Here is a 57,671-nt window from a genome sequence, read left to right on the forward strand (position 1 = left end):
GTTGCGTCAGTTGTCAAAGCCGACCTTGTCGACGAGCTGGCTGGCCGCCTTGCGGTGCTTCGCGATGTCGGTCAGCGCAAGCGGGTCGACCTTCAGCGTGCCGAAGCTCGCGATCACCGGATCGAGCTTCACGTTCGCGCGCACCGGATATTCGTAGTTCGCCTGCGCATACAGCGCCTGCGCTTCCGGCGACACGAGGTACTCGAGCAGCTTCACTGCATTGGCCTTGTGCGGCGCGTGCTTCGCAACCGTCGCGCCGCTGATGTTCACGTGCGTGCCACCGCTCTTCGCGTTCGCGAACGTCGGCCGCACGACCTTGATCGCGTCGCCCCACTTGCGCGCATCGGTGCCCGGCTCCGCGTTCTTCATGTGACCGACGTAGTACGCGTTGGCCAGGCCGACGTCGCAGATGCCGCCGAGAATGTCGCGCGCGACGTCGCGGTCGCCGCCCGTCGCCTTGCGGGCAAGGTTCGCCTTCACGCCTCGCAGCCACTTTTCGGTCGCGGCTTCGCCGTCGTGCGCGATCATTGCCGCGACGAGTGCCGTGTTGTACGGATGCTGCCCCGAGCGGATGCAGACCTTGCCCTTCCATTTCGGATCGGCGAGATCCTCGTAGCGGAACGCGTCGACCTTCAGGTCCTTCTCCACGTACAGCACGCGATCGCGCAGCGACAGCGCGTACCAGTCACCCTGCGCGCCGCGCAGGTTCGCGGGAATCGCATCGTCGAGCACCTTCGAGCGCACCGGCTGCGCGAGCCCGCCGTCGACAAGGTCGAGCAGGTTGCCGATGTCGACCGTCATCAGCACGTCGGCCGGCGACTGCGCACCTTCCGCCTTCACGCGCTCGAGCAGGCCGTCCTTCACGAACACCGTGTTGACCTTGATGCCGCTCTGTTTCGTGAACGCGTCGATGAGCGGCTGGATCAGCTTCGGTTCGCGGGTGGTGTACAGGCTCACTTCCTCGGCCGCGTGGGCGAGGGGCGCGAATGCGGCGGCGGCAAGGGCGAGGGCGCCGACGAGCGGCAGCAGGCGGGTGCGCGGATTCGACATGAAGACTCCGATGAGGCAGGCGGACGAAGAAGCGTTCCGGGGCGTGCCTGCCGTCCGAGCAACCCGAAACATTACAAAACGAAAGATTTCGGATTCTAGATCGGAATGGGAATGATTATCAAAGGAAAGGTTGCTGAAAGCAGGGAGGAAGGCGGGAGGAGGGGACGCTACCGGGGCGTCGCAGCGCGGGCGCAAGCGCGTAGAATGCCCGCTTCAACGAAATCGACGGAGCCGTACCGATCATGAACGATCAGCGCAAGAAGAACCCTGTCCGCAACGTGAGCATCCTGATCGTCGTGGCCGTGCTGCTCGTGATCGGGACGATCCTGTATAACGCGATCTCACAGAAGCACGCGTACGACGAGGCCCATCCGGCCGAGGCCGCGAGCGCCGCGTCGCACTGACGCCGGCGCGGATGCGCGGAAACGGCAGGAAGCGTGGACGCGGTGCGCGGCGCGAGGCATCGCGCCGGGACGAGCGCGGGCGCCGAAGCCGGCGCGCCGCGTGGAAGGGTCAGCCGTGCGTCAACGTGACGCAGGCGCAAATTTCGGGCGGATTCGTGCGTAGAACACGGCCGCGAGCAGCACGAGCCATGCCGCGCCGACGTAGAGCGCGACGCGCGTATCTTCGAACCAGCCGAGCATCACGATCACGAAAGCCATGAACGCGATCGTCAGCGCGGGTGCGACGGGCCACAGCGGCACCTTGAACTTCAGCGCCGCGACTTCCGCGCTCGACAGGCGACGGCGCATCGCGACCTGCGACAGCAGGATCATCAGCCACACCCACACGGTCGCGAACGTCGCGATCGCCGCCACCACCAGGAACACGTCCTTCGGCATCAGGTAGTTGAGCAGCACGCCGATCAGCAGCGCGCCGGCCATCACGAGCACCGTGACCCATGGCACGCCGTGCCGCGACGTCGCCATCAGCACGCGCGGCGCCTGGCCCTGCCGCGCCATCCCGAACATCATCCGGCCCGCGCCGAAGATGTCGCTGTTGATCGCCGAGATCGCCGCGCTGATCACCACGAGGTTGAGAATGGTCGCGGCCGACTTCACGCCGAGCGCCGAGAAGATCTGCACGAACGGGCTGCCGTCGCTGCCGACGCCGGTCCACGGGCTGATCGACATCAGCACGACCATCGTCAGCACGTAGAACAACAGGATGCGCGCGGGCACCGCGTTGATGGCGCGCGGAATCACGCGCTCCGGATCCTTGGCTTCGCCGGCGCTCATCCCGATCACCTCGATGCCGCCGTACGCGAAGATCACGACCGACAGCGACGCGATCAACCCGCCGATCCCGTTCGGGAGGAAGCCGCCGTGGTTCCACAGGTTCGCGAACGTCGGCACGTCGGCCGAATGGCCGAAATGCATGCCGGTCAGCAGGATCGCAACGCCGCCGCCGATCATCGCGACGATCGCGCCGACCTTGATGAGCGACAGCCAGAATTCGAGCTCGCCGAACACCTTCACATGGCACAGGTTCAGCCCGCAGATGACCGCGACGACGCCGAGCACCCAGATCCATTGAGGGACATCCGGAAACCAGAAGCCCATGTAGATGCCGAACGCGGTGATGTCGGCGATGGCGACGATCACCATTTCAAGCGTGTAGGTCCAGCCGGTGACGAAGCCCGCGAATGGGCCGAGGTTTTCGGTCGCATAGTGGCCGAACGAGCCGGCGACGGGCTCGCGCACGGCCATCTCGCCGAGCGCGCGCATCACCATGTAGACAGCCGCGCCGCCCAGGATGTAGGCCAGGATCACCGCCGGGCCCGCGAGCTGGATCGCGGACGCCGAGCCGTAGAACAGGCCGGTGCCGATCGCCGAGCCCAGCGCGAGAAAGCGGATGTGCCGCGCGCTCAGATGGCGCTGCAAGTTCTTCATTGAGTCTCCGATATCGTTATGCGACAGACCGGGCGAACGGGGCCGGCCCGGTTGGTTCAAGTTGTATATACAACTTAGGCGTGCCCGAATGATAGCAAGCCTGACCATGCGACCGGAATCGGGTATTCCCTGACTGGCGCAACCGGCGCAATCGAAGGTGGGGCCATCGCGCAGCGGGCGCGTGGGCCGTAAGGGGCGTGCGGGTCATGCTTCGGGAAGGGTGTTGCGGGCGCGGGGAGCGCTGCCGGCCGGCCCGCTCGTGTGTGCGGGCGGCCGGTGGCGGAACGACGTCATGGCGTCATGCGGGCAGGCGGATGACGCTCGCGTCCTTGCGGATCAGCAGCGACGACGCGAGCATCTGCTTGCACTGGTGCGCGAGCACCTTCAGGTCGTGCGTGAGCTCGGCGCCGACCGCGTCGGATTTTTCCGCGGACACGACCATCGCGTCGAGGTCGCGGGTGATCTGCTTCGTCGCGTCGAGCTGGTCGGCCGGCGGCGGTTCGCCGGCTTCTGCCTTCTCGAGGTTCTCGAGCACGGCGGACAGGCCGCGGCGCAACGCATCGTCGTGGACGATGTTCTCGTCGGCCGCACACGCGCTCCGGATCAGTGGCGCGGCGGCGGTGATCTGCGCACCGAGCACGTGGGTCTGCACGAGCAGGTCGTTCAGCTCCGGCACGAAGCGCTGGTGCGCCTTCGGCTCGATCATCATCCGCTGGAACGCCTGGCCGAGGTTCGCGAACGCGATGTGCACGTCCTTGCGCGCGAGGCGATAGCGGTAGTCGTCGTCGAGGGCGGCGGCCGGCGTCTCGATTGCCGCCGCGACGACCGGCACGACCGCCGCGCCGTCGGCGGCCGGCACGGGCGGCGGCGACACGCCGCGCCCGGCGCGCCACACTGCTTCGAAATACCTGCGTGTCGAGGTCAGCATGTCGGTGACGAGCTTGCCCATCAGCCGGTATTCCCAGTACGGGAACAGGCGGCTCGCCGCGATCGCGATCATGCAGCCGACCACCGTGTCGATCGCGCGCTCGCCGATGATCCGCATGCTGCCCGGCGCGAGCAGGTGGAACATCAGCAGCACGTAAGACGACGTGAACACGACGCTCGCCGCGTAGTTGAACAGCAGCAGGCTGTAGCTCATCACCATCGACCCGAACATGATTGCGATCAGCAGGTGCGGTTCCTTGACCGTGTAGATCAGCGCGATGCTCGCCGCGCAGCCGATCAGCGTGCCGACGATACGCTGCGCGTTGCGCTGCTTGGTGAGCGAGTAGCCGGGCTTCAGGATGATGATGGTCGTCATCACGATCCAGTAGGCATTCGTGAGCGGTAGCAGCCGGCCGAGCCAGAAGCCGACCGCGACCGCGATCGTCACGCGCAGCGCGTGGCGAAAGCTCGGCGAGCGCATGTTCAGGTTCGAGAAGATCAGGAGCGGCGACATCCGGCGCCGCTGCAGGAAGCGCGTGAGCGCCTTGTCGATCTTCAGTTCGGTCTGCTGCGGATCGGCATGGCCCGACAGGTTGCGGCGCATCCGGTCGATCAGGCGCGTCGCGCTCCAGATGCGGCGGAAGGTCGCGAGCACGGCTGCGTAGGCTTCCGCGTTGGTGGCCGGGAAGTTCTTCTTGCGCATCAGCTCGATCTCGTACTCGATCGCGCGCAGTTCGGCCTTCACGTTGATCCGAGAATGCGGCGCGCGATTCTCGAGCACCGCGAGGCCGATTTCCTCGAGGTCGCGGGCCGCCTTGTGGATCAGGTCGCGATAGAAAATGATCAGGTCGGAGCCGCCGAACGTGTTGCGCACGAGCGGGTAGTCGGTGTGCGCGCCGACGAACAGCTCGTGCAGGTCGACGCTGTTGATGAACAGGTTGTACATCATCGTGCGGCCGGGGTCGAGCTTGCCGCGGCGCAGCTTCGGCAGGTTGCGCAGCACGATGTCGCGCGCGGTTTCCTGGGTTTCGACCGCGGTGATCTGCTTCGCGACGAGATTGCGATAGCACTCGTCGAGATCGGCATCGAGATCGTAGAATTGCGCACGGGCGAGCAGGTAGTCGGCGCATGCGAACAGGCTTTCGGCGAGCGCCTGCTGTTCGATCCGGCGCGCCTGCCATTGCGACACGAGCGTCGCCCAGTACGTGTACCAGAGGCCGCCGGCGAGAATCCAGCCGGCATTGACGAACGCTTGCAGCGGCGTGAAATTCTCCTCGAGCGTCATCACCATCATGAACAGCGTCGCGAAGCTGATCTGCGGCCAGCGGTTGCCGTAGACGACGATCAGCGACAGCACGAACGTGAGCGGCACGATCGTCAGCCACAGCGCGAAGATGTTCGGCGTGGCGAGGCCGGTCGCGAGCGCGGCCAGGAAGCCGATCACGCTGCACGCGAGCATTTCGTTGTGCTTGTACTTCAGCGGGCCCGGCATGTCGACGACGCACGCGCCGAGCGCACCGGTCGAGATCGTGAAGCCGAGTTCCCGGTTGTGAAACACGATCAGGCACAGCACGGCCGGCAGCGATACGCCGACCGCGATCCGCAGGCCGCCGAAAAAGTACTGGCTGTAGAAAAACTTTCTGATTTCGACCGAATAGCGCATCGATGGGCTGAATGACAGACGAAGACGCCCGGGGCGTCGTAATGACTGGCGACGAGTCTATCGTATTTCGCGGTCCGCAAAACCTGGCCTTTCGGACGAGGTTCGCCGCGACGGCCCTTTTGCTATCCTTGGTGCTCCCGTTCGCACGGCCTGGCCGGCGCGAGGCTCCGACACCCGCTTCATGCTCCATCTCTTCTATTCGAACCGTCACGAAACGCTGGCCGACGCGCTGCTCGACGACCTGGCCGCGTTCCCGGCCCGCAACGGCCCGTGGGCGCCGCAACAGGTCATCGTACCGAGCGCGGCGCTTCGCCGCCGTCTGGAACTCGACATCGCCGCGCGCCACGGCGTGTGCGCGAACGTCGAGTTCACGTATCTCGCGCAGTGGCTGTGGGCGCAGATCGGCCGCGTGCTGACGGTGCCCGCGCGCTCGCCGTTCGCACCCGATCGCCTCGTGTGGCGCTGCTACCGGCTGTTCGCACAGGGCGCGGGCAGCGCGCCGTGGCTCGCGTCGCCGCGGCTGGCTGCGTATCTGTCGGCGTCCGACGACGCGATGCGCTACGAGCTCGCACAGCGCGTCGCGGCCGTGCTCGATCATTACCTGACCTATCGGCCCGAATGGCTGGCCGCATGGCAGGCCGGCGAGTCGGTGCTCGCGGGCGACGCCGCGCCGCGCGGAATCAGCGATGCCGCACGGGACGACGAGCACTGGCAGGCGGCGCTGTGGCGTGCGCTGCTCGCGGAGCTGAGCGACAGCGGCACGCCACCCGCGCATCGCTTCCTCGTGGAGGCGCGCAACCTCGATCTCGAGACCGTCGCGCGTGCCGACTGGCCGGAATCGGTCAGCGTGTTTGCGCTGCCGACGATGCCGCCGCTGCACGTCGCGTTGCTGCGCGAGCTGTCGCGCTGGATCGACGTGCGCGTCTATGCGCTCAATCCGTGCCGCGAATTCTGGTTCGACATCGTCACCGCCGCGCATGCCGAAGCGCTCGATGCGGCCGGCCGGCTCGACTATCAGGAAGTCGGCCATCCGCTGCTCGCGGAGTGGGGCCGGCAGACGCAGGCGCAGCTGCACATGCTGCACGAACTGACTGAAAGCGCCGCGTCAGGCGATGCGTCGCGTTTCGTCGGGAATCCCGCGCCGACCTGGCTCGCGCGCGTGCAGAACGCCATCCTCGACCTGCAACCGGAGGCCGAGCTGGGCGAAGCGCCGGCCGAGCGCGGGATCGAGGTGCACGTATGCCACAGCCTCGCGCGCCAGCTCGAGGTGCTGCATGACCGCCTGCTCGCGTGGTTCGATGCGGACGCGACACTGCAGCCGTCCGATGTGCTCGTGGCGGTCGCCGATCTCGCGGCGGCCGGGCCATTGATCGATGCCGTGTTCGGTACGGCGGGCGCCGGCGGCGCGCGCGTGCCTTACCGGATCACCGGCCTGCCGCCGTCGCAGGCGAACCCGGTCGCGCGCGTGCTGCTGGAATGGCTCGCGTTGCCGGAACGGCAGGTCGGCGCGCCTGAGTTGGTCGAATGGCTGCGCGTCGACGCGGTGGCAGCCCGTTACGGCATCGACGCAACCGCGCTCGAGACGGTTCAGACCTGGCTCGCGGCCGCAGGCGCGCGGCGCGGGCTTTCGCCGACGGTGAGCGACGATGCGGCGGTGCCTGCGCCCCGCCATACGTTTTCCGATGCGCTCGCGCGGCTCTTCCTCGGCTATGCGATGCCCGAAGGCGCGGCACCGGTCGGCGCGTGGCTGCCTATCGAGGCGGCGACCGGCAGCGAGGCCGAACTGCTCGGCCGGCTCGCGCGCTTCACGGACGATCTCGACGGCTTCTCGCGACGGCTCGCCGACGCGCACACGCCGCGCGCCTGGAGCGAACTGTTCGCCGACACGCTCGCGCGGTTCTTCGACTCCGGTGCCGCATATGCCGATGCGCTGTCGGGCGTGCGCGACGCGCTCGACGCGATGCTCGCCGCGATGACGGAAGGCGCGCCCGACGAAGCCTTGCCCGCGGCCGTCGTACGCGCGGGGCTGGCAGCCGCGCTCGACGATCCGGCGCGCGGCGGGGTGCCGTGGGGCGGCGTCACGTTCTCGTCGCTGACGAGCCTGCGCGGGCTGCCATACCGCGTCGTGTGCCTGCTCGGCATGGACGACGGCGTGCTGCCGAGCCTCGCTCGCGCGGACGAGTTCGACCTGATGGCCGTGTTGCCGAAGCTCGGCGACCGGCAGCGCCGCGACGACGAACGCAACCTGTTCCTCGACCTGCTGCTCGCCGCGCGCGACCGGCTGCTGATTGCCTATACGGGGCGCAGCATCCGCGATAACGCGCCGTTGCCGCCCGCGGCGCTCGTCGACGAATTGCTCGACCATCTCGCGCTCGTCACGGCCGGCGCGGACGCCCCACCGGACGCCGTCGATGCCGCGCGGCGCGCGTTCGTCGTCGAACATCCGCTGCAACCGTTCGCGGCCGAGTATTTCCGGCCCGGCAGCGAACTGGCTTCGTACGACGCCGAGCGCGCGACGCTCGCGGCACTGCTGGCAGCCGAAGCCGCACGCGATGCCACGCAAGAGCAGCCGTTCTTCGCGCAACCGCTGCCGGCCGAGCCGGTCGAGCCCGTCGCGTTCAGCGAATTCGAGCGGTTCTGGCGGCATCCGGCCCGCGCGCTGCTGCGCGCGCGGCTCGGCATCGTGCTGGCCGACGCGCAGGCCGAACTGCTCGATACAGAGCCGTTCGCACTCGACTTCGCGGGCAGCGACGCGCTCGCCGAGCGCGTGCTGCCGCTTTTGATCGAATCGGATGAAGGCGGCGTGCACGATCACGCGCTGCGTATCGCGGACGCCAGCCCGGAGCTGCCGGGCGGCGCGACAGGCGCCGTCTGGCGCGACCAGGCGCTCGGCTCGATGACGCAGCTTGCGTCGAACGTGCGGCGTGCGCTGGCCGACGGCATGGAACGGCGGCCATTCACGCTCGTGATCGCGCCAGCATGGCCCGACACCGAACAGGCGCTGTTCGGTGCCGATGACGCGATGCTGTCGGACGATGCGGTGAGCGTGCCGCTCGAGTTGCACGGCACGCTGAACCGGCTGACGCCGGCGGGCCAGATCATCTATCGCTATGCACGGCCGAGCGCGCGCGACTACCTGTCCGCGTGGCTCGCGCACCTCGTCTACTGCGCGGTGGAGCCCGACGGCCCGCGCCGCACGCTGTGGTTCGGCAGCGGCGGCGCGTTCGAACTCACGCCGGTCGCGGCACCGCTCGAGCGCCTCGCGCCGCTCGCCGCGCTGTTTCGCGCGGGGCGGCGCATGCCGCTGCGGTTCTTCCCGCGCAGTGCGTGGGCGCGCATTTCCGACGGCGAGGCGAAGGCCGCGAGCGTCTGGATCAACGAGCGCGTGGTGAGCGAAGCCGACGATCCGGCGATCGCGATCGCGTGGCGCGGCGCACATCCGTCGCTCGACGAGCCGTTCGGCACGCTCGCCCGGCTCGTGTTCGAGCCGATGCTGGAACATCTGAAGGAGGTCGCATGAGCGCCGCATCCCAGCCGCAGGCGGCGCTCGAACTCGACGTGTTCGCGTGTCCGCTCGACGGCGTCAACCAGATCGAGGCGTCGGCCGGTACCGGCAAGACGTGGAACATTTGCGCGCTTTACGTGCGCCTGCTGCTGGAGAAGGATCTCGGCGCGGACGAAATCCTCGTCGTGACCTTCACGAAGGCGGCGACGGCCGAACTGCACGAGCGGATCCGCGGGCGGCTGGCGCAACTCGCGCATGCGCTCGATACCGGTGACGACGGCGGCGATCCGTTCGTCGCGCGCCTGCTCGAGACGACGCTCGGCGAAGCCGGCGCGCTCGACCCCGAGACCGCCGCGAAGCGGATCCGGCGAGCGCTGCGCTCATTCGACCAAGCGGCAATCCACACGATCCACGCGTTCTGCCAGCGCGCGCTGCAGGAGGCGCCGTTCGCGGCCGCGATGCCGTTCGCGTTCGAGATGCAGGCCGACGATGCGGCGCTGCGCTTCGAGCTCGCGGCGGACTTCTGGCGCACGCGCGTCGAGCCGATGGCCGCGCGCTGGCCCGGCTTCGCGACGTGGCTCGTCGATTCGGGCGCGGGCCCGGCCGCGCTCGACGCCCAGCTCGCGCGGCGGCTGAAGAAGCCGCTCGCCGCGCTGCGCTGGGACGGCGTCGTCGAACCGGACGAATCGGCGGAGGCCGCTGCCGTCGAATGCTTCGCGGAGGCCGCGCGGATGTGGGCCGACGAGCGGGATGCGATCGACGCATTGCTGCGCACCGCGCAGCCCGTGCTCAATCAGCGTTCGCACAAGCCCGACGCGGTTGCCGATGCGCTCGGCGCGTGGTCCGCGCATTTCGCGCAAGGCAACGCGGCTACCGCGATACCGAAGGCGGCGCTCAAGCTCACCCGCACCGCGCTCGCGAAGGCGACGAAAAAGGGCGGCGCGACCCCCGAACACCCGTTCTTCGACGTGGCCGACGCGCTCGAAGCGGCGGTGGCCGCCGCCGAGGCCGCGCAACGCGCGCGCTGGCTCGCGCTGGTCGCCGACTGGCTCGACACAGCGCCGGGCGAGCTGGCCGAACGCAAGCGTACGCGCCGCGTCGTGTCGTTCGACGATCTGCTGACGAACCTGTATCACGCGTTGCACGCGCATCCGTGGCTCGCCGAGACGCTGCGTGCGCGCTATCCGGCCGCGCTGATCGACGAATTCCAGGATACGGACCCGCTGCAGTTCGCGATCTTCAACAGGATCTTCGCACCGGGCGGGCCGCTCTTTCTCGTCGGCGATCCGAAGCAGGCCATTTACAGCTTCCGCGCGGCGGATCTGCATACGTATCTCGCCGCGCGGGCAAGCGCGAGCGCGTGCTACACGCTCGCGGTCAACCAGCGCTCGACACCGGCGATCGTCGATGCGTGCAACCGCTTCTTCATGTCGAACCCGCGTGCGTTCGTGCTCGACGGGCTCGACTATTACGCGGTGCGCGCCGGCACGCGCGTGCGCGCACCGTTCGTCGACGGAACCGATCCTGGCCCATCCGGCGATTTCCGGATCTGGGCGCTGCCGGGCGGCGACGCCACGCTGCTCAAGCGCGACGCGCAGGCACAGGCCGCCCAGGCGTGCGCGGCCGAGATCGCCCGGCTGATGCGCGGCGCGCGCGAAGGACATGTGCGGCTCGGCGATACGCCGTTGTCGCCGGGCGACATCGCGGTGCTGGTGCAGACGCACCGGCAGGGCAGCCTCGTGAAGCGCGTGCTCGCCACGTGGGGCATCGGCAGCGTCGAGCTCGCGCAGGCGTCCGTGTTTTCGACCGGCGATGCGGAGCAGCTCGAGCGCGTGCTTGCGGCGATCGATGCGCCGGGCGACCTGCGGCGCTTGCGTGCGGCGCTTGCCGCCGACTGGTTCGGCCTCGATGCGGGGGCGCTGTGGCGGATGGAGCAGGGCGACGGCGATGTGTCGCGCGCAGCGGCCGACGGTGCGGACGCGATGAGCTGGGTCGAGCGCTTCTCGCGCTATCGGCTGTTGTGGCGCGAACGCGGCTTCGCGGTGATGTGGCGCACGTTCACGCGCGAGCTGCGGATCGCCGAGCGGCTGATGGCCGGCGCCGACGGCGAACGCCGCGTGACCGACATCAACCACCTGGCCGAATTGACGCAGGCGCGCGCGTCCGCGCAGCCGGGCATCGCACCGACGCTGCGCTGGCTCGCCGCGCAACGGCTGGACGGCGGCGGCGAGGAAGCGCAACTGCGTCTCGAATCCGATCGCAACCTCGTGCAGATCGTGACCGTGCATAAGTCGAAGGGCCTCGAATATGCGGTCGTGTTCTGTCCGTTCCTGAACGACGGGGGGCTGCGCGAGCCGCCCGCGTCGGCGCTACCCGACGCGCGCGAGTATCACGACGATGCGGGCGACGCCGTGCTGCATTACGGGTGCGACGACGAAGCAGCCGAACATGCCGCGCGCCAGGCGTTGCGCGAACAGGCGGCGGAACGCGCGCGGCTCGTCTACGTGGCGCTCACGCGCGCGGTCTATCGGTGCTATCTCGTCGCCGGGCCTTATCTGTCGTCGCGCTCGACCCGCGAGGCGCGGCGCAGCGTGCTGAACTGGCTCGTGGCCGGGGCCGGCCAGTCGTTCGACGCGTGGCTCGACGAGCCGCCCGACGAAGCGGCGCTCGACGCCGCGTGGCAAGCGCTCGCGGGCGGGCCCGTGAGCGTTGCACCGTTGCCGGTGCCGGCGCGCCGTGAGCGGCTGGCTGCCGGCCACGATGCATCGCAGACGCTCGCCGCACGCCATGCGACGCGCGTGCTGCGCGACGCGTGGCGGCTGGCGAGCTTCAGTTCGCTGACCGCGTCGATGGCGCGCGAGGAGGCGGGCGTCGCGGTCGTGCCGGACGACGATCTGCGGCCCGATCACGATGCGCTTGCCGCCGTCGCGCCGGACGGCGCGCTTGCCGTGGCCGATACCGTCGCGGTCGAGGTCGAGCCGCCGGACGACGATATCCTCATGTTTCCGCGCGGCGCGGCAGCGGGCGAGTGTCTGCACCGCCTGTTCGAACTCAGCCGGTTCGCCGAGCCCGATTCGTGGCACCAGGCGGCGCTCGGCGCGCTGCACGACCGGCCAGTCGAGGCCGAGCCCGAACTCGCGACGCGCCTGCCCGCGATGATGGCGCGGCTCGTCGACGATGTCGTGCGCACGGAGCTCGTGCCGGGCATGCGGCTCGCGGATCTCGATCCCGCCAAGCGGCTCGACGAAATGGGTTTCCTGTTCCCGGCGCCATCGCTCGAGCTGGGCGCGCTGCGTCGGCTGCTGGTCGCGCACGGCTATCCGGACGTTGCGCTGGACGCGGGCGTGCTCGCCGGTTTCATCAAGGGTTTCATCGACATGATCGTCGAACACGACGGCCGCTTCTGGATCGTCGACTGGAAGTCGAACCATCTCGGCAATACGCCGGACGCTTACGGCCCGCGTGCGCTCGACGTCGCGATGGCCAATCACGCCTATCACCTGCAGGCGCTGCTCTATACGGTTGCGCTGCATCGCTATTTGCGCGGGCGGCTGCCCGACTATGACTACGACACGCATATCGCGGGCTATCTGTACCTGTTCGTGCGTGGCGTGCGGCCGGACTGGCGCAGTGCCGGCGAACCGGCCGGCGTGCATGCGCGGCGGCCCGCGCGCGAACTCGTCGACGCGCTCGACCGGATGATGGAAGGGGGCCGCGCATGAACGTGTCCGACGATACGCTCGAATTCACCGGCGGCCTCGTTGCGCGCCTGCCCGAGCCGGCTGATTTCGGCATCGCGCTCGCGGAAGGATTCGCGCGGCGCATCGGCGACCTGTCGCGCCGCGCGGGTGCACCGGCCGCGGCTGCGCGCTGGGCGGCGCGTGCCGCGTTTGCGACGAGCCGGGCGACCGCGGGCGGCCACGTATGCGTGTCGCTCGGCGCGCTCGCGCAGCGCTACGAGGAACCGCTCGACGACGTGCGCGCAGCGCTTGCCGCGAGCGGCGTGGTGGCCTTCGGCATGCTCGCGCGCGGCGACGAGCGGCCGCTGATCGTCGACCGGCACGACCATCTGTATCTGTCGCGTTATTTCGACTACGAACGTCGGCTCGCCGATGCGCTCGTCGCGCAGGCCGGCGTCGCCGCACCGGGCGACGTGCTGTCGCCCGACCGGTTGCGCGACAGTCTCGTGCGTTACTTCGGGCCCGCGACGGGCGAAGTGGACTGGCAGCGCGTCGCGGCGATCGTTGCGCTGACAGGACGCGTGACGATCGTCAGCGGCGGCCCCGGCACCGGCAAGACGACGACCGTCGTCGGCGTGCTGGCTTGTCTGCTCGACGCGCAGCCGGGATTGCGCATCGCGCTGGCGGCACCCACCGGCAAGGCTGCGCAGCGGATGCAGGAAGCGCTGCACGCGCGGGCGGGCGACCTGCCGCCGGAACTTGCCGCGCGCCTGCCCGACACGTCGTACACGCTGCATCGCCTGCTCGGCGGCGGCGGGGCGGCGGGCTTCCGCCATCATCGCGACAATCCGTTGCCGTACGACCTGATCGTGGTCGACGAGGCGTCGATGATCGACGTCGCGCTCGCCGCGCATCTGCTCGATGCGCTCGCGCCGGGCGCCCGGCTCGTGCTGCTCGGCGACAAGGATCAGCTTGCCGCGGTCGAGGCCGGCGCCGTGTTCGCCGAACTCAGCGCACGGCCGACGTTCACCGCCGCTGCGCGCACGCGCATCGCGGATGCGCTCGGGATCGACGAAGCGGCTTTCGTCGCGGCCTTGCCGGTGCCGGACGGCGAGGCGGCGGGGGTGGTTGCTGTTGCGGCCCAACCCCCGGCGTCCGCGCCATTGTCGGCGAACGGGGCGCGCAAGCCATCGGCGCGGCGCAACGTGGATACGCGCCAGGCGTCGTTGTTCGACGACGACCCGCAGGACGAGGTGCTTTCTCCGGCGGCTTCGTCGTCACCTGCACCCGCTGACCTCGAAGGCACCTCCGTAGCCACCGATCCTGCATGGATCGAAGCCGACGAACTCGCGTGGCTCGACGCGGTCGAGCTCGCGCCGCTCGATCCGGCCCATGCGGGAGGGGCGGCAACACGGGTGTCGACCACTGCAGCGCGAGCCGATGACATCGCCGCCCCGTCGCCCGCACCGCTCGCAGACTGCGTCGTGTGGCTCGAACGCAATTACCGCTTCGGTCTCGATTCGCCAATCGGCCGCCTGTCGCTCGCGATCCGCCGCGGCGACGTGCAGGGCGCGCTCGACGCGTTGCCGGCTGACGATGCCGCTGCCGCGTCGTTTCACGACGACGCGGGCGAGACGCTTGCGGCGTCGACGGTCGAGCGGCTCGCGCGCCGGTTCGGTGCGTACATCGATGCGTTGCGCACCGCGTTGTCCGGGCCGCAGCCCGATCCGTTGCCGTTGTTCGATGCGCTCAACCGCTTCCGGATCCTGTGCGCGACGCGCACCGGCTCACGCGGCGCCGAGCACGTCAATGCACTGGTGGCCACGCACGTGCGGCATGCCGTGCGCGTGCCGCTCGCGGTCGGCGCACACTGGTTCACCGGGCGGCCGATCATGGTGACGCGCAATGACTATGCGCTCGGGCTGTTCAACGGCGACATAGGCATCGCGTTGCCGGACGCGCACGGCGTGCTGCGCGTATGGTTCCGCCGCGCGGACGGCACCGCGCGCGCCGTGTCGCCCGCGGCGCTGCCGCCGCATGAGACGGCGTTTGCGCTGACCGTCCACAAGTCGCAGGGCTCCGAATTCGACGAGGCCGCGCTCGTGCTGCCGGCGTCGTTCAGCCGTGTGCTCACGCGCGAACTCGTCTACACCGCCGTCACGCGTGCGCGCACGCGCGTGCAGGTGATCGGCCCGCGGCGCGTGCTGGCGCAGGCAGTCGCGACACGTACGCAACGCGATTCGGGCCTTGCGGCCCGCGTCGACGAGGCGCTCGCGCGGCGCCGCAAGGAGACGTCGCGATGATGATCCGCTATACGCTCGATCCGGCCGAAGTCGAATGGACTGCCGTGCGCGCGCAGGGTGCCGGCGGCCAGAACGTCAACAAGGTGTCGAGCGCGATTCACCTGCGTTTCGACATCCGCGCGTCGTCGCTGCCGCCCGTCATCAAGGAACGGCTTCTCGCGCTGTCCGACCAGCGCATCACGCGCGACGGCATCGTCGTGATCAAGTCACAGGAATACCGCACTCAGGAGAAAAACCGCGACGCAGCACTCGCGCGGCTCGATGCGTTGATCGGCAGCGTCGCGTACACGCCGCGTGCGCGGGTCGCGACACGGCCGACACGCGCATCGAAGGAGCGGCGGCTCGAACACAAGTCGCGCCGCAGCGTGGTGAAGTCCGGAAGAGGGAAGGTGATCGACTGACGAAAGAAAAGGCCGACCGGCCTGCATGGCGGGCGGCGTCGTGCGGCAATATGCGCTACCGCATCACGGTGCCCGCACTGTCGAGCACGAAGTCGACGCAGAACACGACGAGACGGTTTTGCGCGCGAATCGCGACGGCTGCGGTGTAGCAATCGCGGCCTTCGGTCAGCGAGAAGTGCGGACCCATTAGCGCGACGCGCCCTGGCGCCGCGATCGCGCGCTGGAAGTACGGTCGCCGCGACCAGTTGCTGTGCGTCTCCGGGAACAGCGGCGAGAGCCGCGTGCCGCTCGTCTGGCCGTCCTCGGGACGCGCGCCGATCGACGGCAGGAACTGTTCGCCGATCTCGTCCGTGACGAACACCCGGCGCGCGGCCGGCACCACGAATACGCGCTGCGCGGCGTCCTGCAGGCTGCCGCTCGCGGAAAATGCGGCCGCGCCGGCGAGCACGAGCCGCTCGATCGCGTCGAAGCCCGGCTGCTCGGCGATCGCTGGCGTATGCCGACGGGCGATAAAGCGTTGCCACGCGGCGTCGAGCATCGCGGGCGCCGCGGCGCTCGCGTGCGCGATCGACGCATCGGGCTGGCCGAACTGGAAGCCCTGGACGAAATCGATATCGGCCTCCATCAGTGTCTGCAGCGCGTCGTCGCTTTCGACACCCTCGGCGAGCACCATCGCGCCGGCCTGATGGAGCATCGATACCAGGTGATGCATGATGCGGCGATCGTCGGCCGACGCGTTCGCGCGTTCGACGAGCGATCGATCGAGCTTGACGATATCGGGCCGTGCGCGCCACACGCGGTCGAAATTCGAGAACCCGGTGCCGAAATCGTCGATCGCGATCAGGAAGTCCCGATGCTGGATCATGTCGATCGTGCGGGCGAGCGCGGCTTCATCGCGCGCCGGTTGCTCGACGACTTCCAGCACGATGCGGTTCGGCGGCAGCGCGAAATGACGGCACAGCGCCTCGACGAATTCGCGCTGCACGAGGCCCGAATCGAGCACGCGCGGCGTCACGTTCAGGAACAGCCAGCCGTCGCCGATGCCTTGCGCAACGAAGTTCGCCGTATGCAGGCAGCGAGCGAGCCGGTCGAGCAGCAACGCGTCGGCAGCGGCACGGGTCCTGTCGAACAGCGCGACCGGCGAAACCAGCGTGCCGTTCTCGTCGACGACGCGCAGCAGCGCTTCATAGCCGACCACGCGCTTGTGCGTGATCGACAGCACGGGTTGAAACACACTGCGCAGCGTCGTCTCGCGATACGTGGCGATCCAGCCGCTGGGCGTCGGCGTGAGGCGTTCGAGCAGGGAATCGAGCGAGAGGTCGCGGGAGGGCTTCATGTCAACGATGCCCTGGGGCGATCGGGGGGCGGTATCGTGCGCGCCACGCAGAAACCGTCGCACGCGCAGGTGGACGCGAGAGAACGTGGTGCATCGTAACCGCCTTCTGCGGATGAGTGATCCGAGTGTAACGGGAATGGCGCGGCGCGCGTATCAGGGTAACTCCAGACGCAAACGCTACACCGACGGCTGGACGGGGCATTCCGCCCGGGAGCGCGACACGCAAGGGCCACCGGTCGCGTATGCGGCGACAGCGTCGCATGTGCCGCGTGCACCGCGTGCGAAGAATCCGGGAGAGCGGGAGAGCGGCAAAGCCGGGCGGCTGCATCGGCATCAGGCGAAACTCGACATGCGCCGTCGCGCACCGGTCGACGCGCGGCGCTCGAGCATCGGCGGCCGGCGCGTCGCGGGGAGCCCGCACCGGCGGGGTGCCGGCCCTGCCGGCCGCTCAGGCTGCTTCCCCGCCGCGCGGGCGGAGCCCGGGAATCCGCTTGATCACGCCGGTGGCAAGCGCGGTGCCGACGAGCACGATCGCGCAGCCTTCGATCATCACGACCGATACGTGTTCGCCGAGGAACAGCGCGCCCCATAGCAGGCCGAACACCGGGATCACGAACGTCACCGTAATCGCGCGGGCCGGGCCGACATGCGCGATCAGGTAGAAGAAGATGAAATACGCGATCCCCGTGCAGGCGATGCCGAGCGCGAGCACGGCGCCCCATGCATGCGCGCCGACGGCTGCCGCGGGCCAGGTCGCGATCGCGAACGGCAGCAGCAGCACGGTCGAGCCGATCATGCTGCCGGTCGCGTTGACGAGCGGATCGACGCCGCTGAGCGTGCGTTTCGTGTAGTTGGCCGCGATGCCGTACAGCAGCGTCGCGCCGAGCGCGGCGGCGGCGGCGAGCGCGGTCGCGTTGGCGCCGGTGCTGCCGTGCGCGTTCGCGATCTGATCCCACACGAGCGTGAGGACGCCGGCAAAGCCGATCACGAGGCCGAGCGCGCGCGGCAGCGACAGCTTGTCCTTCAGCCAAACATAGGCGACGAGCGCGCCCCACAGCGGTGTCGTCGCGTTGATCACCGACGTCACGCCGGCCGACAGCGTCAGTTCGGCGAACGCGAACAGGCAGAACGGGATGCCCGAGTTCAGCGCGCCAACGACGAACAACGGCCACGCGCGACGGCGTAGCTGCGCGCCGAGCTCGGCGGGCTTGAAGCGCGTCAGCGCGAAGCCTGCGAGAAACAGCGCGCCGATTCCAACGCGCAGCGCCATCAGCGGCGCGACACCGAAGTCGGCGACGCCGATCCGGATGAACAGGAACGACGCGCCCCACAGGGCAGCGAGGACGGTCAGCAGAAAGGCGTTCTTGGGTGACATCGAGCGTGGCGGGCGAGGGGACGGGATGCGGAGAATCTTACACCGCGCTCCCGTGCCATCGTTTCACGATCGGATGAAACGGCAAGAACCGGGAAATCCGCTCACCCCCGACGCGAACCGGCCGGACGGCCGGGGCGGCCGTTCAATGATGGCGCCAGCCGCCGCGTCCACCGAAGCCGAAATTGAGCGACACCGCGGGGCCCCAGTAGCCACCCCAGGCCGGGGCATAGGCGGGGGCCGGATAGTAGTACGCGGGGCCCGGATCGACATAGACGGGCGCGGGCTGCACCGGCGCCGCCGTGTAATAGCCGGACGGATAGTAGCCGTAAGGGTAGTAACAGCCGGCGAGCATCGTGCACGCGAGCGCCGCGGCGACGAGGGTCCTGTTCATGATGTCTCTCCGGCGGAGCCGGCAATCGGCAGATGCTTAAGCTTAGGCCGCCCGGCGATGACAAGGTGCGCTAAACGGTAACGGATCATTTCCGGGCCGCTGCGGCGTGTTGCGGCGCCGCATGTGAAAAACGGCGTTTCCGCCGTGCGAAAACGCCGTCAAGCCGGAGCTTGCCGCGCGTCGCGCGGCAGCCGGATAAGCCGGCCGGCTTATTTGCCGACCTGGTTGCCGATGATGCCGCCGGCTGCCGCGCCGCCCAGCGTCGACAGCGCGTTGCCGCCGATCGCCGCGCCGGCGACGCCGCCGACACCCGCACCAATCGCGGTATCGCGCTGGCGTCGTGTCATCGAATCACAGGCCGAGAGGCTGGCCACCGTCGCGACGAGCAGCGCGCATACCCCAAAACGCCGAATCGAATGGTTCATGATCGTTGTCCTTGTGGTAGTGAACGGAGGTCGCGCGACCGCCTGACGGCCGCGCATGCAATCAATCTACGCGTCGTTCCGCGCGGCGGTTGTAAGGACTTGTTAAGGCTCGAGCGGTTTCGTAATCAATTGTTTCCCGTGCGCCGGCGGGTACACGGGATGCGTGCGCGCGGGATGTGTGCGCGCAAAAAAGCCCGCTCGAAAGCGGGCTTTCTGCCGTGCTTCACGAAGCGAAGCGGTCCGTGCGGACCGCCGCGTTCGCTTGCCGACTTACTGACGGTGATAGATCTCGGCGCCGGTCTTCACGAACTCGACCGCCTTGACTTCCATCCCCTTCTTCAGCGCCTCGGTTTCCGACACGCCCTGCTGCGCCGCGAACTCGCGCACGTCCTGCGTGATTTTCATCGAGCAGAAGTGCGGGCCGCACATCGAGCAGAAGTGCGCGACCTTCGCCGAATCCTTCGGCAGCGTCTCGTCGTGGAATTCGCGCGCCTTGTCCGGGTCGAGGCCGATGTTGAACTGGTCTTCCCAGCGGAACTCGAAACGCGCCTTCGACAGCGCGTTGTCGCGCACCTGCGCGCCGGGGTGACCCTTGGCCAGGTCGGCCGCGTGCGCGGCGAGCTTGTACGTGATGATCCCTTCCTTCACGTCGTCCTTGTTCGGCAGCCCGAGGTGCTCCTTCGGCGTCACGTAGCACAGCATCGCGGTGCCGAACCAGCCGATCATCGCGGCGCCGATGCCCGACGTGATGTGGTCGTAGCCCGGTGCGATGTCGGTGGTCAGCGGCCCGAGCGTATAGAACGGTGCTTCCTTGCACCAGTCGAGCTGGAGATCCATGTTCTCCTTGATCAACTGCATCGGCACGTGGCCGGGGCCTTCGATCATCACCTGCACGTCGTGCTTCCACGCGATTTGCGTGAGCTCGCCGAGCGTCTTCAGTTCGCCGAGCTGCGCTTCGTCGTTCGCGTCGTAGATCGAGCCGGGACGCAGGCCGTCACCGAGGGAGAAGCTCACGTCGTACGCCTTCATGATCTCGCAGATCTCTTCGAAGTGTTCGTACAGGAAGCTTTCCTTGTGATGCGCGAGGCACCACTTCGCCATGATCGAGCCGCCGCGCGACACGATGCCCGTCATCCGGTTCGCGGTGAGCGGCACGTACTGCAGGCGCACGCCCGCGTGGATCGTGAAGTAGTCGACGCCTTGCTCGGCCTGCTCGATCAGCGTGTCGCGGAAGATTTCCCAGGTCAGGTCCTCCGCCTTGCCGTTGACCTTTTCGAGCGCCTGGTAGATCGGCACCGTGCCGATCGGCACCGGGCTGTTGCGGATGATCCACTCGCGCGTTTCGTGGATGTGCTTGCCGGTCGACAGGTCCATCACCGTGTCGCCGCCCCAGCGGATCGCCCACGTCATCTTGTCGACTTCCTCGCCGATCGACGACGTGACGGCCGAGTTGCCGATGTTCGCGTTGATCTTCACGAGGAAGTTGCGGCCGATGATCATCGGCTCGGATTCCGGGTGGTTGATGTTCGCGGGGATGATCGCGCGGCCGCGCGCGACTTCGTCGCGCACGAACTCGGGGGTGATCTCGGCCAGCGCGTTCGCGCCGAAGGCCGCGGCGCCGAACGCCTGGCCCGGGTGCTGGCGGCCCATCATCGCGGCGAGCTTCGCGCCGTTCGGGCCGCTCGACTTCAGGCTCTCGATGTACTCGGCGCGGCGCTGGTTCTCGCGGATCGCGATGTATTCCATTTCCGGCGTGATGATGCCCTGGCGCGCGTAGTGCATCTGCGTGACGTTCTTGCCGCCTTGCGCGCGGCGCGGGTTGCGATGCAGGCCCGGGAAACGCAGGTCGGCGGTGGCCGGGTCGGCCGCGCGCTCGAGGCCGTACCGGCTCGACAGGCCGTCGAGCACCTCGGTGTCGCCGCGCGCTTCGATCCAGCGCTGGCGCAGTGCCGGCAGGCCGGCGCGGATGTCGATCTTCGCGTCCGGATCGGTGTAGGGGCCCGACGTGTCGTACACGTAGATCGGCGGGTTCTTTTCGCCGCCGAAGCCGGTCGGGGTGTCGGCCTGCGTGATTTCACGCATCGGCACGCGGATGTCGGGCTGCGAGCCGGTTACATAAACCTTTCGCGAATTGGGCAGCGGGGCGACGGCAGCGGCGTCGACATGGGCGTCCGCGGACAGAAACTTCGGATTGGCGTTCATGCAATCTCCTGTGTGAGCGCCGGACAGGCGCCACGGCGCTTGCCCGGAGCCCTTGACGAATGTGGGGCTCGAGCTAAGCAGGAGACGAGGCTTGGTGAGGCGGCGGATTTCGTCAGAAGGATGGCGGCGAAATCCGTACGCTTCCCTGCGCTGGCATTATCCAGATCAGGTTCAAAGGGTATTTCTCACCCGCAATGCCGGTTGTTTGACCGAACGCATTGCAGGACCCCCGCGTTAGCAGCGCACACGATACACTGGCTTCGCGGCGGTTTCAACCGGTGGCAGATCGGTTGCCGCGGTGCAGTTGCAGCATTACGGGCGGCGCGCCAGCCGCGCAAGCCGCGATGCATGACACCGCCGCACGGCCCTGCAGCCCGGCTGACAACGACGGCGCGGCGCAGCATGGCGGCACTTCTGGCAGCCCCAAAAAAATATTTTCGAAACGGCTGTCATATCCCGCGACGTCCTCCGTCTATTCGTCTCCTCAAACCCATGTTTCGGAGAGATGTCATGAAAAAAGTACTGATCGCAGCGTGTGTCGCCGGTTTCGCCATGGCCGCAACGGGTGCGTATGCGCAGAACGACGCGATGTCGAAGGAAGGCTCGTCGATGTCGAAGGATGCGATGGGCCACGACGCGATGGCGAAGGATGGGGCGATGAAGAAAGGCGCCATGAAGAAGCACGCGATGAAGAAGGACGCGATGTCGCACGACGCGATGGGCAAGTCGATGTCGGGCGACAAGATGGCACCGTCGAACTGACCGACGCGGGCGGGGCGCGGCCCGCGCATGCGGTACACGAGGCCGCCCGCGCATCGCGCACCGCCGCAACGTTTCGGGAGTCTTCATCATGCAAACCGTTCCCGCTGCCGGGCGCACGGCAGCCACGCCGCCCGCCCGCAAGATTCATCCGCTGTGGGTGCGCGTGAGCCACTGGCTCAACGCGCTCGCGGCGATCCTGATGGCACTGTCCGGGTGGCGCATCTACGATGCGTCGCCGATCTATCCGCCGTTCACGTTCGCGCACGGCATCACGCTCGGCGGCTGGCTGGGCGGCGCGCTCCAATGGCATTTCGCGGCGATGTGGCTGCTGGTCTGCAACGGGCTGTTCTACCTCGCGATGTCGATCGCGACGGGCCGCCTCGCGCGCAAGATGCTGCCCGTCACGCCGGCGTCGATATGGCGCGACGTGCGCGCGGCGCTGGGCGGCCGGTTGTCGCACGACGACCTGAGCGTCTACAACGCGGTGCAGCGTGCCGCATACCTGACCGCGATCGTCGATCTGATCGTGCTGGTGCTGTCGGGGCTCACGATCTGGAAGTCCGTGCAGTTTCCGCTGCTGCGCGAGTTGTTCGGCGGTTACGACAACGCGCGCGTCGTGCACTTCTGGGCGATGTCGCTGCTCGTCGCATTTTTCGTCGTACACGTCGCGATGGCGCTGCTGGTGCCGCGCTCGCTGCTCGCGATGCTGCGCGGTCGCTGACCCGCACGCCGCGGGCGAAGGAACCCATCATGTCGGAATCCGGAAACAACCGCGGTCAGCCGAGCTGGACGCTCGACCGCAAGTCGCTCGAGCTCGACGTGCGCCGCGAACTCGAGATGCCGTCGCGGCGCCTCTTCAACCGGCGCGTGCTGACGCTCGGCGGCCTGACGATGCTGACCGGCTGCACGCTGCACGACGACGCATCGGTCAACGCGTTCCTCGAGAAGGTGTCGCGCATGAACGATCGCGTGCAGGCCTGGCTGTTCAGCGGCGAGCGGCTCGCGCCGACCTATACCGAGGCCGACATCACGCGGCCGTTCCCGTTCAACGCGTATTACGGCATCGACGACGTGCCGCACGTCGACGCATCGACGTACCAGCTCGTGCTGTCGGGCCGGGTGACGGGCAAGCGCGTGTGGACGCTCGACGAGCTGTATGCGCTGCCGCACGCGGAGCAGATCACGCGACACATCTGCGTGGAAGGGTGGAGCGCGATCGGCCGCTGGGGCGGCACGCCGTTCGGCGCGTTTCTGGCACGCGTCGGCGCCGATACGCACGCGAAATACGTCGGCTTCAAATGCGCGGACGATTACTACGAAAGCATCGACATGCCGACCGCGCTGCATCCGCAGACGCTGCTCGCATTCGACTACGACGGCCGTCGCCTGCCGCCCGAATTCGGCTTTCCGATGAAGCTGCGGATGCCGACCAAGCTCGGCTACAAGAATCCGAAGCACATCATGGAAATCTTCGTGACCGACACCTACCCGGGCGGCTACTGGGTCGATCAGGGGTACAACTGGTTCGGCGGATCGTGAGCGGCGGGGCGCGGCCCCGCACCGCCGTGCTTCACGGCTGCGTCAGGCGGATTCGCGTACCTGCAGATCGACGCGCAGGCCGACCGCCGCCGCCATGCTCACGGGCGCGTCGAACCCGAACAGGTTCATCTTGCCGCGCAACAGATCGGACCCGCGCGGCTGAGTGACACCCAGCTGCTTCGCGGCTTCGGCCGGCTGGCCCTCGCTGGCGTCACGGACATGCGTATCGCATCCGTCGGTCATCGTTTCTTCCCGATCGTCAACGCACGATAGCGCCGTGCGGCCCGCGCGACGTCCGCGCAGCGCATATCCGGCCCCGGATTCCCGTTCGTCCGGATGCCGAAAAATGTCGCGCCGAAACGTCAGTCGATATCCTTTCAGACGGGTCCGATGATGCTTTCGAATCCTTGATGCCATAATGCCGAGCGTGCGCGGCCAAAGCCGTCTGCGCGCGTATTTTTGACCCTCTGCCGCCGCTTGCCGGTCCTTATTCGTCGCCGTTCGCACTGCCATGTCGTTCCGCACGTTCGTCTCCGCCTTCCTGGTCCCGTCAGGGCCGTTTGCCGGCATTGCCGGCGTCTTTCAGCGGAGCACGCGACACGTCGTGCGGGCGAGCTGAACGATGACGCCGCTCGACCGCCTCCTCGATTTCCTCGCTCGCCTGCCGATCCGGATCCGCCTGCCGCAAAGCCGCGGCGGCCGTGTCGCTCTGGCCCTGGTATTCATCTATTTCGTCTGGGGCTCGACCTACAGCGGCCTGCATTTCGCGCTGCAGTCGTTCCCGCCGCTGCTGCTGTCGGGGTTGCGCAACCTGCTCGGCGGGATCGGTCTGTTCATCTTCGCGCTGCGTCGCAAGCCCGAATGGCCGACGCTGCTGGAGATCCGCAACTCGGCGATCGTCGGCACGATGCTGGTCGCGCTGTCGTCCGGCACCATCGCGCTCGGGATGCGCACGGTCAGCAGCGGCTCGGCCGCGGTGATGGTCGCGACCGTGCCGCTTTTCGCGACCGTGATCGCGGCGGTCGCCGGGCGTCCGGTGACGAAGGGCGAGTGGGCGGCCGTCGCGCTCGGGATGGTCGGCATCGTCGTGCTGAATTCCGGCGGCGCGGCCGCCGCGAACTCGGCGCTCGGCACGATCTGCGTGCTCGCCGGCGCGCTGTTCTGGGCGGGCGGCGCGCATCTCGCGACACGGCTCAAGCTGCCGTCGGACCTGTTCCTGTCGACATCGCTGCAGATCGGCCTGGGCGGGTTGATGTCCACGATCGCTGCGTGGCTGATGGGCGAGCGCATCGAGCAGGTCGCGGTCGGTCCGGTGTTCGCGTTCGTCTACCTGATGGTGTTCTGCACGATGGCCGCGTACGTCGCGTACGGCTACCTGATTCGCCATACGAGCCCGATCATCGCGAGCAGCTGCATGTACGTGAACCCGATCGTCGCGGTCGCGCTCGGCGCGCTGATGCTCGGCGAGCCCGTGACGACGGCGACCGTGGTCGCGACCGTGGCGATTCTCGGCAGCGTCGGGCTGTCGTTCGTGTTCGATCCCGCGCGCCGGCCAGCCGCGCGCGCGGCGGCCGACGCTTCATCGGCCGCGGCAACCGTGGCCGTCGAATCAGCGGCGGGTGCGGCGTCCGCACCGGATCAGGCCGCGATGCCGGACCCGGCACCGATCCTCGCGCCTTCCGCGGTATCGCTTGCGGTGCCGGTACCGGCTGCCGTCGTGGACCCGGCCGCGGTCATGGATCCCGCCCCGGCATTCACGCTTCCACCGGCCGACGAACCGGCCGCGTCTCGCGCCGACGCGTGACGCCGGCGCGCGGGGCGGCGTTCAGCCGTGCCGTGCGCCGCGATGGTGGGACCAGCCGGCGAGCGCGGCAAACAGCAGGCCGGCCGCGCACATGCCGGTCCAGCCGAACGCGTGCCACGCGGCGACGCCGGCCGACGAGCCGAGCGCGCCGCCAATGAAGTAGCACACCATGTACACGGTGTTCACGCGGCTGCGCGCCTCGGGCTTCAGCGCATAGATGCGCGACTGGTTCGAGATCTGCGCGGCCTGCACGCCGACATCCAGCACGATCACGCCGATCACGAGCCCGACGAGGCTCGTCCCCGACAGCGCGAAAATCACGAACGACGCCGCGAGCAGTGCGATCGCGAGCGAGATGATCGCGCGCGGGCCGCGCTTGTCCGCGAAACGTCCCGCGTATGGCGCGGCCAGCGCACCCGCCGCGCCGACGATCCCGAAGAGACCTGCGGCCTGCGGGCCGAGGTGGAACGGCGCGCCGGCGAGCAGCAGCGTGAGCACCGGCCAGAACGCGCTGAACGCGGCGAACAGCGCGGCGCCGGTCAGCGATGCCTCGCGCAGCCCGCGCAGTTCGACCACGAGGTGCCACATCGAACCGAGCAGCTTGCCGTACGGCAGCGTCGACGTCGGCGAACTGCGCGGCAGTCGCAGCACGATCACCGCGGCCAGCGCGACGAGCGCTGCGACCGATGCACCGAACACCGCCCGCCAGCCGAAATATTCGGCGACGAAGCCGGCCGCCGTGCGCGCCAGCAGGATGCCGAGCAGCAGGCCGCTCATCACGGTGCCGACCGCATGCCCGCGCTCGGCCGGCGGCGCGATTTCGGCCGCGAACGGCACGGCCTGCTGCGCGATCGTCGCGAGCACGCCGATCGCGAGGCTCGCGCCGGCGAGCACCGCCAGCGATGGCGCGGTCGCGGCCACGATCAGCGCGATCGACAGGCCCGCGATCTGCATCAGGATCAGCCCGCGGCGATCGAAACGGTCGCCGAGCGGCGCGAGCAGGAACATGCCGGCCGCATAGCCGAGCTGCGTCGCGGTCGGCACCGCGCCGATCCATGACGCGCCGTCGGGAAAGGCCGAGCGGAAGCTGTCGAGTAGCGGCTGGTTGTAATAGATGTTCGCGACCGATACGCCCGCGATCGTCGCGAGCAGCAACAGCAGGCTGCGCGAATAGTGGGGCGAGGCGGCGTCGGTCGGACGGTCGGTGGAGGCGGCGGACATGGCGGCAACGGAACGAAGTTGGGCGGCGTGGGCGCGCGGCACGGCGTCGGCCGCGCGCCGATCGAGGGTGCCGATCATACCGGAGCACGGTGAATCCTGCCGGCCGTGCCGCCAGGCGATCGGGCGGCACGGCCAGGGCGTGACGGGCCGCTTTCAGTCGCTATCGGTCGCTATCGGTCGCGATCCGCCGAACGGGCCGCGACCGCCCGCAGCCGCCCGTCATCGCGAGCGACGCGCGCCTTCAGTCGACCAGTTCGCCGCTCGGTTCATAGAACGGATAAGGCCCGTCGCCTTCGTCCACGTACACGTGATGGGACATCATTCCCCCTTCCGGCGTATGCACGTGGACCGCGAACGCGGGCGGCTCGAGCCGGAACGCGGACGGCGCGTCCGCGCGCAGGTCGAACGCGACCTGGTGCGCGGGCGCCGGCACGGCCGACGCAAGCGTGCCGCCGAAGCGCGTGAACATCGTCCGGTGCACGTGGCCGCACAGCACGCGTTCCACGTTCGGATGGCCGCGCAGCAGCGCATCGAGTTTCGCGGCGGCGGCGGGCGCGAGGCGCAGCGCGTCCATGTGCCCGATCCCGGATGCGAACGGCGGATGGTGCAGCGCGACGATCACCGGCCGGTCGCGCGCGGCGTCGAGCTGCGCGGCGAGCCACGCGAGCCGCGCGTCGCACAGGTCGCCGTGGCTGGCGCCTGGCACCTGCGAATCGAGCGCGAGCACGCGCACGGCGCCGACGTCGAGTGCGTACTGCACGAATTCGCCGTCCTGCAATTCGGGGCGATCGGCGAACGCGCGGCGCAGCCCCGCGCGATCGTCGTGATTGCCGACCATCAGGTAATACGGAATCTCGAGCGGCGCGAGCAGGTCGCGCAGATGGCGGTATTCGTCGTCGTGGCCGAAGTCGGTCAGGTCGCCCGTGACGAGCACCGCGTCGGGACGCGGCACCAGCGCGTTCAGCTTCGCGATGCAGCGTGAGAGCGCGGCGGCGGTGTCGACGCGCCGGTACGCGAGCTGGCCCGGACGCTTGATGTGGAGATCGCTGATTTGAGCAAGCAGCATCGTCGTTCCTCGGAATGTCTGGTTATCGTTGGGCGGTATTACTTACGCGGCGAGTGCGATCAGGCCCTCCGCCGCGATCGTGAGGCCGACCGCCGTGCCGCGTGCGAGCTCGATGCGGCCCGGCACGTCGATGACGAGCGCGTCGGGCGCCGCATGCTCGATCGTGAGCCGCGTGCGCTCGCCGAGGAACGCGCACGCGCCGATCGCGCCGCGCAGCGGCGCATGCGCGGGATCGGCGAGCTGCGCATCCTCCGGGCGGAAGAACCACTCGTCGGCGGCGTGCGGCGTGACGATCGAGCCACCGGTCGTCACGAGCGCGCCGTCCCGCCATTGTCCCGCAAGCCGGTTCAGCGTGCCGATGAACTGCGCGACCGTGCGGTTCGCCGGCCGGTAATAGATGTCGCGCGGCGTGCCGATCTGCTCGATGCGGCCCGCGCCCATCACGACGATCCGGTCGCCGAGCTCCATCGCCTCGGCCTGGTCGTGCGTGACGTACACGGTCGTCACACCGAGGTCGCGCAGCAGCGTATTCATCTCGCGGCGCAGCACGTCGCGCAGCTTCGCGTCGAGCGCGGTCAGCGGCTCGTCGAGCAGCAGCACGCGCGGGCGCACCGCGAGCGCGCGCGCCAGCGCGACACGCTGGCGCTGGCCGCCCGACAACTGATCGACCGGTTTGTCCGCATGCGCGTCGAGCCGCATCATCGCGAGCAATTCGTCGACGCGTTCGCGCAGCGCGCGCGGCTCGGTCTTGCGGATCTTCAGTCCGTAGCCGACGTTGCCGCGCACCGTCAGGTTCGGGAACAGCGCGTAGTTCTGGAACACCATGCCGACCTGGCGGCGCTCGATCGGAAGCGCGGTCACGTCGTCGCCGCCGAACAGGATCGTGCCGCCGGCGTCCGGCGTGTCGAGGCCGGCGATCAGGCGCAACGTCGTCGTCTTGCCGCAGCCCGACGGGCCGAGCAGCACGAGCGTCTCGCCCGCGCCGATCGACAGGTCGAGCGGTTCGAGCACGCGCGTGCCGCGGAACGTCTTCGCGCAGCGGGTCAGGGTGATGGGAGTGGAATCGAGTTTCATGGGAGCGGGAAAGTCAACGCAGGGTCAGCGCGGGCGACGCTTCAGCGCGCGCGTGCCGGACGGATCGACGCCGAGCCACTGCATCGCGACGAGAAGCGGCAGCGTCATCAGCAGGAACACGATCGTGTAGGCGCTGCCGACCTCGAGGCGCAGCGATGCGTAGGTGTCGGCGAGCCCGACGGGCAACGTCTTCGTGTCGGGCGTATGCAGCATCCACGTCAGGTTGAATTCGCCGATCGACAGCGTGAGCACCGCGAGCGCGCCCGCGACGATGCCGGGGCGCAGGTTCGGCAGCACGATCGTGACGAAGCGCGTGACGAACGACGCGCCGAGGCTCGCCGCGCCTTCCTCGAGCGTGCGCAGGTCGGCACCGGCGGCAACCGCCGCGACCGCGCGCACCATGAACGGCAGCGTGAACACGACGTGGCCGACGACGATGAACCACAGGCTCATCCGGAACGCGGTGAAGCCGCCGTACACGACCAGCAGCGCGAGCGCCGAGGCGAGGCCCGGCAGCGCGACCGGCAGCACGAGCGCTTCCTCGATCACGCGGGCGACGCGGTTCTTGCTGCGTGCCAGCGCATAGCCGGCCGGCACGCCGACGACGAGCACGATCGCGAGCGTCGCGAACGCGACGCCGAGCGACAGCGCGACCGACCCCTGGTATTGCTGCCACACCTGTTCGAGCCAGCGCAGCGTGAGGCCGCTCGACAGCCCGCGGAAATAGTTGACGGTGAGGCCCGCGAGCACCGACATCACGACGGGCACGATCAGGAACGCGCACAGCAGCAGCGTGACGCCCCATTGCAGCGCGGCGACCGCACGCGCGCCCGACACGCGCGGCGCGCGCCGTGCCGCGCCGTTCGCATGCGACGGGGCGGGTGCCGGCGACGGCGCCGACGAACCGGAAAGCGATTGCATGACGAAATCCTCAGGCCGCGGCGGCGGCGGTGTGGCCGGTGAACCGGCGCGCGAGCACGAGCACGGCCCAGGTGACGATGCCGAGCACGATCGACAGGCCGGCCGCCGTCGCGATGTTCGCGTTCAGCGTGAACTCGGTGTAGATCGTCATCGGCAGCACGTTCAGGTCGGTGGCGAGCGTGAAGGCGGTGCCGAACGCGCCCATCGCGGTCGCGAAGCAGATCGCACCGGCCGCGATCAGGCCCGGCGCGAGCGCCGGCAGCACGATGTCGACGAAGATGCGCCACGGCGACGCGCCGAGCGAGCGCGCGGCTTCCTCGAGCGACGCGTCGAGCTTCGACGCGGCCGCGATCACCGTGACGATCACGCGCGGAATCGAGAAGTACAGGTAGCCGACGAACAGCCCCGCAACCGAATACGCGAACACCCACTTGTCGCCGGTCAGCTTCGCGGACAGCATCCCGATCAGCCCTTGCCGGCCGGCGAGCATGATCACCATGAAGCCGACCACGACGCCCGGGAACGCGAGCGGAAAGGTGAGCAGCGCGAGCAGCACGCGCTTGCCGGCGAATTCGCGGCGCGCCAGCAGCAGGCCCGAGATCGTCGACAGCGCGAGCGTCGCGAGCGTGACGCCGGCCGACAACGCAACCGTTTCACCGAGGCTCTTCATGTAACGCGCGTTGCCGAGCAGCGTCGCGTACTGCGTGAAGAACGCGCCGTCGGCGGACACCTGCACGAGTGCCGCCATCGGCAGCAGCCAGAACGCGGCGAACACCGCGAGCGCTGGCGCGACGAGCGCGACGCGCCAGCGCAGCGGGAAAGTCAGGTCGAGCATGGTTTGAGTCCGGCGCTTACTGCATCACCTGCAGATATTGTTGGCCGAACGCCTGCTGACCGGCGGCCATCTTGCCGAAGTCGACCGATTTCGCCCGCGCATATTCGCTCGCCGGCAGGAACTTCGCGGCGACGTCGGCGCCGAGCGTCTGCGCGCGCACCGGACGCAGGTATGCGTTGGCCCACAGCTTCTGGCCTTCGTCGGACAGCACGAAGTCGAGCACCTTCCTGCCGTTCGCATCGTGCGGCGCGCCCTTGACGAGGCTCATCACATACGGCACCGCGATCGTGCCTTCCTTCGGAATCACGAACTCGACGTTCGCGTGATCCTTGTACTTCGCGCGATACGCGTCGAAGTCGTAGTCGAGCAGGATCGGAATCTCGCCGGACAGCACGCGCGCATAAGCGGTCTGCTTTGGCACGATAGGCGCGTTGGCCTTCAGCTTGCGGAACCAGTCGAGCGCCGGCTTGAAGTTGTCGAGGCTGCCGCCGAGCGCCTGGTTGACGGCGACTGCGCCCGCATAGCCGACGAACGCGCTCGACGGATCGAGGTAGCCGACCATCCCCTTGTATTCGGGCTTCAGCAGGTCGGCCCACGAGCGCGGAACCGGCTTACCCTCGAGCGCGTCCTTGTTCACGAAGAAGCCGAGCGTGCCCGAGTGGATCGCGAACCAGTAGCCCTGCGGGTCTTTCAGGTTCGCGGGGATGTCGTTCCAGTGCGCGGGCTTGTACGGCGCGATCACGTCCTTGTCCTTCGCCTGGAACGCCGACGACACGCCGAGATAGACGACGTCGGCGACCGGGCTCTTCTGCTCGGCGATCAGCTGCGCGATCGCCTGGCCCGAGTTCTTGTTGTCGAACGGCACGCGGATGCCGGTCTTCTGCTTGATCGCCGCGATCTGCGCGGCCCAGTCTGCCCATTCGGGCGGGCAGTTGTAGCAGATCGCGGTTTCGTCGGCGTGGGCGGCGGGTGCGAACGCGACGAGCGCGGCGCAGGCGAGGGGTGCCGCGAGCACGCGCAGCAGCGAGGTCAGGCGAAAGGACACGGTGGGTCTCCGGGCAGGGTAAGGGTATGTCGCCGCGCCGTGCGCGATGGCGCGGCGCGTGCGTTCAGGCCTGGTGCAACTGAAGGTCGGCGGCCGGCGGCGCGACCGTCGCGCCGTCGCGCACGGCATGCGGCAGGATCAGCGACGTGCGCTCGATCGTCGTGCCGCCGATGCATTCGACGAGACGCCGCCACGCATGGCGGCCGATGTCCTGGTTCGGCGTCGCGACGCTCGCGAGCGGCGGCGCGAGCAACTCGCCGATCGCGATGCCGTCGAAGCCGAGCACCGACAGGTCGTCGGGAATCGAGAAGCCCGCGCGGCGCAGGCCGCGCATGACGACCATCGCGAGCAGGTCGTTGCTGCAGAAGAGGGCGGTCGGGCGCGTGGCCTGCGCGGTGAGGTGCGCGAGCACCGCGTCGGGCAACTCGGCCGCGTTGAAGTCGACTTCGACCGGCGGCAGCGTCGCGACGCCGGCTTCCTCGAGTGCCTGCGCGTAGCCGAGATGGCGCTGGCGTGCGCGATCCGACGCGGCGAGCGAGCCGGCCAGCATCAGCACGCGGCGATGACCGCGCGCGGTCAGCAGACGGACGCCGTCATAGGCGGCGCGGCGGTTGTCGACCGACACCGACGGGCGGCGTTGCGTGTCGTTGTGCATCAGCACGTAATGCGGGCCGTCGCGGTCGAGCATGTCGAGCAGCGGATGCGTGTCCGCATCGGCGACGGTCAGGATCAGCCCCTCGACGCGCTGCTCGCGCAGCGTCTCGATCGCATGGCGCTCGCGCGCCGCATCGTATTCGGTCGTCATCAGGATCAGCTTGAAGCCGGCCGCGGTCGCGAGTTCGTCGATGCCCTGCAGGCAGTCGGCGAAGACCGGGTTCGACAGCGTCGGCACGACGACGCCGACGAGCCGCGTGCGCTCGCCGCGCAACTGCCGGCCGAGCGGGCTCGGGCGGAACTGCAGCGTGTCGATGGCGGTGCGGATCGTCGCCAGCGTGGCGGGGCTGACGGTGTGCGGCGCGTTGATCGCGCGCGAGACGGTGGCGATCGAGAAGCCGGCGAGCGCGGCGACGTCCTTGATGGTCGGGGTCATGAAGTTACGCGATGTAAACGTTTTCGGCAGGGAGATTATCGAAAACGTTTGTGACCTCGCGATGACGCGCGAGACGTCTGTTTCGCGAGCAGCACGATACAAACATCTGACGTTTGGCGCCCGGCGAGCGGGGCGGATTCGATTGTATCGGCGGATGCTGCGGCGCGGGACGAAATCGATGAAGGTGTCGCATCGATGTCGATGACGGCGGATAGATCGGGGCGCGGACGGTGTGGGCCGACATGCTGCATCGCGATGCAATGCGCGTGAATCCGCTAACGCATGTGCAAGCAATGGTAGAATCGCGTCCGCCCTTTTGCCGGGGTGATGAAATTGGTAAACATAGCGGACTTAAACGATTGAGTGCCCGGCCGGAAACGGTCGGTGCAGAACCCTTCAAATTCGGCGAAACCCCTGATGTGCGCATCGAGGCAACGCCGAGCCAAGCCTCGCGGTACAGCTCAAGCGAGGAAGGTGTAGAGACTAGACGGGGGGCGCCTAAGGCGCACGGGCGGCGATCACGCCCGCGCGCGACGGCGAAGGCATAGTCCAGCGCACGAACGGCTTCGTTTCGACGCCGCCGGCTTTGAAAGAAGCAGTGTGACGAAAATCCGCCGCCTTGATTGGCTTGCCGGTTCAAGTCCGGTCCCCGGCACCAGAAACTGTTCCAACGAATTCTGATGAAATCCTGAAACCCGCGATAGCACAAGGCTTCGCGGGTTTTTTGATTCCTGAGTATTCCAGGTTCGTTCATAGACAGCCGGGGGAAAGTTGGGGCAACATTGGGGGCCATTGCGCCACTATCTTAGACTCTCCCCTAAAGTTGCCCCCATGCCACTGACCGACACGGCCATTCGAAACGCCAAACCCTCTGACAAGCCCGCGCGTCTGTTTGACGGTGGCGGTCTCTATCTTGAAATTGCCCCTAGCGGGGGCAAGTGGTGGCGGCTCAAGTACCGCTTCGCGGGAAAGGAAAAACGTATCTCGCTAGGCGTCTATCCTGACGTGTCGCTCGCGATTGCTCGGAAGCGGCGCGACGACGCCCGGGAAAAATTGGCGGCTGGCATCGATCCGAGCGAGGCGAAGAGGGCTGACAAGCGCGCGGTCCGTCTTGCCGCCACCAACTCATTCGAGGCGGTCGCACTTGGCTGGATGAACGAGCGTAAGACGGTTGTGGAGATTAGCCAGTACGAAAAGACGTTGGCCCGCTTCAAAAATGACGTGTTCCCCTGGCTGGCCAAACGCCCGATCGCCGAAATCGACGCCCCGGAAATTCTGGCTGTTCTGAAGCGCATTGATGGTCGCGGCGCGCGCTTTACGGCGCACCGTGTGCGCAGCGAAATCAGTCGGGTTTTCCGGTACGGAATCAAGGAGGGGTACTGCAAGTCCGACCCGGCCAAGGATTTGATCGGCGCTATCCCGGCTCCTGTCGAGAAGCATTTCGCAGCCATCACAGAGCCCATTAAGGTGGGGGAAATGCTGCGGGCGTTTGACGGGTTCTCCGGCACGTTCCCGGTGCTCTGCGCTCTGAAGTTGGCGCCGATGCTATTCGTTCGTCCGGGCGAGTTGCGGCAGGCCGAGTGGTCAGAGTTCGATCTGGATAAGGGCGAATGGCGCTACCACGTCAGCAAGACGAAGACGGAGCACCTGGTGCCGCTCGCCACCCAAGCGGTTGCGATCCTGCGCGAACTGCACGCACTGACCGGGCAGGGGCGATACGTATTCCCCGGCGCGCGCGACCGTAACCGCCCGATGAGCGAGGCAGCGATCAACGCAGCGCTGCGCCGGCTAGGCTATGACACACGAACGGAGATTACTGGCCACGGATTCCGGGCGATGGCGCGCACGATCCTGCACGAAGAACTCGAGCAGAAACCGGAGGTGATCGAGCACCAACTCGCGCACGCCGTACCGGACAATCTCGGCGCTGCCTACAACCGAACAAAGTTCATCAAGGAGCGGCGCGCGATGATGCAGCAGTGGGCCGACTATCTCGGCCAGCTCAAAGCTGGGGCCAACGTGATCCAGCTCGCGGCGGTGCGTCAGTGAGAAGGGCAGTTTTCACGGCAAGCCAGCCGGGCCAGGTTTTTCAGATTGGAGAGGGGCGCGTGAATGTCGCATAGCATGAATGAATTCATGGCTCGGTCGGCGGACTGGTGTAACCCGGCAGATTACCCGGATGAGAGCTTCAGTCCCGACCGGTGGGCGTGGGAATTCTTGAGGCGCAACGATGACTATCGCCGCGAACTCGATAGCCTGCGCAATGCGGACGAAGCGGCATATCAGGCGCATTTGGCACGGTGGCACGTTGCTTGTTACTGGACCGATGAATTCATGGCTCGAGAGGGACTAGATGCGCCGTGTTCGTTTCGGCCAGCGGTTGACGGCGCGCGCCGGCTTCGCGGCCCTCTCGCGGTTAGGCTGGCCGGTGATTTGGGCGCACGGGCTGAATCCGTATTTGTTCATCCTGCGCGCGATGACAGCATGGCGTTTGTGATCGACCTTAGCGCGCCACTAGAGCAGCAAATTGAGTCGATTCATCTGGCGGCGGCGGCCCGGCAGGCATCCCTTGGGATCGAGCCCGTTTCGCCGAGAGCGCAAATGGAAAAATATGCGCGGTATCTGCGAGCCTTCGATGCGAGCAATGCTGGCGCCAGCGCCAAGAAAATTGCTGATTTATTGTCGGGCGAGCTAAAGGATCCAGATGATTCGATTTCTGGAAAAACCGTCGGGAACTGGATCAAGTCTGCGCGTGAGTTGATAGCCGGCGGATACGTCGATGTGCCCCGGCTTACAAAGAATGCCGCAGAAAAGCGAGGCTACCTGAAGGAAAAATAAGGTGCCGCCTTATTTGGGTGTGCCCCTTGCGCCGCTATCCCTATGCTCCGTTCTGTGCCAGCGACGTCCGCTGGCGAACAAACGGAGAGTGCATATGACCGGAGTGCAGGGGTTGGCCGTTATCAAGCGGCAGCAGGTGGAGGAACTGACGGGGCTTCGTCGCTCGTCGATCTATGCTCGAATGCAAGCGGGTACGTTTCCGCGTGCGGTGAAGCTGGGCCAGCGAGCTGTCGCGTGGCGCGTCGCGGACGTCGAAGCGTGGCTTCGTGATCCGGCCGGATGGAGCGCGCCCGGTGCGTTGGCAGCGTCGGCATTGGGGGCGGCATGGTAATGCGTGCCGTGAAACCCAATGCGTCCCGCGCGGCGCCGGCGGGATTCGTCGTCAACGCGCGTGGCGTGTGGCGCGACTCGAAAGACGGACCGGCGGCCTACGTATGCGGCCCGCTTCACGTCCGGGCGCGAGCTCGAGACCAGGACGGCGAGTGGGGCAAGCTGTTGGAATGGCATGACCACGACGGAGTGCTGCAGCGTTGGGTTGCCCCCGATTCCGTCATCGTCAGCGGTGGTCCGGATCTGCGTCAAGGACTTGTCAGTCGCGGGTTGCCCGCGGCACCGGGCGACGCGTCCAAGCGCAATCTCGCCGAGTATGTAGCGGGTGCCGAGCCGGCCGAGCGAGCGCGCCTTGTGAGCCGCACGGGCTGGCACGGCGGCGCGTATGTGACGGCGGACGAAGTCATCGGCGAATCAGAAAACACGCTGATCTATCAGGGGACCGGCGCCGGGCACCGCGGCCAGGCAGGCACGATCGCTGGCTGGAGGGGCTGCGTCGCGCGCTACTGCGTCGGCAATCCGATCATGACGCTTGCGGTGTCGAGCCCGTTCGCTGCGATCGTGCAAAGGGCGTCGGGCCTGGAATCGGGTGGTTTCAACCTTGTCGGCAATTCGAGCTGCGGCAAGACAACCGCGCTACGCGCCGCCGTCAGCGTGATGGGCGCCCCCGATGGATTGCGGCGGTGGCGGTCGACGGCGAACGGTCAGGAGGGCTCGGCGGAAGCGCACAACGATTCGCTGCTGGTGCTTGATGAGCTGGGCCAGGTCTCGCCGCATGAAGCCGGGGATATTGCCTATATGCTGGCAAACGGCACCGGCAAGCAACGCGCCGCCCGCGATGGGTCGGCGCGCGAGCCGCGGACGTGGCGACTGCTGTTCTTGTCATCGGGCGAGATTGGTCTGGCGCAGCACATGATGGCCGCCGGCAAGCGGGCGCGGGCGGGGCAGGAGATCCGCCTTGTCGACGTTCAAGCGGCTCGCGAGCATGGGATTTTCGACGAGCTCCACGGCTACGCGGGCGGTGCGGAATTGTCGACGGCGATTGTCGACGGGGCGGCTCGGAATTACGGCGTTGCCGGGCGGCAATTCATCGAGTGGGCGTCGCGCAACCTGGACACCATTTCCGAGCGGTTGAAGCGTGAAATCGACGCATTCGTGTTGGCGCATGTCCCGTCCGGTGCTGACGGTCAGGTGGTGCGCGTGTGTAGGCGGTTCGCGCTGGTCGGTGTGGCGGGGGAGTTGGCCGGCGAGGCGGGAATCACCGGGTGGGCGCCCGGCGAATCCTTGGGTGCTGCTGCAGAGTGCTTCCGTATCTGGGTTGCCGATCGTGGTGGCGTCGGAAGCGGTGAGACGGCCGCGATTCTACGGCAAGTGCGCGCGTTTTTCGAGGCACACGGCGAAAGCCGTTTTTCGGACCTGGATGCGGTGGACACTCGGCCGACGATCAACCGAGCCGGCTACAGGAAGCGTGTGCCGACGCGCGAGGGGGAGGCCGCGTCGTGGACTCAATACCTGGTGCTGCCGAGCGCGTTCGAGCAAGATCTGTGCGACGGCTACTCGCCGAAGTCGGTCAAGGCCGCGCTGTTGGCCGCTGGCTGGATCGAGCCAGGCGAGGGTGGTAGAGCGAAGCGGCAGCGCATTCCGGGTGTGGGTCAGTGCCGCGTGTACGTGTTCACTGATGCGATGTGGGGTGGCGAATGACGGCGTACGAAATCGGGCAGCGCGAGATGCGCGCCACCTTGCACGGGCTACACCATTGGTATCGCCCGTCCAGCGAGGCGCGGACCATGCACGACGCGGAATTCGGCGTTCTGGCATTCGCGATGGTCTACGGGGTCGAACTGAGCGAGGAACGAATCGTGCGATTTGCGTCGGCGTTACACCGATGGATAACGGACGAGCAAGAGGGAGCGCTCCGCGACGCTGTCGAGGAGGAACTGGATCGAGCAACGGTTCAAGAGGATAGGCGGCAATGCGTGCAGCGGCGGTTGGATAGGCGGCGAGCGCGCCGAGCATGAACGGACCCGGTCAGAGATGGCCGGGTTTTTTGCTGCTGAGACCACGAGACCATGAAGCTGCGGGCTGAGACCCGGTTGCGGTCTCAGTGAAAGCCTTGTCCAGCAGGAGTTTGCGGGCGGTGAGGCCGTGAGACCCGCCATTTGAGTGTGTGGGAAATCAGAGTCGCCAAGACGGCGTTTGTTCATAATGTAGCTTTACTAATCTTCACTCCCAGCTATAACCCAAAGCATCTCTAGAGATGCGGTAAGGTATCGCAATCGTGGGTGATGAGTCGGGGTTGTCGATGATCGCGCAACTTTACCCTCAGAATCGGGTCTCACGGTCTCAATCTGCCGCTAAGCTATGTCTGGCAAGAGTTTGCGCTGGGACCCGCGTGCGGTCTCGGCGGCGTGTCAAAGGAAGCGAGCGCAACGAAAAGCGCTGGTTGCCGGGCCAAATCATCGTTCGCCTACCATGTTCGGTCCGACAAATCGGACTGTCCTAAACCGAACAGCATACATAGGTGTCTGCAATGAAAGACAGCACAGTGCTTTCGGTCTACGAGGGTGAGGATGGGGATTATCGCTTCGCCAGATTGCACGAAGTCTTCGGAGCCATTCTCGCGTGGGCGGTCCTTCGATACAGGTGGCGCGACGCACGAGCGAAATTCGGAGAATGCGTCGACGAACTGCATGACTACAAGGGTACGCTGGTCGTTTACATACGAGACTTGCGCGCGTTGCCCCTGTACAGCGATATCATCACTGGGGCTTGGGCGAAGATCGGGTGTGAATCTCATGTCGAATGCGTCGGCCGTGGTTTTCGGCTTCACTGGTCGGACGGAGATGTGCGCTGGATCGAGATTGAGCATGGCTCAAACATCTGGGTTCCCGCACGACTACGGCGCTAATGTGGCGCTTTGTATATCGTAAAGCTGCCGTGGCGGGGAGGCTGCTTTTGGCCCGGCAGGGAAGGGCATACAGTGCTAGCGTTGGGATTGTGCATTTCGGCTGACGCAGCCAAACCAGTCCGGTGGGCAGCAATAACCTAACGGGGCAAAAATGATCGATACGCATCGAACAGTCCGGTGTCTTACGAATGCCGGTATGGAAGCACGTCAGGCGGAAGCACTGGCGAGCGTCCTACATGACGCGTTCGACCAGCCGGAGCGAGCCAGCCTGCCGGCGGCAACGGCCGATTTAACGACGGTGCTGATTTCCTTTAAGGTCCAGTACATCGCCTGGCAGATTGCCATCGCCGTAGCGCTGGCCGTCGCGCTTAAAGTGACGCACGTCGTTTAGCTTGGTCGCCTGCTGGCGGGCAAGCGCTGGAGCCGTTTGGATAGCTCGCGATGGCGGTCAAAGTCGCCGTGCCGGTGCGCGTCGATCCGGCGGGCGATGGACGTGCCGGTGATGTGCGCCGCGTCCGCCTGATTTTTGGGTCCTACCCAGTGGGGCCCTCATGCGGGTAACGCACAACCCCCGGTATTTCCCCACTGACATAGTCAAAAGTTGGTTGGCAATGTGATGCTTGGTTGGCAATCCTAGTCGCCGCACTATCTTGTGTTCGAAGCGCCATCCGGATGGTCCCGTCTGTCGAGCGCGTCTTGATGCTAGCGTCGAACTGCCACTCGGACGGGTTGCCCCCTGTTTCTGGCGTGCCACTGAAGGTGGATGCACCAATTTGGGGCGACTGTTGAAAATTAACGTGCCGCCTACTTCAAATCTTCAAATTTGTGCCGTTATGATGGGATGGGCGGTGCAGCACGATTGGAGAGAACATGTAGAAATCGCACCTGATTTCCTGCGACTTTGGGAAAGGTACTACAATGTGCTGTTCTCCACCGCACCGACCGAGCAGCGGAAGCACTTGCAGCTTCTCAGCGTCGGCATCGCGAACTACTGATCTGAGCACATGGCGAAAGTTTCGCAAGAGTTGGCCCGTATGCATGCCCCGCGAAAGGGGGACGGTACCGTGATCGACGTTATTCACGAAAAACGCACCGGTTCTTCGGAAGGATCGGCGATTCAGGTAGGTCTAAACCTGAACGATGCGCCTGTGCCGGCGCGTCGTTACGTCGCCGACGTTGGTTGCGTGCTTCGGTCACGTAGCGAAGTGAAGCTGATTTTCGGGCAGGAAAAAATCGGCACGGATGATTTGCGTTCGATGTTGATTGTCCAGATGTCTACGCCTGCAGCGCGGCAGTTTGTGGAATCGTTCTTACATATGGCGCCGTCGCTGAAGGAAATCGCACAGACGGTCGGGGTCGAGGGCGAACAGCTTGCCTCTGGGTTGATAGAGCCGGATCAGGCGGTGTCATTCGCTGCAAATTTTTGTGCGGCAGCGATTGTCGGGGAAGAGGCATGCCTGGACTTTTACCATGCGTCGCCGTTTTCGTTACGCAGTGTCCACATTGTCAAGAAGTTAAGTGTGGAGCCGGTCGTTCGTGTTGATCTTCGATTGTCGCTGCTCGTTGCGGTAATCGACGAGATGCAACGCATCGAAACCGAAATCACAGCTATCGGGTAAGGGGACTGTTATGTTTGGCTTCGAAAAATGGAGCGTGAGTGCCTGGGTGGAAGATGGCCTCACGAAGCAACTAAAAGTAGCAAAGGACGATACCGCTAAGCGCCGCTCTGGTTCGTGGAAAATCATCGCCTCCGTTCTAGTCGCTGCTGCTGCTTCGACTTCAACCGTGTCGATGGCTCAGATTGTCGGGGGAGCAGGAGTAACCGATGAGACGGTGCAACTCAGTGGTCCATCGTTCAACCCGCAACGCGTCGACATTAGTAGTCCGTATCAGCTAACTGCCGGGTGGCATGCCGACTCTAGCGAACTGTTGCGCGCTGGCATTGCTCCGACAATGTCGGATGAAGTGCGGGCATTGGCGCTAAAGGCTATCGAGGACCAGAAGAAAGACGCCGATGATGATATCGATGCCTGGGCTCGATCCCTCGTAGAGAGCATGTATAGCTAAAAATGCATGCTTTGCACGTTGGCGAATGCCCTTGTAATGATTGGAACTACGAGACCTTCGATCCGAAAGATTCGATCGTTAAAGCTAGGTGCCTAGATCTTCTGGTTAGTCTGAGGCGGGGCACTCTTGCCCCCTCCGCGGCGGTCGATACCCGCCCAACGCATGGGAAGATGTTCAAGGGGTTGACGCATCCAGACTGTCCTTACTTCGCTGGCAACTATCGAGGTTCGCGGGATTGCCTAAAACCGTACGAAGTCACGGTTGGGTCGGCACGTACTGAGTCTTCTGAGAGCGTCGAGCAGGCGATGGTTGCGTTTGCACAGAAGGTGCAGTCGGACCTAGCGCTCGTACAAGCGGCCACGGCGCTTTCGGCAGCAGATGCGTTGGTTGGTAGGCTTGATGTAGTGCTTGATCGCATGGTTGAGTTCTTGGCGATTCATCCCTATGCAAATGGGAACGGCCACATGCAGCGGTTCATCGTGTGGTGCTTTTTTGCTGCGATGAATTTTTGGCCCAAGAAATGGCCTATGGACGTTCGTCCCCCTCGTCCGTACGATGACTACATAGCCGCTTATCGTATCGGCGAAAAGGATCCACTGCGACACTACATGCTGTCGCTAGTAACGCGCACCTAACCCGGTCGTACCTTAAGGGCTCCGTTCCAGCGGGGCCTTTTCATTTTGCAATGCCATTGTAGCGACTGACCTGTAAGGGGCTGTGACGGACGCTCTCGCCAATCAAATATTTGGCTGGCAACCTTGGGCGATAACTCTAAGTCAGGTGACCAAGCGGGCTTGGGGGCAACTCTGGGGGCAGCTTTCCGATCTTGAGAAGTTGAATCCATGCCTAGTAAGGGCTGGGCGGAATTATTTCAGTCCGGTCCCCGCACCAGATTCGCTTCAATGCGATGCCATGAAGTTCAGAAGACCCGCGAGAAACATGCTTCTCGCGGGTCTTTTGTTTTCAGGCCCTGCTCGGGTGCCATTCACGTCCGAGGGCATGCGGGTGTATGCCGGCGTATGGGTACGGGCTCTTACGCGTCGCACGTCGTCGCCCCCGATGAAGTGGTCTTTACCGCCTTGCTATCCGGTTTCCGTGCCGAAAAATAGTCTCCGTTCCGGAGAGCACCTTTCCGCTGCCGGTTACTAACAGTAGAAAAACGGCTCATTACACTGCGCCCGTCGCATCGCGGGATACATCGACGCGGCACGCATTCGCAGCGCGCAAGCCTTGCGACCAGCAAACGAGAGACCTTGGGGGGTAAATCATCATGAACAAGCGTTGGGGGATCATCGTGCCCGCCGCGTTGCTTGCCACCGCGGCGCATGCGCAAAGCAGCGTGACGCTCTACGGCAAGATCGAGGACGGTATCAACTACACGAGCAACGCACGCGGCCACGGTACCGTGCAACTGCAAAGCGGATACGATTACGGCAGCCGCTGGGGCATCAGGGGTACAGAGGACCTCGGCGGAGGCTACCAGGCCATCTTCACGCTCGAGAGCGGTTTCGACGTCAACAACGGGAAAATGAGCCAGGGCGGCCGGGAATTCGGCCGTCAGGCTTTCGTCGGCATCGCGTCGGAGCGTTACGGCACCGTGACGTTCGGCCGCCAGTACGATCCGAGCGTCGACATTTTCTCGCCGCTCACCGCGAACGGAAACTGGACGGGCTATCTGTTTGCGCATCCCTACGACAACGACAACACCGATTACTCGTTCCGGGTGAACAACTCGGTGAAATACGTGTCGCCCGTGTGGCACGGGATTACCGCGGAAGCCATGTACGGATTCAGCAATCAGGCGGGCGGCTTTGCGAACAATCGTCTGTATGGCGCCGCGCTGCAGTACCAGCAGGGCGGGCTGACGGTCGGCGCGTCGTATTTGAAGATCAACAACGCACACAATGGCGATACGACCGGCGCGATCACCGGCGACAACACGTTCGATGCGTCGTCGCAGCAGAACATCGGCATCGGCGTGAACTACGCGTTTGCGAATGCGCTCGTCGGGTTCACATACTCGCACGTGGATGTGTACGATCCGACGTCCAATGCGTATTTCACCGGGACGACGCAGCCGGCCGGCGGCACATGGAACGCGTGGAAATTCGATAACTTCGAGGTCAACGGGCTCTATCATTTCACGCCCGCGTTGTACCTCGGCGCGGCTTACACCTATACACAGGCCCGTGTCGCCTCGACGGTCGGCTCGTTCAATCCGAAGTGGCATCAGCTGAGCACGAAGTTGAATTACGACATGTCGAAGCGCACGTCGGTATTCGTGGAAGGGGTCTATCAGCATGCAATGAACGCACACACCGGGACCGACTTCGACTACGCGTACGTTCCGGGCGCGGCCGACATCTCGTCGAGCCCGAACCAGTACGTCGTGCGTGTCGCGCTACTGCATCATTTCTGACACGGCTGCTGTTCGCGGGCACCGTTCGCCAGCCACCGCATCGGCCCGCACGCGATAGCGTGAAGGATCGCGGGCCGTTCTCCTCTTGCAGTGGTGCCGGACGGATGGATCGCGTGGAGTCCGGCCTCGATAAGACCCGCGAGACGCCATGCACTCGCGGGTTTTTCATTGTGCGCGCCGCCCGCATCGGCGTTGCAACGCTGCCCGCGGTGCAGCTTCACTGCGACGAACGTGAGGCCATGTGATACTTGGAACACACGTCGCGCCGCACGCATGTGCTTCACCAGCACACGCACCTGCGCCGAGCGCTTTCAACACCATTTGCCTGTCGCAACACGATCCGCCATGACCGATTCGAACTACCACTATTACGAACCGTCGCAAGGCCACGGGCTGCCGCACGACCCGCTGAACGCGATCGTGGGTCCGCGCCCGATCGGCTGGATTTCATCCCGAGGCGCCGACGGCACGCTCAACCTCGCGCCGTACAGCTTCTTCAACGCGTTCAACTATCGTCCGCCGATCATCGGCTTTTCGAGCACCGCCGCGAAGGACAGCCTGCGCAACGTGCAGGAAACCGGCGAGTTCGTCTGGAACCTCGCGACGCGCGACCTTGCCGAGCGGATGAACCAGACCTGTGCCGCGGTGCCGTATGGCGTCAACGAATTCGAACTCGGCGGCCTGACCGCGATTGCGTCGCGCCTCGTCGACGTGCCGCGCGTGGCGGAAAGTGGCGTGAACTTCGAATGCAAGGTGACCGACGTGATCCGGCTGCGCGATCACCGCGGCGTCGAGACACCGGCGACGCTGGTGCTCGGCGAGGTCATCGCCGTGCATATCCGTCATGACCTGCTGAAGGACGGCATCTTCGACACGTTCGGCGCGGGCATCATCCTGCGCGCCGGCGGCCCATCGGCCTACGTGCACGTGACGCCCGGCAGCCGCTTCGACATCGCGCGCCCCGACGCGTGATTCATCGCCCGCCGGGGCCAGCCGGCCAGCCGGCCAAGCTGGCGCGCAAGCGCCCCGACGCACCGAGACCCCGCCGGGATCCAGGATTTCGCGGGGTCTTTTGCTTCGTATCGTCCGATATGACCGCGGTGTGCCGATCGGTCCGGCCTCGACACGCACGCTTCACCGGCCGTTGACGCAGCGCAGCACGGGCGGCGCGCGTTCACGCCGCCGCCAGCATCGATCGTCCATCGACCCCGCCATGGCAAATCTGCTCACCCGCAACGAGCGGGTTGGCCATCGACGTTTCGCGCCATAAGGCATAAATTTCCAAGGTTGGCGCGCTTATCCGTGCGCCAGCTCGCGCGTGAGCCGGCAACCGGCCGCGCGCTTCCATCAGCGTGAGACACAATCGAGCGTGGAGACGACACGATGAGCCTGTCAGAGCCATTGCGTCTGCATGTGCCGGAGCCCACCGGGCGTCCGGGCTGCAAGACGGATTTTTCCTATCTGCATCTATCGCCGGCCGGCGCGGTTCGCCGCCCGCCGATCGACGTTGCGCCGGCGGATACCGCCCATCTCGCCCGCAGCCTGGTGCGCGTGCTCGACGACCACGGCGAAGCCCTCGGACCATGGGCGCCGGACCTCGACGATGCGCGCCTGATCGCGGGTATGCGAGCGATGCTCAAGACCCGCATCTTCGACGCGCGCATGATGATCGCGCAGCGTCAGAAGAAGATCTCCTTCTACATGGTGAGCCTCGGCGAAGAGGCGATCGGCGCCGCGCATGCGATGGCGCTGCGTCATGGCGACATGTGCTTCCCGACTTACCGCCAGCAAAGCATCCTGATTGCGCGCGACGTGTCGCTCGAACGGATGATCTGCCAGTTGATGTCGAACGAAGGCGACCCGCTGAAGGGGCGCCAGCTTCCGGTCATGTATTCGGACCGCGAAGCCGGCTTCTTCTCGATCTCGGGCAATCTGGCGACGCAGTTCATCCAGGCGGTCGGCTGGGCGATGGCGTCGGCGATCAAGGGCGACACGAAGATCTCGTCCGCATGGATCGGCGACGGCGCGACCGCGGAATCCGACTTTCACACCGCGCTGACGTTCGCGCACGTGTATCGCGCGCCGGTCGTGCTGAACGTCGTCAACAACCAGTGGGCGATCTCGACGTTCCAGGCGATCGCGGGCGGCGAGGGCACGACGTTCGCCGGGCGCGGCGTCGGCTGCGGTATCGCTTCGCTGCGCGTCGACGGCAACGACTTCCTCGCGATCTACGCGGCATCGACCTGGGCGGCCGAACGCGCGCGCCGCAATCTCGGCCCGACGCTGATCGAGTGGGTGACCTATCGCGCCGGCGCGCACTCGACGTCGGACGATCCGACCAAATACCGGCCGAGCGACGACTGGGCACATTTTCCGCTCGGCGATCCGATCGCCCGCTTCAAGCAGCACCTGATCGCGAAGGGCATCTGGTCGGACAGCGCGCACGACGCGCTCACGGCCGAGCTGGAGGCCGAGGTGATGGCCGCGCAGAAGGAAGCGGAGAAGTTCGGGACGCTGGCCGACGACCGGATTCCGTCGCCGGCCTCGATGTTCGACGACGTGTACAAGGAGCTGCCCGCGCATCTGCGCCGTCAGCGCCAGGAACTGGGAGCCTGATCATGGCGCAACATGAAACGACGACGGCATCGGCGCAGCCGATGACGATGATCCAGGCGCTGCGCTCCGCGATGGACGTGATGCTCGGCCGCGACGACGACGTGGTCGTGTTCGGGCAGGACGTCGGCTACTTCGGCGGCGTGTTCCGCTGCACCGAGGGGCTGCAGGCCAAGTACGGCAAGTCGCGCGTGTTCGATACGCCGATCTCGGAAGGCGGGATCGTCGGCGCCGCGGTCGGGATGGGCGCGTATGGATTGCGGCCGGTCTGCGAGATCCAGTTCGCGGACTACTTCTATCCGGCGTCCGACCAGATCGTGTCGGAAGGCGCGCGGCTGCGCTATCGCTCCGCGGGCCAGTTCACGGCGCCGATGACGATCCGGATGCCGTGCGGCGGCGGCATCTACGGCGGCCAGACGCACAGCCAGAGCCCGGAGGCGATGTTCACGCAGGTCTGCGGATTGCGTACGGTGATGCCGTCGAATCCGTACGACGCGAAAGGACTCCTGATCGCCTCGATCGAGAACGACGATCCGGTGATCTTCCTCGAACCGAAACGCTTGTACAACGGGCCGTTCGACGGCCATCACGAGCGTCCCGTCACGTCGTGGCTCAAGCATCCGGGCAGCGCGGTGCCGGAAGGCTATTACACGGTGCCGCTCGATACGGCTGCCGTCGTGCGGCCCGGCAACGACTTGACGGTGCTGACGTACGGCACGACCGTGCACGTGTCGCTGGCCGCCGCCGAGGAGACCGGCATCGATGCGGAAGTGATCGACCTGCGCACGCTGTGGCCGGTCGATCTCGACACGATCGTCGCGTCGGTGCGCAAGACCGGCCGCTGCGTGGTGGTGCACGAAGCGACGCGCACCTGCGGCTACGGCGCGGAACTGGTGTCGCTCGTCCAGGAGCACTGCTTCTACCATCTGGAAGCGCCGATCGAGCGGACGACCGGCTGGGACACGCCGTATCCGCACGCGCAGGAATGGGCGTATTTCCCCGGCCCGGCGCGGGTCGGCGAAGCGTTGCGACGCGTGATGGAGGCCTGAGATGGGGATTCATGTCATCAAGATGCCGGATATCGGCGAAGGGATTGCCGAGGTCGAGCTGGTGGCCTGGCACGTGCAACCGGGGCAGACGATCGCCGAAGACCAGCCGCTCGCCGATGTGATGACCGACAAGGCGGCGGTGGAGATTCCGTCGCCGGTGGCCGGCAAGGTGCTGGAGCTTGGCGGGCGAATCGGCGAGATGATGGCGGTCGGCAGCGAGTTGATCCGTCTCGAAGTCGAAGGCGACGGCAACCTGAAGCCGGGCGCGAAGGCGCGCGATGCCGGCGCGGAGGTGACGCAGCCTCCGGCGGCGGTCGATGTGCGTGCGGAGCCGTCGTCCATCGCTGAGGGATCCGAAACACATGCGTCACCGACGGCGACGCCGCCTGCCGCGTCCCGCGTGCCGGCCGAGACGCGCCGCGCGGAACACGCGGTGCCGCCGCGCGCGGCGCTCGCGCCCGGCGAACGGCCGCTCGCGTCGCCGGCGGTGCGCCAGCGCGCATGGGACATGGGCATCGAGCTGCGCTACGTGCGCGGCACCGGCGAAGCCGGGCGGATCCTGCATGCGGACCTCGATGCGTACGCACGCACGGGCGGCGGCGCGCCGCGCGGATCCCAGGCGCGCGGCTACGACGAGCGCAACGACGAAACCGACGTGCCGGTGATCGGCCTGCGGCGCGCGATCGCGCGCAAGATGCAGGAAGCGAAGCGCCGCATTCCGCACTTCAGCTACGTCGAGGAGCTCGACGTCACCGAGCTCGAATCGCTGCGCGCCGAGCTGAACCGGCGCCACGGCGACACGCGCGGCCGGCTCACGCCGCTGCCGCTGCTGATTCGCGCGATGGTGATCGCGCTGCGCGACTTCCCGCAGATCAACGCGCGCTTCGACGACGAAGCCGGTGTCGTCACGCGCTACGGCGCGGTGCACGTGGGCGTCGCGACGCAGACGGACGGCGGTCTCACGGTGCCGGTCCTGCGTCACGCGGAAGCGCGCGACGTGTGGTCGATCTCGGCGGAAATCGCGCGGCTCGCCGACGCGGTGCGCGCGAACCGCGCGCAGCGCGACGAACTGACCGGCTCGACGATCACGATCTCGAGCCTCGGCGCACTCGGCGGCATCGTGTCGACGCCGGTCATCAATCATCCCGAGGTCGCAATCGTCGGCGTGAACCGGATCGTCGAGCGACCGATGATCCGCGACGGCGCGATCGTCGCGCGCAAGATGATGAACCTGTCGTCGTCGTTCGACCATCGCGTCGTCGACGGCGCGGATGCGGCCGAATTCATCCAGGCCGTGCGCGGGTTGCTCGAGCGTCCGGCGCTGCTGTTCGTGGAGTGAGCGCGATGAAGAACGAACACACCACGTTGCTCGTGATCGGCGGCGGGCCGGGCGGTTACGTCGCTGCGATTCGCGCGGGGCAGCTCGGCATTCCGACGGTGCTGGTCGAGCGCGAACGGCTCGGCGGCACGTGCCTGAACATCGGCTGCATTCCGTCGAAGGCGCTGATCCATGTCGCCGATGCGTTCGAGCAGGCGTGCGGGCAGGCCGGCGACGGGATGCTCGGGATTCGCGTGCGCACGCCGGAGATCGACATCGCGAAAAGCGTTGCGTGGAAGGACGGCATCGTCGAGCGACTCACGCGCGGCGTCGGCGCGCTGCTGAAGAAGCACGGCGTGCGCGTGTTGCACGGCGATGCGCGCGTCGTCGACGGCAAGACCGTCGACGTCGTCGCCGGCGACCACACGACGCGGCTCGCATGCGAGCACCTGTTGCTCGCGTCGGGTTCGGAACCGGTCGCGCTGCCGTCGATGCCGTTCGGCGGCCACGTCGTGTCGTCGACCCAGGCGCTGTCGCCCGCGTCGTTGCCGAAACGGCTGATCGTCGTCGGCGCCGGGTACATCGGGCTCGAACTCGGATTCGTCTATCGCAAGCTCGGCGTCGACGTCGGCATCGTCGAGGTGGCCGAACGCGTGCTGCCCGCATACGACGCGGAACTCGCGAAGCCGGTCGCCGATTCGCTCGCGCGGCTCGGCGTCGGGCTCTGGCTGGGCCACAAGGTGCTGGGCCTCGCGAGCGACGGCGCGGTGCGCGTGCAGGCGCCCGACGGCGCGGAGAAGACGCTGCCGGCCGATCGCGTGCTGGTCGCGGTCGGCCGCCGGCCGCGCGTCGACGGCTTCGGGCTCGAATCGCTGCCGCTCGATCGCAATGGCCGCGCGCTGCGCATCGATGACGAATGCAGGACGTCGATGCGCAACGTATGGGCGATCGGCGACGTCGCCGGCGAGCCGATGCTCGCGCATCGCGCGATGGCGCAGGGCGAGATGGTGGCCGAGCTGATCGCCGGACGCCGCCGCAAGTTCACGCCGGCATCGATCCCGGCCGTGTGCTTCACCGATCCCGAGGTCGTCACGTCCGGCTGGTCGCCCGACGACGCGAAGGCGGCCGGCGTCGACTGCATCAGCGCGTCGTTCCCGTTCGCGGCGAACGGCCGCGCGATGACGCTCCAGGCGACCGATGGCTTCGTGCGCGTCGTCGCGCGGCGCGACACGCATCTGATCGTCGGCTGGCAGGCGGTCGGGCGCGGTGTGTCGGAACTGGCCGCGGCGTTTTCGCAGTCCCTCGAGATGGGCGCGCGGCTCGAAGACATCGGAGGCACGATCCACGCGCATCCGACGCTCGGCGAAGCGATGCAGGAGGCGGCGTTGCGCGCGTTGGGGCATGCGTTGCATGTGTGATCTCCGCGTCGTTGCCCATGTCGATCGAAGCCCCGCCACGGCGGGGCTTTTTTGTGTGCGCGGGTTACGGGCGCGGCCGTTCGACCGTCCACCGCAGCTGAAGAGCATCGCGACGCTGCTGAACACGAGCGAGCACAGGCTCACGCGCCGGCTGCAGGAAGAGGGCGCATGCTTCGGCGACATCTCGAATGCGGTGCGCAAGACGCGCGCGCAGGCGCTGGTCGCCGAAGGGCGGTTGTCGATCAAGGAAAATCGCGGCGGAACCGGGGTTCAGCGACATGTCGCCGTTCTCGCAGGCGCACAAGCGCTGGACCAGCGTCGCGCCGAGCGTGTCGTGGCTGGCGGGAACGCGCTCGTGGCGGGCGGGATGCGGGTTGCGGTTGACCCTCCCGCGCGGACCGTTCATCGTGTCGGTTCCACGCCGATTCACCGGCCTCACACGGAATGACTTGCCATGAAACTGTTGCTCGTCGGCGCGACCGGACTCGTCGGGCGTCACATCCTTGAAGCCGCGCTGGCCGATGCGCGGGTGGACCAGGTCGTCGTGCTCGCGCGCCGGCCGTTGTCGCCGCATCCGAAGATGCGCGCGCTGGAGGTCGACTTCGATCATCTGCCCGAGGCGGCCGACTGGTGGCAGGCCGACGCGGTGATCTGCACGCTCGGCACCACGATGCGCGTCGCGGGCTCGCAGGCCGCATTTCGACGCGTCGATCACGACTATCCGCTCGCTGTCGCGCATCTCGCGCACCGGTCCGGCACGCCGACCTACGTGCTGAATTCCGCACTCGGCGCCGATCCGGGCTCGCGCATCTTCTACAACCGCGTGAAGGGCGAGGTCGAGCGCGCGCTCGCGGGCATCGGGTTCGCGTCGCTGACCTGCGTGCGACCGGGCCTGATCGGCGGCAGCCGCGACGAATTCCGGTTCGGCGAACGGATGCTGGTGCTTGCGTTGAGCGCGGCCGGGCCGCTGCTGCCGCGGAAGTGGCGCGTGAATCCCGCGCCGCGCATTGCCCGCGCGCTGCTCGACGCCGCGCTCGAGGCGCGCCCGGGCGTGCATGTGATCGGATCGGAGCGGTTGGCCTGAACCGGAGCGGGCGACGACGCGCTGCCGACGGCACGGATGAACGAACGGACGGCCTGCGCCGGCTGTTCGCGCACGACGCCGTCGAGCGGGCTGAACTGCTGTAAGACTGTTTCGTCACACCACGCAATGGCGGACAAGTGGCTGCACGCTGACCTACGATGAAGACATCGCGTCCATCGTCTGCCCAACCGTGTGCACCCACTACCGCGCCCCTGATGAAGACCCGGGTATCAGCGAGCTGAGGATCGGCATCGGCGACCTGTTTCGTCGTGCTCCGTGGGAGCCCGACGTCTATCCGGATTACGCGGCACCCATCGCGCGTGCCGACGGCGACGGCCTCGCGGTCGTTCGCGCGGTGTTCGGCTTCTGGCCGAAGTTCATGCAGCCCGAGCGTCTCGACGAGAACGGCCGTAAGCGAAAGAAGCTCGATACGGTGAACGCGCGCGCGGAAACGATCGGTTCGTCGCGACTCTACGGCAACGCCTGGCGCAACGGCCAGCGCTGCCTGATTCCAGTGCGCTGGATCTTCGAGCCGTGCTACGAAACGGGCCGCAACGTATGGCACCGGATCGGTGTCGACGGCTGGCAACCGTGCTGCGTCGCCGGCCTCTGGCGGCGTTACGAAACCGCCGATGGCCATGAGTGCATCGGCATGACGATGCTCACGGTCAATGCCGACGATCATCCGGTGTTCGCGCGCATGCATCGGCCCGGCGACGAGAAGCGGGGCGTCGTGATCCTGCGTCGCGACGACTACGACGAATGGCTGCATGCGCGCGATGTCGAGGCTGCGCGGCGCATGCTGACGCTCCTTCCCGCCGGCGACATGGTCGCCGCATCCGATCAGGTGTCGCCCGCCGGCACCTGAGGTTTCGTTTTCCCTGCATTTTTCATACGTTCAACTGACGCTTCCGGCCGCCGGATGTGCTCGGCTTTCCCGGGCGATCCGCAAAACTGCCAGACACCGGGTAATCACCGATATCAGCCATGTTGTATATACAAGATGATCCGCTGGCACTCTCGGCGCGGGTCGTGCCGGCTGCGCGCCCGCGTGCGGACCTTGCGTGGCGCGTGCCGCGGCGATCCACGGCGCGCCGCACCCGACGAGTCGAAGGGGCGGCTCGGCACGTTCCCCGTCTCGTCCAAACCATTTGCGATCCTCAGTATCCTGGAGATTTTCCCGTGTCGACGAATCCCAATGGAAAAGCCGGTGGTCTGATCGAGGTACGCTCGATCGATTTCATTCCCGACGCCGAACGCCACGGCGGCCTGCTGAGCCAGTTCACGCTGTGGCTGTCGGCGAACATGCAGATCACGGCCATCGTCACGGGGGCGCTGGCGGTCGTGCTCGGCGGCGACGTGTTCTGGTCGCTGGTCGCGCTGCTGCTCGGCCAGTTCGTCGGCGGCGCGGTGATGGCGTTGCACGGCGCGCAGGGGCCGCAACTCGGCTTGCCGCAGATGATCTCGAGTCGCGTGCAGTTCGGCGTCTACGGCGCGATGATCCCGATCGTGCTCGTGTGCCTGATGTACATCGGTTTTTCCGCCAGCGGCTCGGTGCTGGCCGGGCAGGCCGTCGCGCAACTGCTGCACGTCGACGACGCGGCCGGCATCCTGCTGTTCGCGGCCGTGATCGTCGTGCTGACGGTGTTCGGCTATCGTGCGATCCACTTCGTCGGCCGGATCGCGAGCGTGGTTGGCATCGTCGCTTTCGTCTACATGTTCGCGCAGCTGTTCGCGAACCACGACGTCGGCGCGCTGCTCGCGAACCGGCACTTCTCGCTCGCGAGCTTCCTGCTGTCGATGTCGCTGTCCGCGTCGTGGCAGATTGCGTTCGGCCCGTACGTCGCCGATTATTCGCGCTACCTGCCGCGCTCGACGTCGTCGGTCGCCACGTTCCTCGCGGTTGGCCTCGGCTCGGTGATCGGCGCGCAGGCGGCAATGGTGTTCGGCGTGTTCGCGGCCGCGCTGGCCGGCAGCCAGTTCGCGCACCATGAGGTGTCCTACATCGTTGGCCTCGGCTCGACGGGCGCCGTGGCTGCGTTGCTGTATTTCACCATCGCGTTCGGCAAGGTGACGGTGACGGCACTCAACGCGTACGGCAGCTTCATGTCGATGGCGACGATCGTCAGCGGTTTCCGCGGCAAGGGCGCGGTGTCGTCACGCAGCCGTCTCGCGTACATCTTCGGGATGATCTGCGTGTCGACGCTGATCGCGCTCGCCGGCCGCCATTCGTTCCTGAAGGAATTCACCGCGTTCATCCTGTTCCTGCTCGCGTTCTTCACGCCTTGGAGCGCGATCAACCTGGTCGACTATTACTGCTTCACGCGCTCGCGCTACGATGTGCCGGCGCTGTCCGATCCGGACGGCCGCTATGGCCGCTGGAACGTGATGGCGATCACGATCTACGTGGTCGGCATCCTCGTGCAGCTGCCGTTCATGTCGACGCATATCTACACGGGCCCGCTCGTCGACGCGCTCGGCGGCACCGACATCTCGTGGATCCTCGGCCTCGTCGTGCCGGCCGTGCTGTACTACTTCGGTGCGCGTGCATCGCGACGCAGCATCCCCGAGCGCCTGATCCTGCCGCTCGAACGCGGCGAGGTTCAGCACTGAACTGACTGGCGCATCGCGTCGCCCGCGTGCCGGCAGGCAGCCGAGCTGTTCGTGCCGGTGCGGGCGTTTCCCAATTGCGGTGCCGCTTACCGCCGCCGTGCGGATCGCCGTGTGCTTACGAACGCGCGGCGACCGGCGCGCGGCGGCGCTGGATCATCTGCAATGCGACCAGCGCGAGTCCCGCCGCGGCGATCAGCCCGCCGACGAGCGGCACTGCCCCATAGCCGAAGCCGGCCGAAATCGCCGCACCGCCGGCTGCCGCGCCGAGCGCGTTGCCGAGATTGAACGCGCCGATGTTGACGGCCGAGGCGAGGCCCGGCGCTTCGTGTGCGGCACGCATCACGCGCATCTGCAGCGGCGGGACCACCGCGAACGTCGCGACACCCCAGACGAGCAGCGTGACCGCGGCACCGACATGCGTACGGGCGAGCAGCGAGAACGCGGCCATCGTCATGATCAGCAGCACGAGGAAGCCGATGAGCGTGCCGTCGAGCGAGCGGTCGGCGAGGCGGCCGCCGGCGATGTTGCCGATCGAGAAGCCGACGCCGATCAGCACGAGCATCGCGGTGACGAAGCCGGGTGTCGCGCCTGTCAGGTGTTCGAGCGTCGGGGCGACATACGTGTACAGCGTGAACATCGCGCCGGCGCCGAGCACCGTGGTCCCGAGCGCGCCGAGCACGACGGGGCGCGTGAGCACGGACAGTTCGGCGCGCAGGTTCGGCATCTTGCCGGCTGCGCCCTTCGGCAGCGCGGCCAACAGGCCGGCGATCGCGATCAGGCCGAGCGCCGCGGTTGCCGCGAACGACATGCGCCAGCCGATCATCTGGCCGAGCCAGGTCGCGGCCGGCACGCCGCCGACGTTCGCGATCGTGAGGCCCATGAACATCGTCGCGACCGCGCTGGCCTGCTTTTCACGCGGCACGAGGCTCGCCGCGACCACCGAGCCGAGCCCGAAGAACGCGCCGTGGTTGAGGCTCGTGACGAGCCGTGCGAGCAGCAGCGTCGTGTAGTCCGGCGCGACGGCCGACAACAGATTGCCGATCGTGAAGATCGACATCAGCGCGATCAGCGCCGAGCGATGCGACCAGCGCGCGAGCAGCAGCGTCATCAGCGGCGCGCCGACCATCACGCCGATCGCATACGCGCTGATCAGCATGCCTGCCTGCGGAATCGACACGTGCACGCCGTCGGCGATCACGGGCAAGAGGCCCATCGGCGAGAACTCGGTCGTGCCGATGCCGAAGGCCCCGGCGGCGAGCGCCAGCAGCGGCAGCGCGGCGCTGCCGCCCGGGCGGGAAGGGGAAGAAGTCGTGCTGTTCACGCGATGAGCTCCTGCAAGCATTGGGCAACGGCACCGGGCCATTGCGGACAGGGTGAAGTGTGCCTGCATTACTTTTGCGGAAAAAGCCGCGCTCCGGCGAAATTATCTTGATTCGATATCAATAATCCGGAGTCGAGGCGGCATGCGCGTGCGGCCCGTGGGGCGCAGGTTTCAGCGATTCGTCGGCGCGGCTCGCCGTCGAAAAAAGCCCCGGTCACAGGGGGGCCGTGACCGGGGCGAAAAGCATCCGCTCTTTGGCACGAGGGTTGGATGCGGGCGCAGTATATTTCGGGGCATAGGCTTTCGAACTGACGTTTAACGGCCTCTTTTGGTGCCAATTTAACAATTCCGACGTGACGGCGTCATTCGCCTTCGATCTGAAAGATTTTTCGTCGGTCCGAGCGGATGTTTAGTGCGCGATAACGGCGAAGCCGGCTGAATCCACGGCCATGCGACGAGGCGGAATCCACCGCCCGCGCACGGATGGCGCATGTCGGCGATCGATCATTCCGCCTGGCCGGCCGCGTCGCGCACTGCTTCGAGAAACCGCGCGACGACGGGAGACGCCGGCACCGCCGCACCGTCGAATACGAACTCGATGTCGAAGCGGCTCGCGAGTTCGTCGAGCGCGACGAGCCGGACCGTGCGCGGGCACGTCGGCGACGCGCTTTCCGGCACGAATGCGCAGCCCATGCCGGCCGCCACGAGACCGATCAGCGTCGGGATGTCGCTACCCACCTGCGCGATGCGCGGCGTGAAGCCGGCCTGTTCGCACTGCACCATCAGGAAGCGGTGGTGCGCGGCGGAGCGCTGCGCGTCGAACCAGACGAACGGTTCGTGTGCGACGTCGGCGAGCGTGCGCGGCGCGCGGAAGCGGCCGCCGGGCGGCGCGGGCATCGCGAGCACGAAGCGGTCGCTCAGCAGCCGCACGCCCGACAGATGCGGCGCTTCGTCTCGGCGCCACGCCATGATGCCGCCGTCGAGCTGGCCGCGCGTCAGCGCTGCCGCCTGTTCGGCAGACAGCATCGGCGCGATCGATAGCTTCACGTCCGGACACGCGTCGCGAAACGCCTTCAGCACGTTCGCGACGACCGGCAGCGGCAGGCAGTTCGGCAGCGCGCCGAGGCGCAGCTCGCCGAGCTGGCCGGACGCGCTGCGCAACGCGCGTTCGCGGCTGTCCTGCAACGTCGCGAGCAGGCCCGTCGCATCCTGCAGGAAACTCGCGCCGGCCGCCGTCAGCGTGACGCCCGTCGCGCGGCGGATCAGCAGCGGCGTGCCGATCGCATCCTCGAGCTCGCGAATCTGCCGCGACAGCGCAGGCTGGACGATGCCCGCCGCGCGGGCGCCGGCCATCACGCTGCCGGCCTGCGCGACGGCCACGAAGTAACGCAGGTGACGCAGTTCGATCTGGCGCATGCGGTGTCGACTCCGGTTGTCGGCCTTGATTCGGTGGATATGCCTGTCAAGCATAGCAAGTGCCATTCGATGGTATTGGAAAAGCATGGCGGACGTGCCGTACGATGATCGACGTTGCCGGGCCCGTTCACGGGCCGCGTGCGTTCCCTTTGTCCCGACCGTGTCCCGCACCATGCCGCTTCATATCCAGACCCCCTATATCCGCTCGCAAATCGCGTCGCGCCGTCTCGGCAAGCACATCCGATTGAAGCTCGACGCGCTGCAGCCGTCCGGTTCGTTCAAATTGCGCGGCATCGGCGCGGTGTGCGAAGCGCGGCATGCGGCCGGCGCGCGCCGGTTCGTGTCGTCGTCGGGCGGCAATGCGGGCATCGCGGTTGCGTATTGCGGTCGCGAGCTCGGCGTGCCGGTGCTCGTCGCCGTGCCGGAAACCGCGTCGGCCCGCGCGCGGGCGCTGATCCGCGCGGAGGGCGCGGAGGTGGTCGTACACGGCGCGAGCTGGGTCGAGGCGAACGCTTACGCGCTGTCGGCCGTCGGTGCGCATGACGCGTTCGTGCATCCGTTCGACGACCCCGTGCTGTGGCAGGGGCACGCGACGATGATCGACGAGATGGCGGCGGCCGGCCCGAAACCCGACGCGGTCGTGCTCGCGGTCGGTGGGGGCGGGCTGCTGTGCGGCGTCCTCGAGGGGCTCGCACGCAACGGCTGGCACGACGTGCCGGTCGTCGCGGTCGAGACGGAGGGCGCGGACAGCTATGCGCGCTCGGTCGCGCAGGGGCATCCGGTCGAATTGCCGGCGATCACGAGCATCGCGACGTCGCTCGGCGCGAAGCGGCCGTGCGACGCGGCGGTCGAGTGGGCGAAGCGGCACGCGATCCATCCGGTCGTCGTGTCGGATGCGCAGGCGGTGGCTGCGTCGCTGCGGTTCGTCGACGAGCACCGGATCGTCGTCGAGCCGGCGTGCGGCGCCGCGCTGGCCGCGCTCGAACAGCCGGTGCCGGTGCTTGCTCGTGCGTCGGATATCGCGGTGATCGTGTGCGGCGGCGTGACGGCGACGGCCGAGCAGTTGCAGACGCTGAACGCGACGTTGCAGTAACGCGGTGGCGCGCGTGCCGCGGCGCAGCCGGGCGGCGATGCGGGCGAAGACGTAACGACGGCGTGATCGCGCGGCGGGAATGATCGGGGGCGTCCGAGGACCCGGGATTCATGTGGTCCGCGCGACGGGTTGCACTCGATCGCCGGTCACGTTACGGCGCGCATGCGCAACCGGCCTTCGGGTGTACGACGATCACGTGGCGCGGCGGGGAAGGGCGCACATGGCGCGCCGCGCGCGACGGGCGCACGACGCGGAGAGACGGTCGCGCGATCAGTTCGCGGACGGCGCGCTGGCACCGGTCGGTGCGGACGAGGCGACTGGATCGGCGGCAGCGGGCGCGGGGGCCTTGTCAGCCGATACCGGAGCAGCGTTCGCGGGGGCCGGTGCCGAGGCTGCCGGGGCAGGCGCGGCCGATGCCGACGTTGGTGCAGTTCGCGTGGCAGCGGCAGGCGTCGATGCGGGCGGTGCCGAGGCAGACGCGGGCGTCCGAACGGAGGCAGGTGCCGAAGCCGACATCGAAGCAGGCACAGCCGACGCGGGTGCCGGAGCCGATGCCGAGGGCGAAGCCGGCACGCCACCCCGCATCGCCGCCGGCGCGACCACGGCCGATGCCGCAGGCGAGGCAGGCGCGGCCGACATGCCCGAAGCCGGCGCGACGCCCGGCCCCGACAGCGGCA

At 67.1% G+C, this 57,671-nt stretch carries 49 protein-coding genes, 1 pseudogene and 1 riboswitch (2 of these 51 only partly in view); of the genes and pseudogenes, 30 read left to right on the forward strand and 20 right to left on the reverse strand.

Annotated features, from left to right (window positions below; translation table 11 throughout):
* Together ACT2FV_RS22770 and ACT2FV_RS22775 are read right to left on the reverse strand one after the other, a co-directional pair.
* Nucleotides 1–17 carry the 5' end (the start) of an ABC transporter permease gene (locus tag ACT2FV_RS22770; RefSeq protein WP_174919686.1) on the reverse strand. The gene continues 1,660 nt to the left of window position 1, outside the view, so the window shows 17 of its 1,677 coding nt (coding positions 1–17); its start codon is at nt 15–17; its stop codon lies off the left edge, out of view.
* A complete protein-coding gene (locus ACT2FV_RS22775) occupies nt 7–1,050 on the reverse strand; it encodes a Fe(3+) ABC transporter substrate-binding protein (protein ID WP_444504840.1) in 1,044 nt (347 codons plus the stop codon). Before ACT2FV_RS22775 ends, ACT2FV_RS22770 begins: the two co-directional genes overlap by 11 nt.
* 242 nt (nt 1,051–1,292) lie before the next feature.
* On the opposite strand from ACT2FV_RS22775, the gene ACT2FV_RS22780 reads away from it, so the two are divergent.
* Complete coding sequence (locus tag ACT2FV_RS22780; RefSeq protein ID WP_006476417.1) at nt 1,293–1,454, forward strand: hypothetical protein; 162 nt, start codon at nt 1,293–1,295, stop codon at nt 1,452–1,454.
* Nucleotides 1,455–1,574: 120 nt separating this feature from the next.
* On the opposite strand, the gene ACT2FV_RS22785 is transcribed toward ACT2FV_RS22780, so the two are convergent.
* Both ACT2FV_RS22785 and ACT2FV_RS22790 read right to left on the reverse strand, forming a co-directional pair.
* Nucleotides 1,575–2,942: an amino acid permease gene (locus ACT2FV_RS22785; RefSeq protein WP_444504841.1), complete on the reverse strand. Its 1,368-nt coding sequence runs from the start codon at nt 2,940–2,942 to the stop codon at nt 1,575–1,577.
* Between the two features lie 298 nt (nt 2,943–3,240).
* Complete coding sequence (locus ACT2FV_RS22790) at nt 3,241–5,532, reverse strand: FUSC family protein (RefSeq protein ID WP_226113998.1); 2,292 nt, start codon at nt 5,530–5,532, stop codon at nt 3,241–3,243.
* Between the two features lie 181 nt (nt 5,533–5,713).
* On the opposite strand from ACT2FV_RS22790, the gene recC reads away from it, so the two are divergent.
* The 4 genes from recC to arfB are packed head-to-tail and all read left to right on the forward strand — an operon-like array spanning nt 5,714 to nt 15,421.
* On the forward strand, nt 5,714–9,052 hold the full coding sequence (gene recC / locus ACT2FV_RS22795) for an exodeoxyribonuclease V subunit gamma (protein ID WP_444504842.1): 3,339 nt from the start codon (nt 5,714–5,716) through the stop codon (nt 9,050–9,052).
* A complete protein-coding gene (gene recB / locus ACT2FV_RS22800) occupies nt 9,049–12,759 on the forward strand; it encodes an exodeoxyribonuclease V subunit beta (RefSeq protein WP_444504843.1) in 3,711 nt (1,236 codons plus the stop codon). The genes recC and recB overlap by 4 nt, the downstream gene beginning before the upstream one ends.
* Complete coding sequence (locus ACT2FV_RS22805; protein WP_444504844.1) at nt 12,756–15,020, forward strand: AAA family ATPase; 2,265 nt, start codon at nt 12,756–12,758, stop codon at nt 15,018–15,020. The genes recB and ACT2FV_RS22805 overlap by 4 nt, the downstream gene beginning before the upstream one ends.
* Nucleotides 15,017–15,421 (forward strand): alternative ribosome rescue aminoacyl-tRNA hydrolase ArfB, encoded by a 405-nt coding sequence (gene arfB, locus ACT2FV_RS22810; protein ID WP_059603429.1) that lies wholly within the window; start codon nt 15,017–15,019, stop codon nt 15,419–15,421. The genes ACT2FV_RS22805 and arfB overlap by 4 nt, the downstream gene beginning before the upstream one ends.
* A 55-nt stretch (nt 15,422–15,476) precedes the next feature.
* Here the strand turns inward: arfB and ACT2FV_RS22815 are convergent, their stop codons facing one another.
* The 5 genes from ACT2FV_RS22815 to thiC form a co-directional block, all read right to left on the reverse strand.
* Nucleotides 15,477–16,757, reverse strand: coding sequence for an EAL domain-containing protein (locus ACT2FV_RS22815; protein ID WP_059603432.1), 1,281 nt, complete (start codon nt 16,755–16,757; stop codon nt 15,477–15,479).
* Between the two features lie 448 nt (nt 16,758–17,205).
* On the reverse strand, nt 17,206–18,132 hold the full coding sequence (locus ACT2FV_RS22820; protein WP_124623206.1) for a DMT family transporter: 927 nt from the start codon (nt 18,130–18,132) through the stop codon (nt 17,206–17,208).
* Between the two features lie 142 nt (nt 18,133–18,274).
* A complete protein-coding gene (locus tag ACT2FV_RS22825) occupies nt 18,275–18,523 on the reverse strand; it encodes a hypothetical protein (RefSeq protein WP_444504845.1) in 249 nt (82 codons plus the stop codon).
* 209 nt (nt 18,524–18,732) lie between these two features.
* Entirely contained in the window at nt 18,733–18,948 is a 216-nt protein-coding gene (locus ACT2FV_RS22830) for a glycine zipper 2TM domain-containing protein (protein ID WP_059449419.1), read from the reverse strand.
* 270 nt (nt 18,949–19,218) lie between these two features.
* On the reverse strand, nt 19,219–21,150 hold the full coding sequence (thiC, locus tag ACT2FV_RS22835) for a phosphomethylpyrimidine synthase ThiC (protein WP_226114002.1): 1,932 nt from the start codon (nt 21,148–21,150) through the stop codon (nt 19,219–19,221).
* Nucleotides 21,151–21,274: 124 nt separating this feature from the next.
* A riboswitch (TPP riboswitch) is annotated at nt 21,275–21,391 on the reverse strand.
* A gap of 269 nt (nt 21,392–21,660) precedes the next feature.
* On the opposite strand from thiC, the gene ACT2FV_RS22840 reads away from it, so the two are divergent.
* From ACT2FV_RS22840 to ACT2FV_RS22850, 3 genes are all read left to right on the forward strand, one after another.
* Nucleotides 21,661–21,912, forward strand: a complete 252-nt coding sequence (locus ACT2FV_RS22840; RefSeq protein WP_059603444.1) for a pentapeptide MXKDX repeat protein — start codon at nt 21,661–21,663, stop codon at nt 21,910–21,912.
* Between the two features lie 88 nt (nt 21,913–22,000).
* The gene (locus ACT2FV_RS22845; RefSeq protein WP_124623204.1) at nt 22,001–22,633 is read left to right on the forward strand and encodes a cytochrome b/b6 domain-containing protein; all 633 of its coding nucleotides are present in this window, start codon (nt 22,001–22,003) and stop codon (nt 22,631–22,633) included.
* 29 nt (nt 22,634–22,662) lie between these two features.
* Nucleotides 22,663–23,451 carry a molybdopterin-dependent oxidoreductase gene (locus ACT2FV_RS22850; RefSeq protein ID WP_444504846.1) on the forward strand — a complete coding sequence of 263 codons (789 nt, stop codon included), beginning with the start codon at nt 22,663–22,665 and terminating at the stop codon, nt 23,449–23,451.
* A gap of 42 nt (nt 23,452–23,493) precedes the next feature.
* Here the strand turns inward: ACT2FV_RS22850 and ACT2FV_RS22855 are convergent.
* Nucleotides 23,494–23,658: pseudogene (locus tag ACT2FV_RS22855) on the reverse strand (XRE family transcriptional regulator); the annotation flags it as partial.
* Nucleotides 23,659–24,073: 415 nt separating this feature from the next.
* On the opposite strand from ACT2FV_RS22855, the gene ACT2FV_RS22860 reads away from it, so the two are divergent.
* The gene (locus ACT2FV_RS22860) at nt 24,074–25,255 is read left to right on the forward strand and encodes an EamA family transporter (RefSeq protein ID WP_059603453.1); all 1,182 of its coding nucleotides are present in this window, start codon (nt 24,074–24,076) and stop codon (nt 25,253–25,255) included.
* 21 nt (nt 25,256–25,276) lie between these two features.
* Here the strand turns inward: ACT2FV_RS22860 and ACT2FV_RS22865 are convergent, their stop codons facing one another.
* The 7 genes from ACT2FV_RS22865 to ACT2FV_RS22895 all read right to left on the reverse strand — a co-directional run bounded on the left by ACT2FV_RS22865 (nt 25,277) and on the right by ACT2FV_RS22895 (nt 32,507).
* Nucleotides 25,277–26,476, reverse strand: a complete 1,200-nt coding sequence (locus ACT2FV_RS22865; RefSeq protein WP_059603642.1) for an MFS transporter — start codon at nt 26,474–26,476, stop codon at nt 25,277–25,279.
* Nucleotides 26,477–26,717: 241 nt separating this feature from the next.
* A complete protein-coding gene (locus ACT2FV_RS22870) occupies nt 26,718–27,542 on the reverse strand; it encodes a phosphodiesterase (RefSeq protein ID WP_444504847.1) in 825 nt (274 codons plus the stop codon).
* Between the two features lie 42 nt (nt 27,543–27,584).
* A complete protein-coding gene (locus ACT2FV_RS22875) occupies nt 27,585–28,616 on the reverse strand; it encodes an ABC transporter ATP-binding protein (protein ID WP_444504848.1) in 1,032 nt (343 codons plus the stop codon).
* Between the two features lie 24 nt (nt 28,617–28,640).
* Entirely contained in the window at nt 28,641–29,537 is an 897-nt protein-coding gene (locus ACT2FV_RS22880; RefSeq protein WP_444504849.1) for an ABC transporter permease, read from the reverse strand.
* A 10-nt stretch (nt 29,538–29,547) separates the two neighbouring features.
* On the reverse strand, nt 29,548–30,372 hold the full coding sequence (locus tag ACT2FV_RS22885) for an ABC transporter permease (protein ID WP_444504850.1): 825 nt from the start codon (nt 30,370–30,372) through the stop codon (nt 29,548–29,550).
* 16 nt (nt 30,373–30,388) lie between these two features.
* Nucleotides 30,389–31,417 carry an ABC transporter substrate-binding protein gene (locus ACT2FV_RS22890; protein WP_059603467.1) on the reverse strand — a complete coding sequence of 343 codons (1,029 nt, stop codon included), beginning with the start codon at nt 31,415–31,417 and terminating at the stop codon, nt 30,389–30,391.
* A 64-nt stretch (nt 31,418–31,481) separates the two neighbouring features.
* On the reverse strand, nt 31,482–32,507 hold the full coding sequence (locus ACT2FV_RS22895) for a LacI family DNA-binding transcriptional regulator (RefSeq protein ID WP_124902056.1): 1,026 nt from the start codon (nt 32,505–32,507) through the stop codon (nt 31,482–31,484).
* A gap of 831 nt (nt 32,508–33,338) precedes the next feature.
* Here ACT2FV_RS22895 and ACT2FV_RS22900 point away from each other — a divergent pair.
* From ACT2FV_RS22900 to ACT2FV_RS22995, 20 genes are all read left to right on the forward strand, one after another.
* Entirely contained in the window at nt 33,339–34,556 is a 1,218-nt protein-coding gene (locus ACT2FV_RS22900; protein ID WP_444504851.1) for a tyrosine-type recombinase/integrase, read from the forward strand.
* 63 nt (nt 34,557–34,619) lie between these two features.
* Entirely contained in the window at nt 34,620–35,345 is a 726-nt protein-coding gene (locus ACT2FV_RS22905; RefSeq protein WP_444504852.1) for a DNA -binding domain-containing protein, read from the forward strand.
* A 94-nt stretch (nt 35,346–35,439) separates the two neighbouring features.
* On the forward strand, nt 35,440–35,676 hold the full coding sequence (locus ACT2FV_RS22910; RefSeq protein ID WP_444504853.1) for a helix-turn-helix transcriptional regulator: 237 nt from the start codon (nt 35,440–35,442) through the stop codon (nt 35,674–35,676).
* 8 nt (nt 35,677–35,684) lie between these two features.
* The gene (locus tag ACT2FV_RS22915) at nt 35,685–37,376 is read left to right on the forward strand and encodes a DUF927 domain-containing protein (RefSeq protein ID WP_444504854.1); all 1,692 of its coding nucleotides are present in this window, start codon (nt 35,685–35,687) and stop codon (nt 37,374–37,376) included.
* Nucleotides 37,377–38,205: 829 nt separating this feature from the next.
* Nucleotides 38,206–38,583 (forward strand): hypothetical protein, encoded by a 378-nt coding sequence (locus tag ACT2FV_RS22920; protein WP_444504855.1) that lies wholly within the window; start codon nt 38,206–38,208, stop codon nt 38,581–38,583.
* A 196-nt stretch (nt 38,584–38,779) separates the two neighbouring features.
* On the forward strand, nt 38,780–38,974 hold the full coding sequence (locus ACT2FV_RS22925) for a hypothetical protein (RefSeq protein WP_444504856.1): 195 nt from the start codon (nt 38,780–38,782) through the stop codon (nt 38,972–38,974).
* 394 nt (nt 38,975–39,368) lie between these two features.
* Nucleotides 39,369–39,578, forward strand: coding sequence for a hypothetical protein (locus ACT2FV_RS22930; protein ID WP_444504857.1), 210 nt, complete (start codon nt 39,369–39,371; stop codon nt 39,576–39,578).
* A gap of 9 nt (nt 39,579–39,587) precedes the next feature.
* Nucleotides 39,588–40,202, forward strand: a complete 615-nt coding sequence (locus ACT2FV_RS22935) for a hypothetical protein (RefSeq protein WP_444504858.1) — start codon at nt 39,588–39,590, stop codon at nt 40,200–40,202.
* A 10-nt stretch (nt 40,203–40,212) separates the two neighbouring features.
* Nucleotides 40,213–40,650: a hypothetical protein gene (locus ACT2FV_RS22940; protein WP_444504859.1), complete on the forward strand. Its 438-nt coding sequence runs from the start codon at nt 40,213–40,215 to the stop codon at nt 40,648–40,650.
* 170 nt (nt 40,651–40,820) lie between these two features.
* Nucleotides 40,821–41,285, forward strand: a complete 465-nt coding sequence (locus ACT2FV_RS22945; RefSeq protein ID WP_444504860.1) for a hypothetical protein — start codon at nt 40,821–40,823, stop codon at nt 41,283–41,285.
* A 635-nt stretch (nt 41,286–41,920) separates the two neighbouring features.
* Nucleotides 41,921–43,069 carry a porin gene (locus ACT2FV_RS22950; RefSeq protein WP_124902055.1) on the forward strand — a complete coding sequence of 383 codons (1,149 nt, stop codon included), beginning with the start codon at nt 41,921–41,923 and terminating at the stop codon, nt 43,067–43,069.
* A 345-nt stretch (nt 43,070–43,414) separates the two neighbouring features.
* Entirely contained in the window at nt 43,415–44,041 is a 627-nt protein-coding gene (locus ACT2FV_RS22955) for a flavin reductase family protein (protein ID WP_059603478.1), read from the forward strand.
* Between the two features lie 411 nt (nt 44,042–44,452).
* Nucleotides 44,453–45,685 carry a 3-methyl-2-oxobutanoate dehydrogenase (2-methylpropanoyl-transferring) subunit alpha gene (locus tag ACT2FV_RS22960; protein WP_059603482.1) on the forward strand — a complete coding sequence of 411 codons (1,233 nt, stop codon included), beginning with the start codon at nt 44,453–44,455 and terminating at the stop codon, nt 45,683–45,685.
* A gap of 2 nt (nt 45,686–45,687) precedes the next feature.
* Nucleotides 45,688–46,731, forward strand: coding sequence for an alpha-ketoacid dehydrogenase subunit beta (locus tag ACT2FV_RS22965; RefSeq protein ID WP_059603485.1), 1,044 nt, complete (start codon nt 45,688–45,690; stop codon nt 46,729–46,731).
* Nucleotide 46,732: 1 nt separating this feature from the next.
* Entirely contained in the window at nt 46,733–48,070 is a 1,338-nt protein-coding gene (locus ACT2FV_RS22970; RefSeq protein ID WP_444504861.1) for a dihydrolipoamide acetyltransferase family protein, read from the forward strand.
* Nucleotides 48,071–48,075: 5 nt separating this feature from the next.
* On the forward strand, nt 48,076–49,467 hold the full coding sequence (gene lpdA, locus ACT2FV_RS22975) for a dihydrolipoyl dehydrogenase (protein ID WP_444504862.1): 1,392 nt from the start codon (nt 48,076–48,078) through the stop codon (nt 49,465–49,467).
* Entirely contained in the window at nt 49,460–49,915 is a 456-nt protein-coding gene (locus ACT2FV_RS22980) for a hypothetical protein (protein WP_444504863.1), read from the forward strand. The genes lpdA and ACT2FV_RS22980 overlap by 8 nt, the downstream gene beginning before the upstream one ends.
* Before the next feature lie 6 nt (nt 49,916–49,921).
* Complete coding sequence (locus tag ACT2FV_RS22985) at nt 49,922–50,551, forward strand: NAD(P)H-binding protein (RefSeq protein ID WP_444504864.1); 630 nt, start codon at nt 49,922–49,924, stop codon at nt 50,549–50,551.
* 190 nt (nt 50,552–50,741) lie between these two features.
* Nucleotides 50,742–51,419, forward strand: coding sequence for an SOS response-associated peptidase family protein (locus ACT2FV_RS22990; RefSeq protein WP_059603497.1), 678 nt, complete (start codon nt 50,742–50,744; stop codon nt 51,417–51,419).
* 314 nt (nt 51,420–51,733) lie between these two features.
* Entirely contained in the window at nt 51,734–53,164 is a 1,431-nt protein-coding gene (locus ACT2FV_RS22995) for a purine-cytosine permease family protein (RefSeq protein WP_444504865.1), read from the forward strand.
* A 115-nt stretch (nt 53,165–53,279) separates the two neighbouring features.
* Here the strand turns inward: ACT2FV_RS22995 and ACT2FV_RS23000 are convergent, their stop codons facing one another.
* Nucleotides 53,280–54,485 (reverse strand): MFS transporter, encoded by a 1,206-nt coding sequence (locus ACT2FV_RS23000; protein ID WP_444504866.1) that lies wholly within the window; start codon nt 54,483–54,485, stop codon nt 53,280–53,282.
* A gap of 504 nt (nt 54,486–54,989) precedes the next feature.
* Nucleotides 54,990–55,901 carry a LysR family transcriptional regulator gene (locus ACT2FV_RS23005; protein WP_124623184.1) on the reverse strand — a complete coding sequence of 304 codons (912 nt, stop codon included), beginning with the start codon at nt 55,899–55,901 and terminating at the stop codon, nt 54,990–54,992.
* A 172-nt stretch (nt 55,902–56,073) separates the two neighbouring features.
* On the opposite strand from ACT2FV_RS23005, the gene ACT2FV_RS23010 reads away from it, so the two are divergent.
* Nucleotides 56,074–56,994, forward strand: coding sequence for a pyridoxal-phosphate dependent enzyme (locus ACT2FV_RS23010; protein ID WP_151051706.1), 921 nt, complete (start codon nt 56,074–56,076; stop codon nt 56,992–56,994).
* Nucleotides 56,995–57,264: 270 nt separating this feature from the next.
* Here ACT2FV_RS23010 and ACT2FV_RS23015 read toward each other — a convergent pair whose 3' ends face one another.
* Nucleotides 57,265–57,671, reverse strand: partial view of a DUF2242 domain-containing protein gene (locus ACT2FV_RS23015; protein WP_174919694.1) — the final stretch only. It continues 673 nt past the right edge of the window; only the last 407 of its 1,080 coding nucleotides appear in the window; its start codon lies off the right edge, out of view — the gene reads right to left on this strand; it ends in the stop codon at nt 57,265–57,267.

This window comes from Burkholderia sp. PR2, from assembly GCF_052372875.1.
GTDB lineage: Bacteria > Pseudomonadota > Gammaproteobacteria > Burkholderiales > Burkholderiaceae > Burkholderia > Burkholderia diffusa.

Bases quoted from the DNA above. Each gene is read 5' to 3' on its own strand.
- ACT2FV_RS22805 (WP_444504844.1), top strand. From the start codon at position 12,756: ATGAACGTGTCCGACGATACGCTCGAATTCACCGGCGGCCTCGTTGCG.
- ACT2FV_RS22870 (WP_444504847.1), bottom strand. From the start codon at position 27,542: ATGCTGCTTGCTCAAATCAGCGATCTCCACATCAAGCGTCCGGGCCAG.
- ACT2FV_RS22840 (WP_059603444.1), top strand. From the start codon at position 21,661: ATGAAAAAAGTACTGATCGCAGCGTGTGTCGCCGGTTTCGCCATGGCC.
- ACT2FV_RS22790 (WP_226113998.1), bottom strand. From the start codon at position 5,532: ATGCGCTATTCGGTCGAAATCAGAAAGTTTTTCTACAGCCAGTACTTT.
- ACT2FV_RS22940 (WP_444504859.1), top strand. From the start codon at position 40,213: ATGTTTGGCTTCGAAAAATGGAGCGTGAGTGCCTGGGTGGAAGATGGC.
- thiC (WP_226114002.1), bottom strand. From the start codon at position 21,150: ATGAACGCCAATCCGAAGTTTCTGTCCGCGGACGCCCATGTCGACGCC.
- ACT2FV_RS22825 (WP_444504845.1), bottom strand. From the start codon at position 18,523: ATGAACAGGACCCTCGTCGCCGCGGCGCTCGCGTGCACGATGCTCGCC.
- ACT2FV_RS22955 (WP_059603478.1), top strand. From the start codon at position 43,415: ATGACCGATTCGAACTACCACTATTACGAACCGTCGCAAGGCCACGGG.
- ACT2FV_RS22905 (WP_444504852.1), top strand. From the start codon at position 34,620: ATGTCGCATAGCATGAATGAATTCATGGCTCGGTCGGCGGACTGGTGT.
- ACT2FV_RS22775 (WP_444504840.1), bottom strand. From the start codon at position 1,050: ATGTCGAATCCGCGCACCCGCCTGCTGCCGCTCGTCGGCGCCCTCGCC.
- ACT2FV_RS22860 (WP_059603453.1), top strand. From the start codon at position 24,074: ATGACGCCGCTCGACCGCCTCCTCGATTTCCTCGCTCGCCTGCCGATC.
- ACT2FV_RS22925 (WP_444504856.1), top strand. From the start codon at position 38,780: ATGGAAGCACGTCAGGCGGAAGCACTGGCGAGCGTCCTACATGACGCG.
- ACT2FV_RS22820 (WP_124623206.1), bottom strand. From the start codon at position 18,132: ATGTCACCCAAGAACGCCTTTCTGCTGACCGTCCTCGCTGCCCTGTGG.
- ACT2FV_RS22895 (WP_124902056.1), bottom strand. From the start codon at position 32,507: ATGACCCCGACCATCAAGGACGTCGCCGCGCTCGCCGGCTTCTCGATC.
- ACT2FV_RS22980 (WP_444504863.1), top strand. From the start codon at position 49,460: ATGTGTGATCTCCGCGTCGTTGCCCATGTCGATCGAAGCCCCGCCACG.
- ACT2FV_RS22845 (WP_124623204.1), top strand. From the start codon at position 22,001: ATGCAAACCGTTCCCGCTGCCGGGCGCACGGCAGCCACGCCGCCCGCC.
- ACT2FV_RS22950 (WP_124902055.1), top strand. From the start codon at position 41,921: ATGAACAAGCGTTGGGGGATCATCGTGCCCGCCGCGTTGCTTGCCACC.
- ACT2FV_RS22920 (WP_444504855.1), top strand. From the start codon at position 38,206: ATGAAAGACAGCACAGTGCTTTCGGTCTACGAGGGTGAGGATGGGGAT.
- ACT2FV_RS22875 (WP_444504848.1), bottom strand. From the start codon at position 28,616: ATGAAACTCGATTCCACTCCCATCACCCTGACCCGCTGCGCGAAGACG.
- ACT2FV_RS22885 (WP_444504850.1), bottom strand. From the start codon at position 30,372: ATGCTCGACCTGACTTTCCCGCTGCGCTGGCGCGTCGCGCTCGTCGCG.
- ACT2FV_RS22865 (WP_059603642.1), bottom strand. From the start codon at position 26,476: ATGTCCGCCGCCTCCACCGACCGTCCGACCGACGCCGCCTCGCCCCAC.
- ACT2FV_RS22935 (WP_444504858.1), top strand. From the start codon at position 39,588: ATGGCGAAAGTTTCGCAAGAGTTGGCCCGTATGCATGCCCCGCGAAAG.
- ACT2FV_RS22880 (WP_444504849.1), bottom strand. From the start codon at position 29,537: ATGCAATCGCTTTCCGGTTCGTCGGCGCCGTCGCCGGCACCCGCCCCG.
- ACT2FV_RS22900 (WP_444504851.1), top strand. From the start codon at position 33,339: ATGCCACTGACCGACACGGCCATTCGAAACGCCAAACCCTCTGACAAG.
- ACT2FV_RS22780 (WP_006476417.1), top strand. From the start codon at position 1,293: ATGAACGATCAGCGCAAGAAGAACCCTGTCCGCAACGTGAGCATCCTG.
- recB (WP_444504843.1), top strand. From the start codon at position 9,049: ATGAGCGCCGCATCCCAGCCGCAGGCGGCGCTCGAACTCGACGTGTTC.
- ACT2FV_RS22965 (WP_059603485.1), top strand. From the start codon at position 45,688: ATGGCGCAACATGAAACGACGACGGCATCGGCGCAGCCGATGACGATG.
- ACT2FV_RS23005 (WP_124623184.1), bottom strand. From the start codon at position 55,901: ATGCGCCAGATCGAACTGCGTCACCTGCGTTACTTCGTGGCCGTCGCG.
- lpdA (WP_444504862.1), top strand. From the start codon at position 48,076: ATGAAGAACGAACACACCACGTTGCTCGTGATCGGCGGCGGGCCGGGC.
- ACT2FV_RS22945 (WP_444504860.1), top strand. From the start codon at position 40,821: ATGTTCAAGGGGTTGACGCATCCAGACTGTCCTTACTTCGCTGGCAAC.
- ACT2FV_RS22850 (WP_444504846.1), top strand. From the start codon at position 22,663: ATGTCGGAATCCGGAAACAACCGCGGTCAGCCGAGCTGGACGCTCGAC.
- arfB (WP_059603429.1), top strand. From the start codon at position 15,017: ATGATGATCCGCTATACGCTCGATCCGGCCGAAGTCGAATGGACTGCC.
- ACT2FV_RS22785 (WP_444504841.1), bottom strand. From the start codon at position 2,942: ATGAAGAACTTGCAGCGCCATCTGAGCGCGCGGCACATCCGCTTTCTC.
- ACT2FV_RS23010 (WP_151051706.1), top strand. From the start codon at position 56,074: ATGCCGCTTCATATCCAGACCCCCTATATCCGCTCGCAAATCGCGTCG.
- ACT2FV_RS22985 (WP_444504864.1), top strand. From the start codon at position 49,922: ATGAAACTGTTGCTCGTCGGCGCGACCGGACTCGTCGGGCGTCACATC.
- ACT2FV_RS22960 (WP_059603482.1), top strand. From the start codon at position 44,453: ATGAGCCTGTCAGAGCCATTGCGTCTGCATGTGCCGGAGCCCACCGGG.
- ACT2FV_RS22970 (WP_444504861.1), top strand. From the start codon at position 46,733: ATGGGGATTCATGTCATCAAGATGCCGGATATCGGCGAAGGGATTGCC.
- ACT2FV_RS22830 (WP_059449419.1), bottom strand. From the start codon at position 18,948: ATGAACCATTCGATTCGGCGTTTTGGGGTATGCGCGCTGCTCGTCGCG.
- ACT2FV_RS22910 (WP_444504853.1), top strand. From the start codon at position 35,440: ATGACCGGAGTGCAGGGGTTGGCCGTTATCAAGCGGCAGCAGGTGGAG.
- ACT2FV_RS22815 (WP_059603432.1), bottom strand. From the start codon at position 16,757: ATGAAGCCCTCCCGCGACCTCTCGCTCGATTCCCTGCTCGAACGCCTC.
- recC (WP_444504842.1), top strand. From the start codon at position 5,714: ATGCTCCATCTCTTCTATTCGAACCGTCACGAAACGCTGGCCGACGCG.